This is a genomic window from Amycolatopsis sp. NPDC089917 (assembly GCF_040684635.1).
Lineage (GTDB): Bacteria > Actinomycetota > Actinomycetes > Mycobacteriales > Pseudonocardiaceae > Amycolatopsis.
Genome location: NZ_JBFBGL010000032.1, coordinates 1 through 57671, shown reverse-complemented (window position 1 = coordinate 57671; position 57671 = coordinate 1). Strand labels below are relative to the sequence as shown.

The 57671-nt window shown below is 69.5% G+C and carries 54 protein-coding genes (1 of these 54 running past the window's edge); 26 read left to right on the top strand and 28 right to left on the bottom strand.

What is annotated here, in order from left to right; genetic code table 11:
* Positions 1–100, bottom strand: partial view of a S8 family serine peptidase gene (locus AB0N89_RS23410; protein WP_364207705.1) — the beginning only. Its footprint begins 1373 nt before the window's first position; the window shows 100 of its 1473 coding nt (coding positions 1–100); its start codon is at positions 98–100; its stop codon lies beyond the left edge, outside the window.
* Between the two features lie 194 nt (positions 101–294).
* Here AB0N89_RS23410 and AB0N89_RS23405 point away from each other — a divergent pair, with 194 nt between their 5' ends.
* Positions 295–1749 (top strand): hypothetical protein, encoded by a 1455-nt coding sequence (locus AB0N89_RS23405; protein ID WP_364207703.1) that lies wholly within the window; start codon positions 295–297, stop codon positions 1747–1749.
* Here AB0N89_RS23405 and AB0N89_RS23400 read toward each other — a convergent pair.
* Positions 1746–3119: an NAD(P)/FAD-dependent oxidoreductase gene (locus tag AB0N89_RS23400; RefSeq protein ID WP_364207701.1), complete on the bottom strand. Its 1374-nt coding sequence runs from the start codon at positions 3117–3119 to the stop codon at positions 1746–1748. The genes AB0N89_RS23405 and AB0N89_RS23400 overlap by 4 nt on opposite strands.
* 157 nt (positions 3120–3276) lie before the next feature.
* On the opposite strand from AB0N89_RS23400, the gene AB0N89_RS23395 reads away from it, so the two are divergent.
* Positions 3277–3978 (top strand): histone-like nucleoid-structuring protein Lsr2, encoded by a 702-nt coding sequence (locus tag AB0N89_RS23395; protein ID WP_364207699.1) that lies wholly within the window; start codon positions 3277–3279, stop codon positions 3976–3978.
* Between the two features lie 56 nt (positions 3979–4034).
* Here the strand turns inward: AB0N89_RS23395 and AB0N89_RS23390 are convergent, their stop codons facing one another.
* The 5 genes from AB0N89_RS23390 to AB0N89_RS23370 all read right to left on the bottom strand — a co-directional run bounded on the left by AB0N89_RS23390 (position 4035) and on the right by AB0N89_RS23370 (position 8457).
* On the bottom strand, positions 4035–4778 hold the full coding sequence (locus AB0N89_RS23390) for a lipoate--protein ligase family protein (RefSeq protein ID WP_364207697.1): 744 nt from the start codon (positions 4776–4778) through the stop codon (positions 4035–4037).
* Positions 4775–6160 carry an NAD(P)(+) transhydrogenase (Re/Si-specific) subunit beta gene (locus AB0N89_RS23385; RefSeq protein WP_364207695.1) on the bottom strand — a complete coding sequence of 462 codons (1386 nt, stop codon included), beginning with the start codon at positions 6158–6160 and terminating at the stop codon, positions 4775–4777. Before AB0N89_RS23385 ends, AB0N89_RS23390 begins: the two co-directional genes overlap by 4 nt.
* Positions 6157–6456, bottom strand: coding sequence for an NAD(P) transhydrogenase subunit alpha (locus AB0N89_RS23380; RefSeq protein WP_007032801.1), 300 nt, complete (start codon positions 6454–6456; stop codon positions 6157–6159). Before AB0N89_RS23380 ends, AB0N89_RS23385 begins: the two co-directional genes overlap by 4 nt.
* Positions 6456–7574, bottom strand: a complete 1119-nt coding sequence (locus AB0N89_RS23375) for a Re/Si-specific NAD(P)(+) transhydrogenase subunit alpha (RefSeq protein WP_364207693.1) — start codon at positions 7572–7574, stop codon at positions 6456–6458. The genes AB0N89_RS23380 and AB0N89_RS23375 overlap by 1 nt, the downstream gene beginning before the upstream one ends.
* A 226-nt stretch (positions 7575–7800) precedes the next feature.
* Entirely contained in the window at positions 7801–8457 is a 657-nt protein-coding gene (locus AB0N89_RS23370) for a TetR family transcriptional regulator (RefSeq protein WP_364207691.1), read from the bottom strand.
* Between the two features lie 90 nt (positions 8458–8547).
* Between AB0N89_RS23370 and AB0N89_RS23365 the strand changes: the two genes are divergently transcribed.
* From AB0N89_RS23365 to AB0N89_RS23345, 5 genes are read left to right on the top strand one after another with little or no spacing between them, the layout of a single operon-like run.
* Positions 8548–9639 carry an FAD-binding oxidoreductase gene (locus tag AB0N89_RS23365; protein WP_364207689.1) on the top strand — a complete coding sequence of 364 codons (1092 nt, stop codon included), beginning with the start codon at positions 8548–8550 and terminating at the stop codon, positions 9637–9639.
* 12 nt (positions 9640–9651) lie between these two features.
* On the top strand, positions 9652–10767 hold the full coding sequence (locus AB0N89_RS23360; protein ID WP_364207687.1) for an acyl-CoA desaturase: 1116 nt from the start codon (positions 9652–9654) through the stop codon (positions 10765–10767).
* A 10-nt stretch (positions 10768–10777) separates the two neighbouring features.
* Positions 10778–10978 carry a hypothetical protein gene (locus tag AB0N89_RS23355; protein ID WP_126736024.1) on the top strand — a complete coding sequence of 67 codons (201 nt, stop codon included), beginning with the start codon at positions 10778–10780 and terminating at the stop codon, positions 10976–10978.
* Between the two features lie 47 nt (positions 10979–11025).
* The gene (locus AB0N89_RS23350; protein WP_364207684.1) at positions 11026–12288 is read left to right on the top strand and encodes a sensor domain-containing protein; all 1263 of its coding nucleotides are present in this window, start codon (positions 11026–11028) and stop codon (positions 12286–12288) included.
* A 17-nt stretch (positions 12289–12305) separates the two neighbouring features.
* Complete coding sequence (locus tag AB0N89_RS23345) at positions 12306–12950, top strand: response regulator transcription factor (RefSeq protein ID WP_364207682.1); 645 nt, start codon at positions 12306–12308, stop codon at positions 12948–12950.
* 205 nt (positions 12951–13155) lie between these two features.
* Here AB0N89_RS23345 and AB0N89_RS23340 read toward each other — a convergent pair whose 3' ends face one another.
* Complete coding sequence (locus tag AB0N89_RS23340; RefSeq protein ID WP_364207772.1) at positions 13156–13686, bottom strand: N-acetyltransferase family protein; 531 nt, start codon at positions 13684–13686, stop codon at positions 13156–13158.
* Positions 13687–13717: 31 nt separating this feature from the next.
* Here AB0N89_RS23340 and AB0N89_RS23335 point away from each other — a divergent pair, with 31 nt between their 5' ends.
* Genes AB0N89_RS23335 through AB0N89_RS23325 form a run of 3 tightly spaced genes read left to right on the top strand, consistent with a single transcriptional unit; the run spans position 13718 to position 15517 of the window.
* On the top strand, positions 13718–14281 hold the full coding sequence (locus AB0N89_RS23335; RefSeq protein WP_364207680.1) for an XRE family transcriptional regulator: 564 nt from the start codon (positions 13718–13720) through the stop codon (positions 14279–14281).
* Between the two features lie 10 nt (positions 14282–14291).
* Positions 14292–15101 carry a DUF3626 domain-containing protein gene (locus AB0N89_RS23330; protein ID WP_364207678.1) on the top strand — a complete coding sequence of 270 codons (810 nt, stop codon included), beginning with the start codon at positions 14292–14294 and terminating at the stop codon, positions 15099–15101.
* Positions 15102–15106: 5 nt separating this feature from the next.
* Positions 15107–15517 (top strand): secondary thiamine-phosphate synthase enzyme YjbQ, encoded by a 411-nt coding sequence (locus tag AB0N89_RS23325; protein WP_364207676.1) that lies wholly within the window; start codon positions 15107–15109, stop codon positions 15515–15517.
* Here the strand turns inward: AB0N89_RS23325 and AB0N89_RS23320 are convergent.
* Positions 15455–16453, bottom strand: coding sequence for an ABC transporter permease (locus AB0N89_RS23320; RefSeq protein ID WP_364207674.1), 999 nt, complete (start codon positions 16451–16453; stop codon positions 15455–15457). The genes AB0N89_RS23325 and AB0N89_RS23320 overlap by 63 nt on opposite strands.
* Before the next feature lie 127 nt (positions 16454–16580).
* Here AB0N89_RS23320 and AB0N89_RS23315 point away from each other — a divergent pair, with 127 nt between their 5' ends.
* The 4 genes from AB0N89_RS23315 to AB0N89_RS23300 all read left to right on the top strand — a co-directional run bounded on the left by AB0N89_RS23315 (position 16581) and on the right by AB0N89_RS23300 (position 21329).
* Positions 16581–17267, top strand: a complete 687-nt coding sequence (locus AB0N89_RS23315) for an HAD hydrolase-like protein (RefSeq protein ID WP_364207770.1) — start codon at positions 16581–16583, stop codon at positions 17265–17267.
* A gap of 9 nt (positions 17268–17276) precedes the next feature.
* Positions 17277–18218, top strand: a complete 942-nt coding sequence (locus AB0N89_RS23310) for a hypothetical protein (RefSeq protein ID WP_364207672.1) — start codon at positions 17277–17279, stop codon at positions 18216–18218.
* Positions 18215–19084, top strand: a complete 870-nt coding sequence (locus tag AB0N89_RS23305) for a hypothetical protein (RefSeq protein WP_364207670.1) — start codon at positions 18215–18217, stop codon at positions 19082–19084. Before AB0N89_RS23310 ends, AB0N89_RS23305 begins: the two co-directional genes overlap by 4 nt.
* A 70-nt stretch (positions 19085–19154) precedes the next feature.
* Entirely contained in the window at positions 19155–21329 is a 2175-nt protein-coding gene (locus tag AB0N89_RS23300) for a DUF2156 domain-containing protein (protein WP_364207668.1), read from the top strand.
* On the opposite strand, the gene AB0N89_RS23295 is transcribed toward AB0N89_RS23300, so the two are convergent.
* Both AB0N89_RS23295 and AB0N89_RS23290 read right to left on the bottom strand, forming a co-directional pair.
* Positions 21266–22219 carry a hypothetical protein gene (locus AB0N89_RS23295; RefSeq protein ID WP_364207666.1) on the bottom strand — a complete coding sequence of 318 codons (954 nt, stop codon included), beginning with the start codon at positions 22217–22219 and terminating at the stop codon, positions 21266–21268. The genes AB0N89_RS23300 and AB0N89_RS23295 overlap by 64 nt on opposite strands.
* On the bottom strand, positions 22219–23967 hold the full coding sequence (locus tag AB0N89_RS23290; RefSeq protein ID WP_364207664.1) for a proline--tRNA ligase: 1749 nt from the start codon (positions 23965–23967) through the stop codon (positions 22219–22221). The genes AB0N89_RS23295 and AB0N89_RS23290 overlap by 1 nt, the downstream gene beginning before the upstream one ends.
* Before the next feature lie 126 nt (positions 23968–24093).
* Between AB0N89_RS23290 and AB0N89_RS23285 the strand changes: the two genes are divergently transcribed.
* On the top strand, positions 24094–24447 hold the full coding sequence (locus tag AB0N89_RS23285) for a VOC family protein (RefSeq protein WP_364207662.1): 354 nt from the start codon (positions 24094–24096) through the stop codon (positions 24445–24447).
* A 228-nt stretch (positions 24448–24675) separates the two neighbouring features.
* On the opposite strand, the gene AB0N89_RS23280 is transcribed toward AB0N89_RS23285, so the two are convergent.
* Entirely contained in the window at positions 24676–25020 is a 345-nt protein-coding gene (locus AB0N89_RS23280; RefSeq protein WP_364207660.1) for a YciI family protein, read from the bottom strand.
* Between the two features lie 99 nt (positions 25021–25119).
* On the opposite strand from AB0N89_RS23280, the gene AB0N89_RS23275 reads away from it, so the two are divergent.
* Positions 25120–26022, top strand: coding sequence for a 2-hydroxyacid dehydrogenase (locus AB0N89_RS23275; RefSeq protein WP_364207658.1), 903 nt, complete (start codon positions 25120–25122; stop codon positions 26020–26022).
* 230 nt (positions 26023–26252) lie between these two features.
* Here the strand turns inward: AB0N89_RS23275 and AB0N89_RS23270 are convergent, their stop codons facing one another.
* Positions 26253–27188 carry an aminoglycoside phosphotransferase gene (locus tag AB0N89_RS23270; protein WP_364207656.1) on the bottom strand — a complete coding sequence of 312 codons (936 nt, stop codon included), beginning with the start codon at positions 27186–27188 and terminating at the stop codon, positions 26253–26255.
* A gap of 73 nt (positions 27189–27261) precedes the next feature.
* Positions 27262–28230 carry a GNAT family N-acetyltransferase gene (locus AB0N89_RS23265; protein ID WP_364207654.1) on the bottom strand — a complete coding sequence of 323 codons (969 nt, stop codon included), beginning with the start codon at positions 28228–28230 and terminating at the stop codon, positions 27262–27264.
* 59 nt (positions 28231–28289) lie between these two features.
* Here AB0N89_RS23265 and yaaA point away from each other — a divergent pair, with 59 nt between their 5' ends.
* Together yaaA and AB0N89_RS23255 are read left to right on the top strand one after the other, a co-directional pair.
* Positions 28290–29045: a peroxide stress protein YaaA gene (gene yaaA / locus AB0N89_RS23260; RefSeq protein ID WP_364207652.1), complete on the top strand. Its 756-nt coding sequence runs from the start codon at positions 28290–28292 to the stop codon at positions 29043–29045.
* Between the two features lie 87 nt (positions 29046–29132).
* A complete protein-coding gene (locus AB0N89_RS23255) occupies positions 29133–30584 on the top strand; it encodes a trypsin-like serine protease (protein WP_364207650.1) in 1452 nt (483 codons plus the stop codon).
* A gap of 63 nt (positions 30585–30647) precedes the next feature.
* Here the strand turns inward: AB0N89_RS23255 and AB0N89_RS23250 are convergent, their stop codons facing one another.
* The 3 genes from AB0N89_RS23250 to AB0N89_RS23240 all read right to left on the bottom strand — a co-directional run bounded on the left by AB0N89_RS23250 (position 30648) and on the right by AB0N89_RS23240 (position 34951).
* Positions 30648–32171, bottom strand: coding sequence for an NAD(P)/FAD-dependent oxidoreductase (locus tag AB0N89_RS23250; RefSeq protein ID WP_364207649.1), 1524 nt, complete (start codon positions 32169–32171; stop codon positions 30648–30650).
* A gap of 69 nt (positions 32172–32240) precedes the next feature.
* On the bottom strand, positions 32241–33788 hold the full coding sequence (locus AB0N89_RS23245; protein ID WP_364207648.1) for a S8 family serine peptidase: 1548 nt from the start codon (positions 33786–33788) through the stop codon (positions 32241–32243).
* Positions 33788–34951, bottom strand: a complete 1164-nt coding sequence (locus AB0N89_RS23240) for a S8 family peptidase (RefSeq protein ID WP_364207647.1) — start codon at positions 34949–34951, stop codon at positions 33788–33790. The genes AB0N89_RS23245 and AB0N89_RS23240 overlap by 1 nt, the downstream gene beginning before the upstream one ends.
* Before the next feature lie 303 nt (positions 34952–35254).
* On the opposite strand from AB0N89_RS23240, the gene AB0N89_RS23235 reads away from it, so the two are divergent.
* From AB0N89_RS23235 to AB0N89_RS23220, 4 genes are all read left to right on the top strand, one after another.
* Complete coding sequence (locus AB0N89_RS23235) at positions 35255–38080, top strand: AAA family ATPase (RefSeq protein ID WP_364207768.1); 2826 nt, start codon at positions 35255–35257, stop codon at positions 38078–38080.
* Positions 38081–38294: 214 nt separating this feature from the next.
* Positions 38295–39236: an RIO1 family regulatory kinase/ATPase gene (locus AB0N89_RS23230; RefSeq protein WP_364207646.1), complete on the top strand. Its 942-nt coding sequence runs from the start codon at positions 38295–38297 to the stop codon at positions 39234–39236.
* 346 nt (positions 39237–39582) lie between these two features.
* Positions 39583–41085, top strand: a complete 1503-nt coding sequence (locus AB0N89_RS23225; protein WP_364207645.1) for a DEAD/DEAH box helicase — start codon at positions 39583–39585, stop codon at positions 41083–41085.
* Positions 41086–41187: 102 nt separating this feature from the next.
* Positions 41188–42375, top strand: a complete 1188-nt coding sequence (locus tag AB0N89_RS23220; RefSeq protein WP_364207644.1) for an 8-amino-7-oxononanoate synthase — start codon at positions 41188–41190, stop codon at positions 42373–42375.
* Here AB0N89_RS23220 and AB0N89_RS23215 read toward each other — a convergent pair.
* Together AB0N89_RS23215 and AB0N89_RS23210 are read right to left on the bottom strand one after the other, a co-directional pair.
* Entirely contained in the window at positions 42341–42823 is a 483-nt protein-coding gene (locus tag AB0N89_RS23215) for a GNAT family N-acetyltransferase (RefSeq protein ID WP_364207643.1), read from the bottom strand. The genes AB0N89_RS23220 and AB0N89_RS23215 overlap by 35 nt on opposite strands.
* Before the next feature lie 33 nt (positions 42824–42856).
* Positions 42857–43690, bottom strand: a complete 834-nt coding sequence (locus AB0N89_RS23210) for a serine protease (protein WP_364207642.1) — start codon at positions 43688–43690, stop codon at positions 42857–42859.
* A 268-nt stretch (positions 43691–43958) separates the two neighbouring features.
* Between AB0N89_RS23210 and AB0N89_RS23205 the strand changes: the two genes are divergently transcribed.
* Complete coding sequence (locus AB0N89_RS23205) at positions 43959–44723, top strand: M15 family metallopeptidase (RefSeq protein WP_364207640.1); 765 nt, start codon at positions 43959–43961, stop codon at positions 44721–44723.
* A gap of 75 nt (positions 44724–44798) precedes the next feature.
* Positions 44799–46193 carry a mycothione reductase gene (locus AB0N89_RS23200; protein WP_364207638.1) on the top strand — a complete coding sequence of 465 codons (1395 nt, stop codon included), beginning with the start codon at positions 44799–44801 and terminating at the stop codon, positions 46191–46193.
* A gap of 304 nt (positions 46194–46497) precedes the next feature.
* Here AB0N89_RS23200 and AB0N89_RS23195 read toward each other — a convergent pair whose 3' ends face one another.
* Entirely contained in the window at positions 46498–47010 is a 513-nt protein-coding gene (locus AB0N89_RS23195; protein WP_364207636.1) for a hypothetical protein, read from the bottom strand.
* A gap of 55 nt (positions 47011–47065) precedes the next feature.
* Positions 47066–48313, bottom strand: a complete 1248-nt coding sequence (locus tag AB0N89_RS23190) for an MFS transporter (protein ID WP_364207634.1) — start codon at positions 48311–48313, stop codon at positions 47066–47068.
* A 48-nt stretch (positions 48314–48361) separates the two neighbouring features.
* On the opposite strand from AB0N89_RS23190, the gene AB0N89_RS23185 reads away from it, so the two are divergent.
* Positions 48362–49051, top strand: a complete 690-nt coding sequence (locus tag AB0N89_RS23185; RefSeq protein WP_364207632.1) for a FadR/GntR family transcriptional regulator — start codon at positions 48362–48364, stop codon at positions 49049–49051.
* Positions 49052–49129: 78 nt separating this feature from the next.
* Here the strand turns inward: AB0N89_RS23185 and map are convergent, their stop codons facing one another.
* The 6 genes from map to dxr form a co-directional block, all read right to left on the bottom strand.
* Positions 49130–49987, bottom strand: coding sequence for a type I methionyl aminopeptidase (map, locus tag AB0N89_RS23180; RefSeq protein WP_364207630.1), 858 nt, complete (start codon positions 49985–49987; stop codon positions 49130–49132).
* 23 nt (positions 49988–50010) lie between these two features.
* On the bottom strand, positions 50011–51816 hold the full coding sequence (locus AB0N89_RS23175) for a penicillin-binding transpeptidase domain-containing protein (protein WP_364207628.1): 1806 nt from the start codon (positions 51814–51816) through the stop codon (positions 50011–50013).
* Between the two features lie 50 nt (positions 51817–51866).
* The gene (locus AB0N89_RS23170) at positions 51867–52721 is read right to left on the bottom strand and encodes a DUF4081 domain-containing protein (protein ID WP_364207626.1); all 855 of its coding nucleotides are present in this window, start codon (positions 52719–52721) and stop codon (positions 51867–51869) included.
* A 163-nt stretch (positions 52722–52884) separates the two neighbouring features.
* Positions 52885–54036: a flavodoxin-dependent (E)-4-hydroxy-3-methylbut-2-enyl-diphosphate synthase gene (gene ispG / locus AB0N89_RS23165; RefSeq protein WP_073849032.1), complete on the bottom strand. Its 1152-nt coding sequence runs from the start codon at positions 54034–54036 to the stop codon at positions 52885–52887.
* 118 nt (positions 54037–54154) lie between these two features.
* Positions 54155–55399 (bottom strand): site-2 protease family protein, encoded by a 1245-nt coding sequence (locus tag AB0N89_RS23160; RefSeq protein WP_364207623.1) that lies wholly within the window; start codon positions 55397–55399, stop codon positions 54155–54157.
* Between the two features lie 3 nt (positions 55400–55402).
* Positions 55403–56608, bottom strand: a complete 1206-nt coding sequence (gene dxr, locus AB0N89_RS23155; RefSeq protein WP_364207621.1) for a 1-deoxy-D-xylulose-5-phosphate reductoisomerase — start codon at positions 56606–56608, stop codon at positions 55403–55405.
* 95 nt (positions 56609–56703) lie between these two features.
* On the opposite strand from dxr, the gene AB0N89_RS23150 reads away from it, so the two are divergent.
* Positions 56704–56973 (top strand): DUF2631 domain-containing protein, encoded by a 270-nt coding sequence (locus tag AB0N89_RS23150; protein WP_364207619.1) that lies wholly within the window; start codon positions 56704–56706, stop codon positions 56971–56973.
* A gap of 12 nt (positions 56974–56985) precedes the next feature.
* Here AB0N89_RS23150 and AB0N89_RS23145 read toward each other — a convergent pair.
* Positions 56986–57671: hypothetical protein (locus AB0N89_RS23145; RefSeq protein WP_364207617.1), on the bottom strand; the 686-nt coding region annotated here is incomplete at its 5' end.

Sequence of the window (57671 nt, the reverse complement as noted above, 5' to 3'; positions counted from 1 at the left end):
GCGGTCCCGCGGCCTGCGCGGGGACCATCCCCGCGACCGGGACGGCGAGCAGGGCGACGACGAACGCGGCGCGTCGACGCCAGGGGCGGGATACGGCCATGACGTTTCTCCTGGTGACAGGGGACAAAGGAGTTGTGACTTACCAACGAGTAACACTCGGACGAGTGACGGCGCTCACGTGGATGACAACTTCGCGGCACAACATCACCGCGCCTACCTGCGACGTGTCTTCCCGTTAGTCCGGATGGAGGCGCTACTTTGTGCATCGAGACCGACGAGATGGGGAGGGGTTCGGTGCGACTCGTTCGCCTCGCTCAACAGCCGTCCCGGGTGGCCGAGGACGTCCGCGCCGCGCTGGCTTCACTCGGCCGGGGCAGCAACGTCGTGGGCGGGGTGGCCCTGGTGGGCGCCAGCCCGGTCGACGGCCGTCCGGTCGAAGCCGTCGTCGTCATGCCGAAGGGCGTCCTCATCGTCATCGGCGTCGACCTGCCGGACCCGGCGCTGAAACTCGAAGCCCCGCTCGGCGGGCCGTGGAAGGCCGACGGCTGGCCGCTGGTCCACGGGGACACCTCGATCAACCCGGCCACCGACGCGCTCTCGCTGTCGGCCGCGTGCACGCACAAGATCGCGGACGTCGCCCCCGGTGCCGGGCCGATCGGCACGATCATCGCCGTCGGTCCCTATGTGGAGACTGTCGACCAGCCGGCCGCGGACCTCGCCGGTTCGGTCCGAGTCCTGTACCCGACGGCGACGACGATGCTCGCCGCGACGGTCTCGCTGGCCACCGCCGCCCGTCCCCGCTCGGTGCAGCAGGCGCGGGACCTGATCGCCGCGCTCGCCCCGGACGCGCCGCCGATGCCCGAAGAGATGTTGCTCGGGGAGGGGTTCAGCGCCTATTCCGACGACGAGCCGACCGTGGTCCGCGAGAATCCGCTCGTCGCGATCGCCCCGACGGTTCCGGTCCAGCATCCGGGGAAGCAGAAGAGACCGGCGAAACCGGTCGTTCCGCCCGCACCCCCGGTCAAGCCCGCTCAGCCCGCGCAAGCCGCGCCGCCCGTCCGGCCCGCTCCGCCGGTCCAGCAGGCCCCGCCGCCCGCGGCGGCCGCCGCGGCCGCTCCCGCGGACTCCGCACCGAAGGCACCTCATCAGTCCAAGACGGTGAAGTGGCTCCCGCTCGCCGCGATCGGCCTGCTCGTCGTGCTGCTGGTCGCGGCCATCAGCGTGGCCTCCGGCGGCGACGACACCGCGTCGACGCAGACTCCCCCGCCGCCGACCCCGGCGAGCAGTCCTCCGCCGCCGAGCAGCAGCGCGGTGGAGAACATCCAGTTCACCTCGCGGGCGTCGGCCGCGGATCAGAAATGCGCGTCGCACGCGTACGGCGACGTCCAGTCGAGCCTCCAGCAGACGAGTTGCTCCACGGTGAAACGGGCCAGCTTCGCCAGTTCCATCGACGGCCGGGCCGCCGCGGTCACGATCGCCGTCGTGGAATTCCCGAACGCGGAGCAGGCGATGGCGTTCAAGGCCGCGGCCGACAACCCCGGCGGTGGCGGCATTCTCGACGTCGCCACCGAGACCGATCAGTGGCAGGGCGACGTGCCGGTGTTCGAAGGCGCCGCCTATCAGAGCAGCCTGGACGGGAACTCGGTCCGGCTGGTCCAGGTCGTGTGGGTGCCGGGACCGTCCACTCCGGACGATCCCGGCCTGGTCCGGGGCGCGAAGGCCGCCCTCGAACTCCCCGTCAACGGCTAAAGGCCGTATGCCTCCAGGAGACGCAGCCACACCTCGCTGATCGTGGGGAACGACGGGACCGCGTGCCACAGGCGGGACAGCGGGACCTCGCCCACGATCGCGATCGTCGCCGAGTGCAGCAGTTCCGCCACGTCCTGCCCGACGAAGGTCGCGCCGACGAGCACACCGCGTTCGGTGTCGACGACGATCCGCGCCTTGCCCGCGTAGCCGTCCGCGTGCAGCGACGAGCCGGCGACCGCGATGTCGATGTCGACGACGCGGTGCGGTTTACCCTCTTCCGGTCCGGCGAGCCCGACCGAAGCGACCTCCGGGTCGGTGAAGACGACCTGCGGGATGGCGTGGTGGTCGGCGGTGGAACTGTGCGCGCTCCACGCGGTGGGGTCGACCGGTTTGCCCGCCGCCTGCGCGACCACGGCGTCCCCGGTGGTGCGGGCGGCGTACTTGCCCTGATGGGTCAGCGGCGCCCGGCCGGTGACGTCCCCGACGGCGAACAGCCAGTCACCGTCCACAGCGGACACACGGCCGTTGTCGTCCGTCGTGAGCGTCACACCCGCTTCGAGCCCGAGCGTCTCGACGCCGAGTCCGTCGGTCGCGGGACGGCGGCCGGTGGCGACGAGCAGCTCGTCGACGACCAACCGGTCGCCCCCCTTCAAGGCCAATTCCTTACCACCGTCCACAGCGGACACGGAGTCGAGACCTGATCCGGTGTGCACGACGACCCCTGCTTCACGGAGTCCCGCGATGACGGCGTCGCCCGCGAACCCGGGCAGTCGTGGCAAGGGACGTTCGCCCGAGATGATCAAGTGGACTTCGGCGCCGAGTGTCGCGAAGGCCTGGGCCATTTCGACGCCGACGACCCCTCCGCCGAGCACACCGAGACGGCGCGGGACAGCTTCCGCCGAGGTCGCCTCTCGCGAACCCCAAGTGGAAACGGTGTCCAGCCCGGGGATCGACGGCGTCCGCGGCACACTGCCGGTGGCAACGATCACGGCGTGCCGCGCGGTCAGGACGTCACCGCCGTCGACCGTCACCTCCCGCTCACCGGTGATCCGGCCGTGCCCGCGGATCGGGACGATCCCGACGCCTTCGGCCCACTTGAACTGTCCGCTGTCGTCTCCCTTGCCGGTGAACCAGTCCCGGCGCGCGAAAACCTGGGCCGGGTCGACCGCGTCGCCGACCGGGACACCCGGAACGCGCTTGGCGGCGGCGAGGAGGTTCCCCGGCCGCAGCAGCGCCTTGCTCGGAATGCAGGCCCAGTAAGAACATTCGCCGCCGAAGCGTTCGTGTTCGACGAGGGCGACCCGAAGTCCGCCGCGCGCGGCCCGCTCGGCGGCGACCTCGCCGACGGGTCCGCCTCCGATCACGATCACGTCAAAAGTCTGTGCTGACATGCATTCAGCGCACACCACCGCGCAGCTTCGCGCAACCTGCCGCTATCCTCGTGTCGCTGCGTGAGTCATCAGCCGCGGGTTCAGGGTTCACCGTGCCGGTTACGCAGTAGAACGATCGAGCGCGGGAGGTTTTTTCATGGCCAGGAACACTGCTGTGCATTTGCTGGACGATCTGACCGGCGAGGCGGCCGAAGAAACGGTCGCTTTCGGTTTGGACGGAATCGCTTACGACATCGACCTTTCGGCCGACAACGCCACCGCACTCCGGGAAATCCTGAGTGCGTACGTGGAGAACGGCCGCCGGATCGGTGGACGCAAACTGCGGCCGCGGGTGGTGCAGCGGCCCAAGGGCACGCGGGTGTCGAAGTCGACCCCGAAGACCGCGGCCACCGCCGCGAAGGCCGAGGCGAAGACGGCCGCCAAACCGGCCCGCAAGCCCGCCGCGAAGGGTGTCGCCGGTCGCAAGCCCGCCGCCAAGAAGGCCGCCGCCCCCAAGGCCGAAGCGAAGACTCCCGCCAAGACCACGGCGAAAGCCACCGCCGCCAAGGCGAAGTCGACCCGCGGCACCGCGGCGAAGTCCACCACCGCGAAGGCTCCGGCCGGTCGCGCCAAGGCCGCCGCCGCGGCGAAGACCCCGGCCAAGGCGGCCCCGAAGACCGCCGCCAAGACGACGTCCGCGAAGGCGGCTCCGAAGGCCGCGGCCGCGAAGACGACCGCCACCAAGGCAGCGCCGAAGGCCGCCGCCAAGGCGCCGGCGAAGAAGGCAGCCGAGCCGAAGAAGACCACGCGCGCCGCCCGCAAGGTGCCCGCGGTCACTTTCTCGGCCACCGAAAAGTAACGCACCGAAAAAGGCCCTTTCGCGATTTTCACGAAAGGGCCTTTTTCGTTTTCGCCTTATTTGCGCTGAGCGCCTTCGGAATGCCATTCCGGGTAGTGGTACCTCGTGTGCCGGAGCGAGCGGTGCCACTCCAGCTCGCCGGCCGACGGCTTCCGGATGGCGAGTTCACCCAGTTGCGCGGCCGCCGCCACCCGGACCGCGGCCGTGACTTCGGCAACACCTTTGCGCAGGCCATGTTCCGCGAGCGACGCGACCGGGCTCCGATGGGAGTCGAGCGGACGGGGATCGGCGGGCGCCGAAGTGAGGTACCGGCCGACCCGCTCGGCCGCGGTCGAAACGAGCAGAGTGGAATGCGCGAGCAAGCCCGTTCTCGTCCGGAACACGGCGAAACCGCACAGCTTCGCGTCACCGACGAACAGTCCTCGATCACCGAGTCGCGACGGCAGCCCGAGTTCGGCCACCGTCGCGGTCATCAGTTCCCCGAGTGCTTCGAGCGGTTTGACGGCTTCCCCGGTCAGACCGAGTCCCGGCAGGACGAGCGTGATGTTGAGGTTGCCGGGATCGTGGAAAACGGTGCCGCCGCCGCTGGCCCGGCGCAGCACCGGGACGCCGTCGCTCGCACAGACGTCGGCCTTGACCTCGCGTTCGATCTTCTGCCCTCGCCCCACGACCACACTGTCGGTGTTGCGCCAGATCCACAGGACCGGCGCCTCCGGTGCGGCGCGCAGGAGGGCTTCGTCGAACGCGAGGTTGTCGGCCGGGTCGTCGAACGAAGCGACGACTTCCGAAGGGCCGGTCACAGTGCTTTGAGTTCCTCCACGATCTCGCCCACCGACGATTTGGCGTCGCCGAAGAGCATGCTTGTCTTCGCATCGTAGAAGAGCTCGTTGTCGATGCCGGCGAAGCCCGAGCTCATCGAGCGTTTCAGCACGATCACCGACCGGCTGTGGTTCACCTTGAGGATCGGCATCCCGTAGATGGGCGAGCCCGGATCGGTCTCCGCGGCCGGGTTCGTGACGTCGTTCGCGCCGATCACCAGCGCGACGTCGGTCTGGGCGAACTCGGAGTTGATCTCATCCATCTCCTTGAGCTGTTCGTACGGGACGTCGGCCTCGGCGAGGAGCACGTTCATGTGTCCCGGCATCCGGCCCGCGACCGGGTGGATCGCGTACGCGACCGTGATCCCCTTGGCCTCCAGCAGCTTCGCCATCTCGCGGACCACGTGCTGCGCCTGCGCGACGGCCATGCCGTACCCGGGGACGACCACGACCTTGTTGGCGTACGCCATCTGGATCGCGGTGTCGGACGCGCTGGTGCTGCGGACCGGCCGGACCTCGCCCGATCCGCCGCTCGCGACCGCCGTGCCGCCGCCGAACCCGCCGGCGACGATGGCCGGGATCGACCGGTTCATCGCCTTCGCCATCAGATTCGTCAGGATCGAACCCGAGGCGCCGACGATCATGCCCGCCACGATCAGCGCGGTGTTGTCGAGCGCGAGCCCCATGGCCGCGGCCGACAGACCGGTGAGCGCGTTCAGCAACGAGATGACGACCGGCATGTCCGCGCCGCCGATCGGCAGCACGACCACCACGCCGAGCACGCCCGCCGCGACCAGCAGGCCGATCATCAGCAGTTCGGCGCTGCCGCCGGTGGCGATGACCACCGCGAAGACGATCGCGGCGATCAGGACCAGAGCGTTCACCGGCTGCTGCAATTTGCCGAGGGTGATCGGGCGGCCGGAGATGAGTTCCTGCAGTTTCCCGAACGCGATGTTCGAGCCCCAGAAGGACACCGAACCGACGATCGCCGCGAACAACGACGCGATCGCGACGTACGCGGGCTCGTGCGCGTAGCCCTCGGTGGTGCGGAACTCGACCCAGGCGATCAAGGCCACCGCCCCGCCGCCGACGCCGTTGAACAGCGCCACCATCTGCGGCATCGCGGTCATCTTGACCTTGCGCGCGGACGGCACGCCGACGACGACACCGATCGCGACGCCGAGCGCGATCAGCAGCCAGTTGCTCATGCCCGGCGTCAGCAGCGTCGCGATCACCGCGATGCCCATGCCGACCGCCGCGATCCAGTTGCCGCGGACCGCGGTGCGCGGACCGGTCAGGCCCATCAGGCCGTAGATGAACAGTGCGAAGGAAATGATGTAGAGGACGGCGATGAAGGTCGTCACTTGTCACCACCGTCTTCCGGCTTCTTCGCCTTGAACATCGAGAGCATCCGGTCGGTGACGAGGAAGCCGCCGACCACGTTGATCGTGCCGAAGGCGATCGCGATCACCAGCAGGATCTTGTTCAGTACGCCGTCGACCCCGAGGCCGAGCACGATCAGCCCGCCGAGCAGGACGATGCCGTGGATGGCGTTGGTCCCCGACATCAGCGGGGTGTGGAGGGTGTTGGGCACCTTCGAGATGACGGTGAAACCCACGAATCCGGCGAGTACGAGGATCGCCAAGCTGCCTACGAGCATCACTCGCCCCCTTCTTCTTCGGCACCGGGCGCCCCGGCCACGCAGGCCCCGGCGACGATCTCGTCGGAGAAGTCGAGCGCGAGCTTCCCTTCCTTGTCGACGAGCAGTTCGAGCAACTCGGTGACGTTGCGCGCGTAGAGCTCGCTGGAATGCGCGGGCATCTCCGCGGCGAGGTTGAGCGGCGAGCAGATGGTGACGTCGTACTCGACGACCTCCTCGCCCGGTTTCGTCAGTTCGCAGTTGCCGCCGGACTCGCCGGCGAGGTCGACCACGACACCACCGGCGGGCATGCCCTTCACCGCGTCGGCCGTGACGAGGGTCGGCGCCTTGCGACCGGGGACGAGCGCGGTGGTGATCACGACGTCGAATTTCGTGATCGCCTCGGTGAGCCTGCGTTGCTGTTCGGCCTTTTCCTCCGCCGTCAGCTCGCGGGCGTACCCCCCTTCGCCGACCGCCTCGATACCGAGTTCGAGGAATTTCGCGCCGAGCGACTTCACCTGCTCTCCGACCTCGGGCCGGACGTCGTACCCGGTGGTCTGCGCGCCGAGCCGTTTCGCCGTCGCCAGTGCCTGGAGCCCGGCGACACCCGCGCCGAGCACGAGCACCTTCGCCGGGGGCACTGTTCCGGCCGCGGTGGTGAGCATCGGGAAGAACCGCGTGAGTTTCTCCGCGGCCAGCAATACGGCGCGATAACCCGCGACGCTGCTTTGCGACGACAACGCGTCCATCGCCTGCGCACGGGAGATCCGCGGGATCGCCTCGACGGCGAAAGCGCGGACGCCCGCCGTTTCCAGTGCCGCGATCCCCTCGGGATCACCCCGTGGATTCAGGAAGCCGATGAGAATGGTGCCCTGCTTGAGCTTCGCGACTTCGGCCGCGCTCGGAGGCGCCACCTTCACCACGATGTCGGCGTCCCACGGATCGCCGAGCACCGCGCCCGCCTGCTCGAAGGTCTCGTCGGCGAGCAGGGCGCCGGCGCCCGCGCCGGGCTCCACCACCACCCGCAGTCCGCGTCCGGAGACGCGCTCGATGAGCTTCGGTACCAGCGCGATGCGGCGTTCACCTTGTCCGGTCTCCCGGACAACACCGACCGTGAGCTGCTCGTTTTCTGCCGCCACAGGCGACCTCCTCGCTGGAGAGGACCACACGAACCCGCACTGTCTACCACGTCCGACCGACAACTTTCCTGGCTGAACGTATCCGGACGGCATCTTTCCGTGACATCGCTCATCACGATCGATCCAGCCATCGATCCAGGTGCGCGATGTCATAAGGGGTCCCCACAGGACACGTTCCGTCCTATGGGGACCCCTCATGACACCTACGGAGCAACGGTTTCCCGGATCACGGAACGCTGCGCCAGTTCGGCACCCCCAGAAAGATCAACCGCAACCGCCGTTCGGCCGTGCGCACGATCTCGTCGTCACGCGAAGGTGTTTCGAGCAACTCCAGCACCGTCGTGAGCATGGTCGTCACGATCAGGTCGGCGAGCAGGTGCAGATCTTCGGTGCTCCAGTCGCGGAGGAAATCGAACCGCGCGAGGTCGACGGCGAGTTCGCTGACGAAGAGCTTGAGTTCGAAGCCGATCGCCTGCCGGACCGGACCGGTGCCGCCGTACCGCTCCCTGGCCAGGAAGTGGAAATGGTCCTCGTGCGCCCGCACGTGTTCGCGCAGCACGCGCACGGACGAGCGGATCATGTCGTTGTACGCCGACGGCCTCGTGCGCGCGGAGCGGATCATCGTGCGCAAGGTGCGCATCGACTCCTCGACGAGCGCCACGCCGAGTTCGTCCATCGACGCGAAATGACGGTAGAACGCCGTCGGCACGATCCCGGCCTGCTTCGCGACCTCGCGCAGGCTCAGCCCGGAGAACCCGCGTTCCGCCACCAGGTCCAGCGCGGCGTCCAGCAGCGCTTGACGCGTTCGCTGCTTGCGCTCCTGCCGGGAAACGGGCTCAGTTGTCACGACGGACAGCGTAATCGCCTCCGCGGTATCACCCACGTCACATCGCCGTCCTCTCGCGTTGACAAGCCGGATCTTCGCCACTTCACTGTTCAGTGTACAAGCGTTCACTGAACTTGGGAGAAAGTGATGACGGCACTGGTACCGCGCAGGGCCAGGCGGCTGGCCTCGCTGGCCGAGGCCCTGCTCACGCCCCACGGCATGGACCGCTACCTCGAACTCGTCGATCCGATGCTGGTCCGCCACGAGATCCGCGGCCTGGTCACCGGCGTCCGGCGGCAGACACCCGACACGGTCACGCTGACCCTCCGGCCGAGCCGGGCCTGGCGGGGCCACGTCGCGGGCCAGTACGTGCGGGTGACCGTCGAGATCGACGGCGTCCGCCGGACCCGCTGCTACTCGCCCGCCGGTTCGGAGCACGACGGGACACTGGAACTGACCATCAAGGCCGATCCCCAAGGACTCGTCTCGCGGCATCTCAACCGCACGGTCACCACGGGTTCCGTCCTCGGACTGTCCACTGCGGACGGTGAGTTCACCCTGCCGTCGCCGAGGCCGCGGCGGATCCTGTTGCTCAGCGGCGGGAGCGGGATCACGCCCGTCCTGTCGATGCTGCGCACGCTGGCCGACGAGAAGCACGAGGGCGACGTCGCGTTCCTGCACTACTCCAACGGCGCCGACGACGCGCTCTACCGCGCCGAGCTCGCCGACCTCGCCCGGCGCCTGCCCGGCCTGCGGGTGGTACACGCGTTCACTCACGCGAAAAGCGGCGGCGACCTGCACGGGTTCTTCTCGAAGGACCACCTCGCGGAGGCCGCGCCGTGGTACCCGGACGCCGAAACGTTCCTGTGCGGCCCGAAGCCGCTGATGGATTCGGTCCGCGAGGCGTTCGAGGCCGACGGCCTCGGTGCACATCTGCACACCGAGGAGTTCACGCCGCCGGCGCTCACCTTCGACACCGAGAACGCCGAAGGACAGGTCCGGTTCGCGCGCAGCGGCCGTGAGTTCGACAACTCCGGGAAACCGCTGCTGGAGCAGGCCGAAGACGCGGGGCTGCGCCCGGAACACGGCTGCCGGATGGGCATCTGCTTCTCCTGCACCCAGATCAAGACCTCCGGCTGCGTGCGCAACGCCAAGACCGGCGAGACCTCCAGCGAAGAGAACGAAGAGATCCAGCTCTGCATCTCCGTCCCGGTCGGGGACGTCGAGATCAACGCTTAGAAAGGAACGGTCATGACGGGCTTGCAGGACAAACTGACCCCGCGACAGGTCGAGGACTTCGGCCGCGAACTGGACGAGATCCGGCAGCGGATCGTCGCCGACCTCGGCCAGGTCGACGTCGACTACATCCACAACGTCATCAAGACCCAGCGCGCGCTCGAGGTCGCCGGCCGCGGACTGCTGTTCGCCGGCTTCTTCCCGCCCGCCTGGGTCGCCGGTGTCGCCGCGCTTTCGGTGGCGAAGATCCTCGACAACATGGAGATCGGCCACAACGTCATGCACGGCCAGTACGACTGGACGCGTGACCCGGCGCTGAGCTCGCAGAAGTTCGAATGGGACACCGTCGCGCCGTCGGAGAACTGGCGTCACTCCCACAACTACATCCACCACACGTACACGAACATCCTCGACAAGGACCGCGACATCGGTTACGGCATCCTGCGGATGGACCCGGCACAGAAGTGGAATCCGTACTACCTGGGCAACCCGGTGTACGCGACGCTGCTCGCGCTGTTCTTCCAGTGGGGCGTCATGCTGCACGACCTCGAGGTCGACCGGGTCGTCAAGGGCGAGCGGACCTGGGCCGAGAACGTTCCGGTGCTGCGGAAGATCGTGCGCAAGGCCGGCCGCCAGGTCGGCAAGGACTACGTGCTCTTCCCGCTGCTGACCGGTCCGCTCGCGCCGCTGACCTTCCTAGGCAACGCGACCGCGAACCTGACCCGCAACCTGTGGGCGTTCTCGATCATCTTCTGCGGCCACTTCCCGGCCGACGTCGAGAGCTTCACCGAGGAGGAGACCGAGAACGAGTCGCGGGGCCAGTGGTACCTGCGGCAGATCCTCGGCTCGGCGAACATCACCGGCGGCAAGCTCTTCCACGTCATGACCGGGAACCTCTCGCACCAGATCGAGCACCACCTGTTCCCGGACATCCCGGCGCGCCGCTACCCGGAGATCGCGGGCGAGGTGCGGGCGATCTGCGAGAAGTACGGCCTGCCGTACAACACCGGCCCCCTGCACAAGCAGCTGCTCTCGGTGGCCAGGAAGATCGTGAAACTGGCCCTGCCGTGGAACGGTGAACCCCGCACTCCGGCTACCGTGGAGAGCGACAAGACCCTCCGAGCGGCTTAAGGTGTCTGACATGGTCGGTCAGTTCGAAAGCACCAAGGACGTGGTCCAAGAGGTCACCGAGTCCGCGGCCACCCACATCGGCAACATCGCGACGATCATCACCGGCGCGATCCGGGACATCGCCCGCGAGACCGGCGACTGGCTGACGGACGTCATCGAGATGCGCGAGGCGTCGCAGCGCGCGCAGGCGGACGAAAACCGCGAAGACTAGGGAAACCTGGATGGGCGTGAGGCGGGTGACCACGGCAAGCTGAAACCGTGATCACCCGCTACGCCCTGCCCGGGCGCGTCCTCGGCTCGCAGCTGAACCGCGCGTACTGGGCCGAGCTGGTGTGGGTGATCATCGGCGCGCCGCTCACGCTGGTGTTCGTCGTGCTCGTCGTCGTCGGGCTGCTCCTGGGGATCACCCTGAGCCTGCTCACCGTCGGGCTGCCGGTGCTCATCGGCGTCGTGGCGGGCGCGCGGCTGATCGGCGCCGCGCACATCGGTCTCTCACGCCTCCTGCTCGGGACGACGGTCACCACGCCCTCCCGGCCCGAGCTGCGGCCGGGCCTGTGGAACGGGATCAAGAGCAAGATCGCGGACCCGATCGGCTGGCGGTCGATCGCCTACCTGCTGATCCGGCTGCCGCTGTCGCTGATCGAGTTCTTCCTGGTCGCGATCCTGTTCGTGTACGCCGTGAGCACGCTGACCTACCCGTTCTTCTGGTTCACCCTGAACGGTGAAGCCATGCCGACGTTCGACCTCCACGTCGGCGCCTGGCCCCTCACCCTGCTGCTCGCCTTCACCGGACTGGCCGTGCTGGTGGCGATGCCGTGGGTGGTGCACGGCCTGACCGAGTTCGACCGCCTGCTGGTGCGCGGGATCCTCGGCGCCGAAGACCTCTCCAAACGCGTGCGGGACCTCGAACGCAGCCGGGCGAGCGCCGTCGACGACGCGACGCGGCAGCTCCGCCGGATCGAACGCGACCTGCACGACGGCGCGCAGGCTCAGCTGGTCGCGCTCGCGATGAAGCTCGGGATCGCGAAGGACGAGCTGTCCGGTGGCGGCGACATCGAGCAGGTCACCACGCTGGTCACCGCCGCGCACGCCAACGCGAAACAGGCGCTGGTCGAACTGCGCGATCTCGCCCGCGGCATCCACCCCGCCGCGCTCGACGCCGGTCTCGACGTCGCACTGTCCACTTTGGCCGCGGGCTCGGGCATCGACGCGCGGATCACGGTGGACCTGCCGAGCAGGCCGTCGCCGTCGATCGAGACCATCGCCTACTTCACCGTCGCCGAACTGCTGACCAATGCCGCGAAGCACACTTCCGCCGCGATCGAGGTCGACGTGGGTATCGTCGGAGACGCCTTGCGGCTCGTGGTGCACGACGGCGGCGAAGGCGGTGCCCGGCAGGAACGCGGCGGCGGGCTCGCCGGGATCGCCGAACGGCTCGCGACGGTGGACGGCAGGCTCGACATCGACAGTCCTCAAGGAGGGCCTACGGTGGTCAGCGCGGAAATACCTTTACGGAAATAGGACATGGGGGGGGCGGCGTGCGCGTCGTGATCGCGGAGGATTCGGCCATCCTTCGGGCGGGGCTCGTCGAACTGCTGAACCTTCGGGGGCACGAGGTCGTCGCGGCCGTCGCCGACGGCGATAGCCTGTGCGCGGCGGTCCGCGAACACCGGCCGGACGTGTCCATTGTGGACATCCGGATGCCGCCGACGCACACCGACGAAGGACTGCGCGCGTCGATCGCGCTGCGCGCGGAACTGCCGGGGTGCGCGGTCCTGCTGTTCTCGCAATACGTCGAGACGCAGTACGCGACGGAACTCTTGGCGGACCGCGCCGGTGGCGTCGGGTACCTGTTGAAGGACCGGGTCGCGGAGGTGTCGGACTTCCTCGACGCGCTCCGCCGGGTCGCCGAAGGTGAGACCGTGCTCGACCCGGAGGTGGTCAGCCAGCTCTTCACCGCCACGCGGAAGACCGACGCGCTCGCGGGACTCACGCCGCGGGAGCGGGAGGTGCTGGGGCTGATGGCCGAAGGGCGGTCGAACTCGGCCATCGCGGCGGCGTTGTTCCTTTCGGCGGGGTCGGTGGAGAAGTACGTGTCGAACATCTTCGGGAAGCTGGAGCTTCCTCAGTCCGAAGGGGACAATCGGCGGGTTCTCGCCGTGCTGCGGTACCTCGACTCCTAGACGGGCTGAAGGGGACTTTCCCCGCCTCTCACGCGGTGAAGGACGCTTTCCTCCCCTTCAGCCCGCTTTGTCCACTGTGGATGGTCACCGGGCCGATGCGGCGTGTCGCGAAAGCCACTCTCACACCGTCCGCGAAGTCCGTGAAGGCCTCCTTGAGAGACCCTGGGTCTCTCAAGGAGGCCTTCACGGACTTCGCAGGGATACGTCACCGGGGTTCCGCGGGTACCCCGGTGAGCTCCGGCAGGCACAGCTGCACCCAGGCGACGTCCCGCCACGCACCGTGCTTGTACCCGATCCGCCGGTAGGTCCCCACCGGCTCGAAGCCCATCGCGCGATGCAGCCCGGCGCTCGCGTCGTTCGGCAGCACCATCCCCGCGCAGAAGTTCCGGAAACCTCGCGCCGCCAGCCTGTCCAGTAGCGCCTGATAGAGCGCGCGGCCGCCACCCGTCCTCCGGCGGCCGAGCTCCAGATAGATACTGACCTCGCAAGACCAGCGATAGGACGGGCGCCCACTGAAGGGACCTCCGTAGGCGTAGCCGGCGACGCGGCCTTCGTCGTCTTCGAGGACGAGCCAAGCGTGCGATCGCTGCGCCTTGGCGATGCGCTCGGCCATCTCGTCCGGCTTGGGCGGCTCGGTCTCGAACGAGATCACCGTGTCGGTGACATACGGCGCGTAGATCTCCGCGCACGCCATCGCGTCGGCTTCCGTCGCTTCCCTGATCACCATGGCGACCATAGTAACCGAGGCTGCCACTATAGTGAGCAGCATGTCGGATCCCTTGTCCGCGTCGCTCGCCGCGACGCTCCAGTCCGCGAGAGTCGACCAGAACCTCTCGGCCAACGCCCTGGCCGAGCTGTCGGGCGTGTCCAGGGCGATGATCGGCAAGATCGAACGCGGCGAGGCGCAGCCGACGGCCGTCCTGCTCAGCAGGCTTTCCGCCGCGCTCGGGATGACGCTGTCCGAGCTGATCGCGCGCGCCGAGCACGGCGACCGGCGGCTCGTGCGCGTGGCCGATCAGCCGACCTGGACCGACCCCGACACCGGATACGTGCGGCGCGCGGTGTCGCCGTCCCTCGGCGGGCCGCTGGAACTGGTCGAGGTCGTACTGCCCGCGGGCGCCGAGGTCGCCTTCCCCGCCCACACCTACGCGCTGACCCATCATCAGATCTGGGTGCTCGACGGGCATCTGCGTTTCCGCGAGGGCGACGTCGACCACGAACTCGACGCGGGCGATTGCCTGCAGCTCGGCACTCCGCAGCAGTGCGCCTACGTCAACCCGACCGGCGAACCGGTCCGATATCTGGTCGCGCTCGCCCGGCGGCACGCCTGATACTCGGGGCATGTACTCCCGGGCCCTCGCACACGTCGCGGCGAAAGCACGCGGCGGACACAAGGCAGGCCTGCCGGTGACGGTGCACTTCCATCCCGACAGGTCCACAGTGGACGGACGATCCGTCCTGACGTCGATGGCCGACGACGGTTTCTACCGCAATCAGTTCGAAACCGGGACGAGCAACGGCGGCCTGGCAGCGCGTCCCGGCGGAGCGCGCCGGCGCTGGGAGAGCCGGATGTTCGGCGGCGCCTACGACGACGCGCCGCCCGCCGAACGGCCGAAGTACGGCGCCTTGAACTTCCGCCGCCGTCCCACCGGCGGCGCGCCGCGATTCGGCTCGGCCCATTTCCGGATGGCCGCGCACACCGTCGCGCGGACGACGTTCTGCTATCCGGACAGCGTGCTGCATCCGTCGGATTTCGGTTACGGCACCAGGGTTTCCGCACTGATCGCACTGGCAGAGCGAGGCGATGCGGACCTTCTCGACGACTACGTCGAGGCGCACGTCCACGGTCCCGTCGACCTCGCGACGGACGTCGACGCCCTCGTGCTCGACCCGAGTCACCGCGGAACCGACGTCGAAAAGGCGGCGCTCCGGCTGGACTGTCCCGTCGAATGGCATCCGGGTTTCCGCCTGTCGACCGAAGAACTCGAACGACATCCCGCGTACCGCGGTCCGGAATTCGTCGAACTCGGGCTCGCCCTGGCCGAAGACGGCTTTCTCGATCCGCGTGTCCTCGGCGAGGCGGGTCACCTCGATCCGCAAGCACTCAAACGCGTCTGGCACTACGTCGCGCGCTTCGGGGTACTACCGTGACAGGTATGTACTCCACGGAGATCGAGGTGCGCACCGGCAGCGTGGCCGTGGTCCACGACCTGACCAAGGACGCCGAGTCCTTCCTGCGCGACGCGGACGCCGAGGACGGGATCCTGCACGTCTTCGTCCCGCACGCGACGTCCGGGCTGGCGATCCTCGAGACCGGCGCGGGCAGCGACGAAGACCTGCTCGCCGCGCTCGACGAACTCCTCCCTCGCGACGGGCGCTGGCGGCACCAGCACGGCAGTCCCGGTCACGGCCGTGACCACGTCCTGCCCGCGCTGCTGCCGCCGTTCGCCACGATCCCGGTGATCGGCGGGGTGATGACGCTGGGCACCTGGCAGTCGGTCTGCCTAGTGGACACCAACCTGGACAACCCGGTCCGGCGTGTCCGCTTCAGCCTGCTGGAGGGCTGACCGGGCCGGCCACAGCGCGAGCAGCAGCCCCGCCGCGAGCAGCCCGGCGAGCACCCACACCCCGGTCAGGACGTCCGGCGCGCCGGGAACGCCCTGCAACAAGCTCCGGAGGGCTTCCGCGGAGAACCGGAACGGCGTCCAGGACCACAGCACCGCGCGGTAGGCGGGGTCCAGCAGCTCCGGCACCTGACCGGCGACGGCGGGGGCGACCAGGTACAGCGGACCGAGGATCGCCATCGCCCGCACGCCGAGCAGCCGCAGCAGACCGGTCTGCACGGCGGCGAACCCGGTCGTGGCCAGGAAGAGGAAGCCGACGACGTCCCAGCCGATCGGGAGTGCGGCGTCCCACAGTTTCAGGAATCCGACCAGGACGCCGGTGACCAGCACGCCCGCCGAAACGATCTGCGTGAAGCGCGCGCCTGCTCCCGCGTCCCGGCCGATCCGCTGTCCGGCCAGGACCAGCAAGGCTCCCGAGGCCAGGCAGCCGACCCACGCCAGCGCACTCAGCGCGAGCGGCGCCGTCCGGCCCGCGACGCTCGCCGGACGCAGTGTCTCGACCTTCGGCGTGCCACCGATCGCCTGCGCGGCACCGGTCAGGATCTGTTGCGCGATCTGCGTCCCGGACGGGTTCACCGCCCCGGACACCACGATCGTCGACGGGAGTTCGAGGACGCCGTAGACCTCCTTGTCCTCCAACAGCTTCCGGCCTTCCTCGGGCGAGGTCACCCGCCAGGAGACCTGACCGCCGCCATGGGACGCGATCCCGTTCGCGGCCGCCTGGAGCGGTCCCGGCGGCGCGGCCACGGCGACGGGGAGGCCGTCGGGCGCGACGGTGGCCTGCGCGCCGAAGGTGAGAAAGCCCAGCACGACCGCGACCAGCGCACCGGCCACCGCGACGAGCAAGGCGAAGGCCCCGGCGGGGCGACGGTTCGACATGACCGTCCTCCATTTATTCGTCATCCGTTGAATTAGCTGCCAAGGTAAGTGTCCGCTCCCAAGAAGTCAACAGACGTTGAATAAGCTCACCGGTACCTTCGACCGCGTGACTACTCCGCATCGGCTAGTGCTGTGGGACATCGACCAGACCCTCGTGGACCTGCGCGGTATCGGCGCCGCCTGGTACACGGCCGCGCTCGCCGAGGTCGCGGGCGTCGAACTGCGGGCGTTGCCGAACTTCGGCGGCCGCACCGAACGCGCCATCAGCTCGGACATCCTGACCTCGCACGGCGTCGAGCCCACCGAGGAGAACGTGCGCAAACTCTGGCTCGCGCTGATCGCGGTCTCCGAAAGCCACGCGCCGACCCTGTCCTCGAACGGCCGGGCGCTTCCGGGCGCGAAGGACGCGCTGAACGCCTTCGCCCGGCACGGCGGTGTCGTCCAGACGCTGGTCACGGGCAATCTGCCGGAGATCTCCGTGCACAAGCTGACCGCGTTCGACCTGCACGAACACGTGGACTTCGAGATCGGCGGCTACGGCTCGCTCTCGGCGCACCGGCCGGACCTGGTGCCCGCCGCCGTCAGTCAAGCCTCGGCGAAGCACGGCACCGACTTCGCGCCCGCGTCGGTCGTCGTCATCGGCGACACCCCGGACGACGTGCGGGCCGCGCTCGACAACGGCGCCGTCGCGGTGGCCGTGGCGACGGGCCAGTTCAGCGCGGAGGAACTGGCCGACGCCGGGGCGCACACCGTGCTCGGCGACCTGTCCGACCTGGCAGCGGTGCGCGCGGCCGTACTCGGGGAGGCCAACTAAGCTCGCTCCATGGCATACCCAGGCGGTAACGGCTGGCCGGAGCAGCAACCGCAGCAGCCCTATCAGCAGCAACCCCCGCAGCAGGGGTATCCGCCGCAGAACCCGCCTCAGTACGGCCAGTACCCGCAGCAACCCCAGCAGCCGTACGAGGGTTACCAGCAGTTCCCGCAGCAGACGTACCAGGGCTTCGCGCCGGAGCCGCCGAAGAAGAGCAAGAAGGGCCTCTGGATCGGCCTCGGCGCGCTCGTCCTGGTCATCGCCGTCGGCGCCACGCTCTTCTTCGTCCTGCGGGACGGCGGCGATCAGCAGCCTCAGGCCGGTCCGCCGCCTTCGTCCGTGACGATGCCGCCGTCGTCTTCGGCGTCGAAACCGCCGCCCACGAGCAGCGGTGCCCCGAAAGACAACAAAGTGCCCTCGACGACGCCCGGCTGGCAGGGGATCCTGTCAGCCAAGGACAAGACCGCCTACGACCTTCCCGCGTCCGGCTGGGAGACCAAGCCGGGCCAGATCGTCGGCTACAACGAGGGCGAGTTCAAGATGGTCATCCACGAGGCGTCGACGTACAAACTCGGTGCCTGCCCGGATGCCCGGGGCTCGAACCGCGGCGTCGTCGGGTTCGCCACCGCGGGCGACATCCCGGTCGAGAACGCCGCCAGGGGCGCTGTCCGGCTCTGGATCCAGGCCGCCACCGGCAAGGCCGACGTCCCGATGCCCGAGGTCACGCAGGTCCCGATCGCGAACGGAACGATCCAGGCGGTCAGTTCGACCGGGACGTTCAGCCCGCCCGAGACCGAGGAGTGCCGGGCGCCCAGCGTGAAGCTCACTTCGGCGGCGTTCAAATCCGGCGAACAGACCATCTGCTTCGTCATGGCCATCGACCAGGGCACACCCGACGCGCTGCCCGACGCGGACGCGCGAAAGATCCTCACCAGTCTGAGGCCGCAGCCATGACCGGCCCCGGTGGGCGCTCCGACGAACCGCGAACGTGGTTCGTCGATCCGCTCACCGGGCAGCCGCTCGAACCCGAGACCGAAGCCGAGCGGACGAGGCCGATTCCGGTCGTCCTGGACACCGTCCCGGCACGCCGGCGCCTTCGTCTCAGGCCCACGCTGGGCATCATCGGGCTGATCATCGTCCTCGCGGTCGGCACCACCGCCACCTACCAGGCCAAGACCGCGCCACCGCCGCCCGCGCGGGACATCGCCCTGCCCGATCCGGTGGCGCCCACCAGGATCGAGCCCGTGATCGCGGGCTGGCAACCCGTGCAGTCCGACGACCATCCGCTCGTCTTCGACGTCCCGCCGGACTGGAAGCTCGAAAAGCCCGACGTCGCCATCGGCTACGAGACGCCGGAAGGCGACCTCGTCACCTTGCAAGGCGTCGCCCGGTACCACCGCGATTTCTGCCCCGGCTCCGATCTCTCGTCGCGGGCGATGGCGGGGTTCACCACCATCGACGAGGGCGAGGTCGGCGGCACCACCCAGGCGGCGGAGGAGACGACCCTGCGCTGGGCCGAAGCCGCGTACGGCTCCGACGGCGAAGGACAGCCCCCGAAGACCGAAGTCGGCCAGGCCGGTCCGGTCACGATGCTCGACGGCGGCGCGACCGCCACCGCCGTGACCACCACCGTCGTCCCCGCCCCGAACGGACCGTGCCCGGCGCCGTCGGTCGCGATCACCGCGATCGCCCTCCCCCTGCGCGCGCTGCCCGGATCCGGCCGTTACCACGTCCTTCTGGTGCTGGCGGACCAGGGGATCCCCGACGCCGTCGCCAGGGACATCGTCCTCAAGATGGGTGAGACCATCCGTCGCGAGTAGCACTCCCCTAAGGGAAATATGGGTCCCGTGCCGGATGTGTCGGACCGGTCTCGGCGCCTAATTTGATTCCATGCCAAAAGGGGGAAGCGGGACGGCCGCGCCGGGCCGGACGCACAAGATCGCCACGGTGTTGAGACACCGGTTGCCTTTCACGACCCTCGTCACGCTGACCATGCTCGCGCTCGCCTTGGCCACGGGCGCGCTCTGGTCGGCCGCCGAGGATCGCGCGGTGTACCCGTACATCGCGTATGGGCTGCCGTCGCTCGAATCAGGCCGGTGGTGGACGGTGCTCACCGGACCGCTGTTCGCGGTCGTCCCGTTGTACTACCTGCCGATGGTGCTCAGCTTCGCGCTGTTCGCCGGGTTCGCGGAATGGCGGCTCGGGACGCGCCGGGCGATGGCGGTCACCATCGGCGGCCAGTTCGTCAGCGTCCTGGTGGCCGTGCAGTTCCTGGCGCTGAGCCGGAACTCCGGCTGGGAGTGGGCGGAACGGATCGCCGGCAGCCTCGACGTCGGGTTCTCCGGGGGCGCTCTCGCCGCGGTCGCGGTCGCCAGCGCCACCCTGCGCCCGCCGTGGCGCCTGCGGTTGCGCGCCGGGCTGTGCGTCTACGCCGGGGTCGCGATCATCTTCGTCGGCACGCTCGCCGACCTCGTGCACTTCTTCGCCCTCGTCCTGGCCCTGCCGTTCGGGCGCAAGTTCCTCGGGTCGAAGGACTCCAGCCGCGAGCGGCGGCCGAGCCTGCGCGAGTGGCGGTTCTACGTGATGGCCGGCCTGCTGGTGCTGACGGTCGCCGAACTGGTGATGTCCTTCGTGCCGGGCAACGGTCCCTTCGGTTCGTCCGAGGAACTCTCGCTGTCCACCTGGGAAGTCGTCATCCTGTGCGTGATCGTGGTGCCGATCATGAACGGCCTGCGCAAGGGCAGCCAGGTCGCCTGGTGGTCCGCGATGATCCTGACGTCGTTCGTCATCCTTCAGGTGATGGCCTACGGCGGGGTGCTCGCACTGGCCGAGGTCTTCGGTGACGACGCCGGGCTGATGGATCCGCCGCTGTTCTTCGTGGACAACCTCCTGTGGACGGTCGAGTTCGCGATGCTGATCGCCTCCCGCGGCGCCTTCCGGGTGCCGTCGCGCCGGAAGCGCCGTCGTCTCGGCCGGATGGGCAACCCCGCGCTGGCCCGCACGCTGCTCAGCCGTCACGGCGGAAGCACCCTTTCGTGGATGACGACGTGGCCGCAGAACTCGTACTTCGTGGCCGCGGACGGCAAGTCCTACCTCGCCTACCGGCGGCACGCCGGGGTCGCCATCGCCCTCGGCGACCCGATCGCCCCGGACGGCGCCGCCGACCGGACGATCGCCGAGTTCATCACGATGTGCGAGAACACCGGTCTCGTGCCGTGCCTGTTCTCCGCCACCGGCGACACCACCGCCAAGACCGACGAACTCGGCTGGAAGCAGGTCCAGGTCGCCGAGGACACCCTGATCGAACTGGACACGCTGGAGTTCCGCGGCAAGCGCTGGCAGGACGTGCGGACCGCGCTCAACCGCGCCAAGAAGGACGGCATCGAGTTCCGGCTCGTCCGGCTCGCCGACCAGCCGCGCGCGGTGATCTCGCAGGTGCGCGCGATCTCCGAAGAGTGGATCAGCGACAAGGGCATGCCGGAGATGGGCTTCACCCTCGGCGGGGTCGACGAGGCGATGGACCCCGAGACCCGCGTGGGCCTCGCGGTGGACGCCGACGGCGTGGTCCACGGCGTGACGTCGTGGATGCCGGTCTACACCGGCGCGGGCGCGGTCGGCGGCTGGACGCTCGACGTCATGCGCAAGCGTGCCGACGGATTCCGCCCGTCGATGGAGTTCCTGATCGCGTCGTCGTGCCTGGCCTTCCGTGAAGAAGGCGCGAAGTTCGTTTCGCTGTCCGGTGCCCCGCTGGCGAGCTCCGGCGAACCCGCGCACGCCGTCGAGCGGGTGCTGGACGCGCTCGGCACGATGATGGAGCCGTTCTACGGATTCCGTTCACTGCACGCGTTCAAGGCGAAGTTCCAGCCGCGGCACGTCCCGCTGTACCTCGCGTTCCGCGACGAAGCGGATCTGCCGCGGATCGGGATCGCCCTCGGCCGGGCCTACCTGCCGAACACCGGGCTGCTACGGCTGGCGAAGCTCGCGCGGTCCGGCAAGAAGCCTCAGCGCAACGTCGAAGGCGGCGGCGTGATGGTCTTGCGGTCCGCTTCCGGGACGCCTCGGTAGGTCTTGAGGATCTTCAGGATCTGTTCGCGGTCCGCCCCGCCTGGCGTGTCCTGGCCGGAATAGACGGCCAGGACCGCCGAGGCGTCGCCCAGCTGCGGCGCGAGCACGCCGACCAGGGCGCGCTGCGCGCCGCACGGTCCCGGCGGGGTCACGACCTCCGCGAGGACGATGCTCGCGGGGATCTTCTTGCCGGAACCGAGCGTGAACTCGGTCGCCTGGGGCGGTTCCGGGCTGATCTTGGCCGTGAGCGGGCCGTCTTCCGGGTTGTAGGCGCTGACGGTGAGGTCGTCGAGCGCCTTGCGCGCCGCGACAGAGGCGTCAGCGGGGTCGGCGGCCTTCACGTTCGCCACGCCGCTGCCGCCGATCCTGCTTCGCTTCTCCTGCGGGCAGTAGCCCTCCCCGACGAAAGCACTGGCGACCATCGTGATGCCCGGGACCTGGGTGCCCTTCTCCCAGCCGTGGATCGTGCCGGGTTTCGGCGTCCAGTTCGGCGGGACGTCGTAGGCGTAGACGCCGTCCTTCCCCGCCACGGACTGCCAGCCCTCGGTCACCGGCGGCGCGACGACCCGAGGCGAAGGCGTGTAGACGGTCGGAGTCCGCGGCGTCGGGGCGCTGCTTTCCGACGAGCTGTCGCCGTTGTTCGCGAGCGCGGCGATGGCGATGACGCCGAGCGTGGCGAAGAAGCCGTACATGGCCCGTCGCCCGCTTCGCGACATCGGTTGCTTCGCCGGCTTTTGCGGCTCCGGCGAGGGTTCTGGTTTGGGTTCGGCCGGTTCCGGGGTCGGCGCGTAGCCGGACGAATCCGAGGGCTGATAGCCCCCGAACCCGTCCAGCGCCGCGTTGTCCTCGTAGCCCGGGGAATCCCCGCGCTTCTTGCCGAACAGGCCCATTACGAGCGGACGAGCTTGACCAGGTGCTCCACGACCGCGTCGACGGCGATCTCCTCGCGGTCGCCGGTGCGGCGGTCCTTGACCTCGACGACGCCGTTCGCGAGACCGCGCCCGACGACGAGGATCGTCGGCACGCCGACGAGTTCGGCGTCGGCGAACTTCACGCCCGGGGTGGCCTTGCGGTCGTCGAGGACGACCTCGATCCCGGCAGCGTCCAGTTCGGCCGCGAGCTTCTCCGCGCCGGCGGCGACCGTCTCGTCCTTGCCCGCGATGACCACGTGCACGTCGAACGGCGAGACCTCGCGCGGCCAGACGATGCCGAGGTCGTCGTGGTTCTGCTCGGCGAGGACGCCGACCAGCCGCGAGACGCCGACGCCGTACGAACCCATGGTGATGCGGATGGGCTTGGAGTCCGGGCCGAGCGCGTCCAGCTCGAAGGCGTCCGCGTACTTGCGGCCGAGCTGGAAGATGTGCCCGATCTCGATGCCGCGCGCGGCGACCAGGGTGCCCTGGCCGTCGGGCGACGCGTCGCCTTCGCGGACCTCGGCGGCCTCGATCGTGCCGTCACCGGTGAAGTCGCGGCCCGCGACCAGGTCGACCACGTGGTGGTCGCGCTCGTCGGCGCCGGTGACCCAGGCCGTGCCGTCGACGACGCGCGGGTCGAGCAGGTAGCGGACGCCGTTGTCCTTCAGCGCCTTCGGGCCGATGTAGCCCTTGACGAGGAAGGGGTTCTTGGCGAAGTCGGCCTCTTCGAGCAGCTCGAACTCGGCGGGCTCGAGCGACGCTTCGAGGCGCTTCGTGTCGACCTCGCGGTCACCGGGGAGACCGATGGCCAGCAGCTCCCACTCCTTGGCGCCCGGCTGGCGGGTCTTCACCAGGACGTTCTTGAGCGTGTCCGCGGCGGTGAAGGTGCGCCCGAGGTCCGCGTTGTTCAGGAACGTGACCAGCGACTCGATGGTCGGGGTGTCCGGCGTGTGGTGGACCTTCGACTCGGGCAGGCCCTCGATCGGCTTCGCCTCGGGAGCGGGCGTGGTGACCGCTTCGACGTTGGCCGCGTAACCCGATTCGGTGCTGCGGACGTAGGTGTCCTCACCGGTCTCGGCGACGGCGAGGAACTCCTCGGAGGCCGAGCCGCCCATGGCGCCGGAGGTCGCCTTCACGACGACGTACTCGATGCCGAGACGGTCGAACAGCTTCGTGTACGCCTGGCGGTGCAGCTCGTAAGACTTCGTCAGGCCGTCGTCGTCGAGGTCGAAGGAGTAGGAGTCCTTCATGACGAACTCGCGGCCGCGCAGGATCCCGGCGCGGGGACGCGCCTCGTCGCGGTACTTGGTCTGGATTTGGTACAGGACGACGGGGTAGTCCTTGTACGAGCTGTACTCACCCTTCACAGTGAGCGCGAAGAGCTCTTCGTGCGTCGGGCCGAGGAGGTAGTCGACGCCCTTGCGGTCCTTGAGACGGAAGAGGGCGTCGCCGTACTCGGTCCAGCGGCCGGTGGCCTCGTAGGGCTCCTTCGGCAGCAGCGCGGGGAACTGGATCTCCTGCGCGCCGATGGCGTTCATCTCTTCGCGGACGACGTTCTCGACACGGCGCAGCACCCGCAGGCCCAGCGGCAGCCAGGAGTAGCCGCCCGGGGCCACCCGGCGGACGTAGCCGGCGCGTACCAGGAGCCGGTGGCTCGGTACCTCGGCGTCCGCCGGATCCTCGCGCAAGGTGCGAAGGAACAACGACGACATCCTGGTGATCACTTCTGGGCTCCTCGCTGGAATTACGTGCTTAGACGTTCTGCGCAGCGTAGTCACCCCGCCCCGGGGCGGTTCAACCGGTTATCGCGGGCGCCCGGTTTTGTCGGTGGGCCCCGCTAGCGTGCCGCCATGGGTATCGACCTGGGCATGATCACGATCGACTGCGCGGATCCGCGCGGGCTCGCGGCGTTCTGGACGAAGGCGCTCGGGGTGGAGGTGGATCAGGACTACGAGGGCGAGTTCCTGATCCTGCACCCCAAGGCCGGGGCGGGGCCCGTGTTCGCCTTCCAGCGCGTGCCGGAATCGCGTGTCGCCAAGAACCGGGTCCACATGGACTTCGCGACCGAAGACAGACAGAAGGAGGTGGAACGTTTGATCGGACTGGGCGCGAAGAAGCTCGACGAGCACGAGATGCCAGGTATCGCCTGGACGGTGCTCGCCGATCCCGTGGGCAACGAATTCTGCGTCGCCACCCACGGCTGAGTCACGTCCCGCCGATCGCCGGTGTCGTCCGTCTGATCACGTGTGTCGTCCGTCTGATCACACGCGCCGTCCGTCCGGTCACGAACGTCGTCCGTCCGGTCACGCGTGAGATCCGTTGACGGTAGGCCCACGGGGTGGCAATCGGCGCTGTCCGGCAAGACGTGCGCGCAGCCGTGATCAGCCGGACGAGACCATCGGACCAGGCGTACCGGTCGCGTCCGGCCTCGGTCAGAGGTCCGGAGGGGCGGGCAGCAGCTCGCGGACCTCTTGCGCGCAGCGGCAGGCGACGGCGAGCTTGGCCGCCCACTGCAACGCTTCTTCGCGCGTGGGCACGTCGACGATCGAGAATCCGCCGAGGTACTGCTTGCTCGCCGGGTCCGGCGCGTCGGCGATCGTCCCGTCGGTGGACACCACGCTCGTCCCGTCCCGGGGCGTCAGTCCGCCGCCGAAGACCCACGCGCCTGCGTCCATGGCCGCCCGGACCACCGCGACCGTCGCTTCGGTGACGGCGGGCAGGTCCTCCTCGGAGACCCGCATCGCGCCTTCGTCGAACGAGATCAGGTACTGGGTCACTCCGGCTCCTTCGTCCCTGGGCGAGGGAGAAGAGTCTCGTCCAAGCGGGTGTGGAAGGGCAACGGATTCCGCGGCGAGTCCGATGGTCAGAATGGTGGTATGACGGAGCGAGCCATCCTGCCCTGGTCCGACATCGAGCTGCCCGAAGGCCTGAGCGCGCGGCTCTACGACGGCACGGGTCCGCTGCCGGACGGCGACCTCGATGACGTCGAGGTCTACGTGCTGCCGTACGACTCGGGACCGGAGCCGGCGAAGCTGATCGCCCGGCTTCCGTCGCTGAAGCTCGTGCAGGCGCTTTCGGCCGGGGTGGAGAAGCTGGTCCCGCTGATGCCGGCGGGAGTGAAGCTGGCCAACGGCCGCGGCCTGCACGACCTCAGCGTGGCCGAGCACGCGCTGGCGCTGATCCACGCGTCCCAGCGGGATCTGCCGCGCTGGTTCGCGCAGCAGGCGACGGCGTCGTGGGAACGCGAGCACACGCGCTCGCTGGCGGACAGCCGCGTGCTGCTGGTCGGCCACGGCTCGATCGGCCAGGCCATCGAGCGGCAGCTGGTCGCGGCCGAAGCCGTCGTGACCAGAGTGGCGAGCACGGCCAGGCCCTCGGAACGGGTGCACGGCGTCGGCGAACTGGCGGAACTGCTGCCGTCCGCCGACATCGTGGTCCTGATCCTGCCCGAAACGCCCGCGACCACGGGTTTGTTCGGCGCCGCGGAACTCGCCGCGCTGCCGGACGGCGCCCTGGTGGTGAACGTAGGGCGGGGCTCGGCGATCGACACCGGCGCGCTCACGGCGGAGACCGTCTCCGGACGGCTGCGGGCCGCGCTGGACGTCGTCGATCCCGAGCCGCTGCCCGCCGGGCATCCGCTGTGGACCTCGCCGGGCGTGATCATCACGCCGCATATCGCGGGCGGGTCGGCGTCGTTCTACCCGCGCGCGAAGCGACTGGTCGCCGAGCAGCTGCGCCGCTACGCCGCCGGTGAAGACCCGCTGCACGTCGTCGGCTGACGTACTTGTCGCGATGCGCCCGCACCCGGCTCATTCGCCGGGTTCGTGACTCACGTGATCAGACGGCGAGCACACGTGCTTGAAGGCGGAACTCACGTGTGCGGCGCCCGATCACGCGAGTTCCGCCTTCAAGCACGCGAGATCCGCGTCTGAGCACGCGAGTCCGGCGCCGCGTCACCCTCGGTCGCCGGTTGCCCTTGGCGCGTTTCGTCCTCTGAATGCGAGACGGCCTAGGGCCAGTGGGTGCGGTAGGCGAGCCAGTCGCGCATGGCCGCGGCGAGACGGCGCTGCGCCGCGCGGACCCCGGTCGTCGCGGGTGGTTCCGGTAGCCGGGACGCCCGTTCGGCGTGTCCGGCCAGGGCGACGCCGAACGCGGTGACCGCCCAGACCGGGACTCCGGTGAGCACCGGGCGCCGCCGCAGCAGGCGGTCGACGTCGGCCGGTTCGTGCCCGGCGTCGAGCAGATACGGGACGAGCGCGACCAGATCGAGCCAGCCCGCGCCCCTCGCCGGGTAGCGCCAGTTGGTGACGAGCACCCGGCCCGGGCCGGTCCGCACCAGGTATTCGGGCTGGATGTCGTTGTGCAGCAAAGTGTCCCCGGCCGACCAGGGATGCCAGGACGTCTCCAGCTGGACGAGCCTGTCCATGTTGCGGACGGCCCAGCCGTCGAGGTCGGACGGCGGCTCCTTCGCCAGTTCGTGCCAGCCGCGCAGGAGCGGGCCGAGGTCGTCGAGCGCGTCCGGCACGTCGGGCAGCGGACACGGTGTGAGCGTGCGCCCGAGCGCGCCGAAAGTGGCCAGGACCGCGGAAAGGTCCGGCGAGCCCGGGCGCAGGTTCGGCCTCGTGCCGTCGAAGTCGGCGAACGCGAGCACCAGCCATTCGCCGTCCACAAAGGACAGAAGCTTCGGCGTGGGTGCCGCCGAGGGCAGCCGTCGCGCGATAGCCGCCTCCGTCCGGTAGCCACCCGCTCGCGGACTGCTCGCCGGGATCGCCTTCAGGAAGACCCAGCGATGTTCGCGTTCGAGTTCGAGCCTGGCGGCGACACCGCCGTCGAATTCCGGTGTCTGCCACAACGAACGACGGACCACCGAACCGAGCTCACGCTCCACGGCGTCACGCGTCGCCGACGGCAGATCGTGCCAGCCGAGGCGTGCGGAAACCGGCAACGCCCTACCACCCCCAGCGATCTCTCCGAGAAGATCGACTGTACCGAAATCCACCCTTTCGGGTGTCAACCGGTCAGGCGGAGACGGCCTTCACATAGCCTGCCCAGCGCTGATGCTCGCCGAACCCGACACGTTCGTAGACGCCGAGGGCGCGGTGGGTGTTGTCCTGATCGACATTGAGCGAGGCACGCCGGAAGCCCGCCGCCTTGGCTTTGACGAGCGTGTGCCCGAGCAGCGCGCCGGCGATACCGCGTCCGCGAAGGCTCGCGTCCGTCCCGACATGGCTGACGTACAGCTCTTTCACACCGGTCGCGGCCTCGTCGGAGGCGAAGTGGGCGCACAGCACCATCGCGACCACCCGGTCCCGCTCCGGGCTCAGCAACAGGAAAGACAGCTCCCGCTGGAAGTCCTTCCCGCCGACCACGAGATGCCGCCACGCCTCCGGGGACTGCTCCGTGCTCCCCCAGTGGTCCGCGAAGGTCTCGTTCCGGCACCGCAAGGTGAGTTCTTCGTACTCGTCCTCGTAGGCGACGAGGGGGAACTCTTCCGGCAGCGGTTTGACCGGCGGGATCGACGCGAGGTCCGCGCGCATGTCGACGAACCACCGCGCGTGCTCGTACCCGGCGTCCACCAGCACCTCGGAGAGCCAGCGCTGCCTGGTGTTGGCCGCGGCGTGGAGCTCCAGCGGCGCGTCCGGGAAGGTCTTCGCGTGGATCTCCTTGCCCGTCTTCTCGAACCAGGCCGTGAGGTGCGCGGCGATCGCGTCGTCGCGGTAATCGGGGTGGACCAGCGTCTCGACCCGCACCATATGCGCCGGATTCGCCGCGTCACGCCGCCTGAGCAAGCCGTAGGCGACCAGCTTCTCGCCGTCCCAGGCGCTGGTGGTCGCTGTCGGCAGGTCGATGTTCGGCGAGCTGATCTCTTCGGCGAGATCCTCGGCGCTGTAATGCTCTTCGATCGGCTCGGCACGTTCCGCCGCGGCGAAGGTCTCGGCGAGTCGCGGAGTGTCGTCCAAGGTCAGCGGACGCCAGGTCAGGCTCATGCGGACGAGGCTAAGCCCGCGCCTCGGAGTGACGCACCCCATTTAGTTACGCTTCCGTGGTGCTCGTGCTGCTCCCCCCTTCCGAAACCAAGGCCGCCGGTGGCACCGGCGCGCCACTGGATCTCGGCGCCCTGTCGTTCCCGGAACTGACCCCGACCAGGGCGAAGCTGGCCGACGCGCTGACCGAACTGGCGGCCGACGTCCCGGCGAGTGTCAACGCGCTCGGCATCACGCCGCGGCAGGCCGACGAAGTCGCCCGCAACGCCGAGCTGTGGTCCTCGCCCACGATGCCCGCGCTGCGCCGCTACACCGGGGTGCTCTACGACGCGCTCGACGTGAAGTCGTTCACCAAGGCGACGCTGGCGAAGGCCGAGAAGCGTCTCGCCGTCGCTTCGGCGCTGTTCGGCGTGGTCGCGGCGACCGACCCGATCCCCGCGTACCGGCTTTCCGGCGGGAACGCGCTGCCGTCGCTGGGGACCATCCGCAGCGTGTGGAAGCCGGTGCTCGAACCGGTGCTCCAGAACATCGAAGGGCTCGTCGTCGACCTGCGTTCCGGGACGTACTCGGCGCTCGCGAAACTCCGGCCGGACGCGGTGACCGTGCGCGTCGTCACCGAGGACGCGAAGGGCAACCGGACCACCGTGAGCCACTTCAACAAGGCCTACAAGGGACGGCTGGCCGCGGAGCTGGTGAAGTCCCGCAGCGAACCGTCCACTGTGGAACAGCTGCTGCGGGTGCTGTCGAAGGCCGGTCTCGACGTCGAGCGCACCGGTGACCACTGCATCGAACTACTCACCGGCGACGGCGTGCATTAGTTCCGTACCCCTACGGGCTTCTTCCTCGATTGTTCCACCAGGCACGGATGCGGAAAGTGATTTCCAGCCACCTGGAAAGGAACCACCGTGAACAGAAGACAACGGTTGCTGGGGATCGCCACCGCCGCCCTCGGCTGCCTCTCGGTCCTCCTGCCTGCTCCCGCGTCCGCCGCGAACCTGACCGCCGTCACCCCGACGGACCAAGCGGTCGTCCCCAGTGGACCGCACACGAACTCCATCGGCGGCACACCCGCCTCGGTCAAGGACCACCCGTTCATCATCGCGGGCCTGCGCCAAGGCGGCTCCCGCCCGCAGGGCCAGACGTGCACCGGTTCGGTCGTCGCGCCGCGCAAGATCCTGATCGCCGCCCACTGCAAGGCGGCCGAGGGCGAGAAGAGCTTCCTGTACGGACTGGACGATCTCAACGCCGGCGGCGGGACGCGGATCGGCGTCGTCAGCTACGACATCCACCCGAAGTACGTCAACTTCGACCAGGGTTACGACGTCGCGGTGGTCACCACGGACGCCGACATCCCGGTGCCGGGTGGCCAGTACGCCAAGGTCGCGACGTCGGCCGACACGGACCTGAACAAGCCGGGCAAGTCCGGGCTGGGGCTCGGCTACGGCAAGAAGGACTTCAACGACGACACCCGCAACGTCGAACTGCACAAGTTCACCCTGCCGATCGTGCAGGGCAGCAACTGCAACGGGGTCGGCGCGGGCTTCAAGGACGCCACGATGGTCTGCAGTGGCTACAGCGACGGCCGCGTCACCATCCTGCCGGGTGACAGCGGCGGGCCGCTCATCGTGGACGGCAAGGTCGTCGGCGTCGCGTCCTGGAGCCGCAGCGACTTCAAGTGGTACAGCGTGTACGGCCGGCTCAACAACGACATGGGCGACTGGGTCAAGCAGCAGATCGGCGAGCCGAACAACCCGGAGACGTTCTCCCTGGCGGTGACGCCGTCCTCGCTCAAGGTCGAGCCGGGCAAGTACGTTTCGGCCACGGTGACCAGCAAGCCGGGAAAGAACGGCGCGGAGAAGGTCGACCTGAGCGCGTCGGGACTTCCGGAAGGCGCGAAGGCCACGTTCCAGCCCGCGTCCATCAACTCGGGTGAATCGGCGAAGGTGAGCATCGAGGTTCCCGCCGGGACGGCCGAAAAGGACTACGCCGTCACGATCTCGGGCAAGGGCACCACCGACACGGCGACCGCGAAACTGACGCTGACCCTCGGCAACGGCGGCCCGCAGCCGAGCGACCTCAAGGTTAGCGTGAGCCCCGGAAGCGGGACCGTCCAGCCCGGCTTCTTCAGCAACGTCACGGTTTCCGCCACCGGCGGCACCGGCGCGATCACGCTTTCGGCGTCCGGGCAGGGCCTGCCGTTCGCCCCGTTCTTCAACCCGAAGACGATCTCGAGCGGCGGCAACTCGACCATGCAGGTGGCCGCGCCGTTCCAGCGCGGCACGTACCCGGTGACCGTCACCGCGACGGACTCGGCGGGCAAGACCGCCACCGCGACCTACACCCTGACCGTCCAGTAGCGCGTGTGTCATGAAAGGGTCGTTCAGGACGAAATATGTCCTGAACGACCCTTTCATGACATATCAGGAGCGGGAAAGCACCGCCATCGCGGCATTGTGACCGGGGATGCCCGAGACACCGCCGCCCCGCACAGCACCCGCGCCACAGAGCAGGACACGGTCGTGTTCAGTCTCGACTCCCCAAAGACCCACCTGAGCGGCATCGGCCGCATAGGGCCACGACAGATCGCGATGGAAGATGTGCCCCGCAGGCAGCCCCAGCTCCGCTTCGAGGTCCAGCGGCGTCTTCGCTTCGACGCACAACCGGTCGTCCGGCGCGCGCAGCACGCAGTCCTCGATCGGCTCCGCCAGCACGCTGTCCAAAGAGGACAAGGTCGCCCGCAGCGCCTCTTCGCGCGCGGCGTCGTTGCGTTCCTCGAACAGCCGCGCGGGCATGTGCAGCCCGAACAACGTCAGCGTCTGCACCCCGGCGGCCCGTTCGGCCGGGCCGAGGATCGACGGGTCGGTCAGCGAATGACAGTAGATCTCACACGGCGGCAACGACGGGATCTTGCCCGCGGCGGCCTCGGCGTAGGCCGTCGCCAACTGCCCATAACCCTCGTTGACGTGGAACGTGCCCCCGAACGCCTCGCGCGGATCGACGCTCGGATCGCGCAGCCGCGGCAGTCGTGACAGGACCATGTTCACCTTGAGCTGCGCGCCTTCCGGGGCCTCCGGCGGCTCCTCCCCCAGCAATCCGGCCAGGACGCGCGGCGCGACGTTCGACAGGACGTGCCCGCCTCGCACGGTGAATTCGTCGTCGCCGAGCCGATAGCGCACCGGACCGTCCGGATCGACGGACAGCACCTCGGCACCGGTCACCAGCCGCGCCCCGGCCGTCCGCGCGGCCGACGCGAGCGCCCCGGTCACCGCACCCATCCCGCCCACCGGCACGTCCCAGTCGCCGGTTTCGTTGCCGATCACGTGGTAGAGCAGGCAAAGGTTCTGCCGGAGGTCGCCGGCGTCGGCGAAGGTCCCGATCAGCGCGTCGGTCAGGACGACGCCGCGGATGGTGTCGTCGCCGAACATCCGGACGAGCGTTTCCGTGATCGGCCGTTCGAACAGCGCGTCCCAGGCCTCCGGCTCGATCCGCGAACGCAGCTCCGCCCGGGAGACCAGCGGTTCGGTCAGCGTCGAGAACGTGGCCTCGGCGACCCGGGACGTCATCGCGTAGAACCGTTGCCACGCCTCGAAGTCCTTGGTGGACCCGGTGAGCGCGGAGAACGACGCCGAGGTGCGGCCGTCGTCGCCCGTGTCGACAAGGAGACCGCCGTCACCGACGGGCGTGTACGACGACATCCGCCGCCGCCGGAGATCGAGTCCGAGCCCGAGATCCGCGACGATCCCCCTCGGCAGCAGGCTCACCAGGTACGAGTACCGCGAAAGCCGGACGTCGACACCGGGAAAGGCCCGGAACGACACCGCCGCCCCGCCGACCTCGTCCCGGCGTTCCAGCACCAGCACCGAACGACCGGCCCTGGCCAGATAGGCGGCGGCCACCAGGCCGTTGTGCCCGCCACCGACGATCACGGCGTCATACGACTCCATCAAGCCTCCCAGCGAAACGACAGTACGCCGCGGTCATCGTGACCGCGGCGCACCGACGTTCGCAAGGACTCAGAAGGTGATGGAGAAGCCTTCGATCGTCCCGCTGTCGAACCGGTAGACGTCACGGACCCGCAGCTTCCAGGTCCCGTTCGCCGGTTCGGACGAGGCGTTCACCGTGTACGACGTGTGCACGCCGCTCGCCTCGCCGATCCCTCCCGCCTGCTTGAGGCCGAACACCGCACCGCTCGGCCCGATCAGGTCTATCGCCAGGTCACCGGTGTAGGTGTGCGCGATGTCGACCTTGACCGGCAGCGTCGCCGACGCCTTGCCGTCGCAGCCTTCCTGCGTCACCGAACTGGTCACCGCGTCACCCGCGTCCGGAATGGACACCGGTGTCGTGTTGGACTTGGCCCCGCATTTCGGGGTGGGGCCGCCTCCGCCGATGAACGAGATGTTCAGCAGCTTGTTCACCGTTCCGCTCGGCAGGCCCTTGAGCACGCCGTCCGAGGAGTTGTTCACCAGCGCGTCCCGCGTCTGCTGCGGGGTGGCGCCGGAGTTGGCGGCGAGATACAGCGCCGCCGCGCCGGCCACGTGCGGCGTGGCCATCGAAGTCCCGCTCATGTTCGCCGAACCACCGTTGGACGTGGACAACGACGTGATGTTGTTGCCAGGGGCGAAGATGTCCACGCACGAACTGTGGTTGGAGAACGACGCCTTGTTGTCGTTCTCGTCCGAGGCGCCGACCGTGATCGCCTCGGGGATACGAGCGGGGCTGACGTTGCAGGCGTTCTGGTTCTCGTTGCCCGCCGCCACCGCGTAGACGAAGCCCGCCGCGATGGACTTCTTGATGACGTCGTCGCCGAGCCCGACCTGGTCCATCTTCAGGCTCAGGTTCGCCACCGCCGGTTTGGTGCCGTTTGAGGTCAGCCACTCCGCCGCGTCCACGATGGCCGAGTCGGGGCCGTTGCCCGAACAGTCGTTGCCCAGCACCTTCAGCCCGACGATCTTGATCTTCTTCGCCACGCCGTAGGTCTTGCTGCCGATGGTGCCCGCGGTGTGACTGCCGTGCCCGTTGCAGTCCTTGCCGTTACCGCCCACGAAGTCCTTGCCGATGGACGCGCGCCCCTCGTACTCGGGGTTCTCCGGGTTGATGCCGGTGTCCATGTCGTAGGCGGTGACGCCCTCGCCCGTGTTCGGGTAGGTGAAGCTCTTGTCCCGCGGCAGGTTCTTCTGGTCGATCCGGTCGAGGCCCCAGGTGGGGTTGGTCTGGGTGCCGACGGCACGCGCGGTGCCGTCCTGGTAGACCGACTTGACCGCCGGATCCGCCGCGAGACGGCGGGCCTGCTGCTCGGACATGCCCTTGACCGAGAACCCGCGGAGCACGTTCTTGTACGCCGACCGGATCTCGCCGCCGTAGCGGCCGGTCAGCGAAACCGAAGACTGCTCGACGGCCTGGGTGCCGACATCGTGGAGCACCACGATGTACTGGTCCCCGTAGTGCTGGTTCGCCTGCACGACAACGCCTTCCGCCTGCGCGGCGACGGCGTTGCCGGCGGCGAGCGCGGCGAGTGCGGTGACCGCGAAGGTCACCACACCGCCGCGCACGCCGCGGCGCATCAGAGACCCGCCACGTTCAGCAGCTTGTTGGTCGAACCGGAACCGGGGCTGGTCACGACGCCGTTGGTGGCGGCGGCGGCCAGACCGGAGGCCACGGCGGCGGGGTTGGCCGACGGGTGCGAGGTCAGGTAGATCGCGGCCGCGCCGGCGACGTGCGGCGTCGCCATCGAGGTCCCGCTCATCTGCTGGGTACCGCCACCGTTGCGCAGCGAGGTGATGTTGGTGCCGGGCGCGAAGATGTCGGTGCAGCTGCCGTAGTTCGAGAACGTGGACCGGCGGTCGTCGTTCTGCGTGGCGTTGACCGTGATGGCTTCCTTCACCCGGGCAGGGCTGGTGCCGCAGGCGTCCGTGTTGGAATTCCCGGAGGCCACCGTGTTCGTGATGCCCGCAGAAACCGCGCGGCGCACAGCGGCGTCGACGCCGTTGTCGGCCGGGCCACCGAGGCTCATGGTGAGCACCGACGGGCCCTTGGCGTTCTTGATGACCCAGTCGATCCCGCTGATGATCTGCGAGTACTGGCCGCTGCCCTGGCAGTTCAGCACGCGGACCGCGACGATCTTGGCGCCCTTGGCCACGCCGTAGGTGGCGCTGCCGACCGTGCCGGCGACGTGCGTGCCGTGGCCCTGGCAGTCCTTGGCGTCGGCGTCGTTGTCGATGAAGTCGTAGCCGCTGGACGCGCGTCCGCCGAATTCGGACTGGCGGTAGTCGACACCGGTGTCGACCACGTAGACCGTCGCCCCGGCCCCGTCGTTCGGGTAGGTGTACTTCTTGTCCAGCGGCAGCTTCTGCTGGTCGATCCGGTCCAGGCCCCAGGTCGGGTTGTTCTGGGTACCGGTCATGTGCGCGACGGCGTCCTGCTGGACGAAGTCGACGTTGGGGTCGGCGGCCAGCCGTTTGGCCTGCGCCTCGGTCATCTTCGCCGAGAAGCCGTTCAGCGCGGCGCCGTAGGTCGCCTTCACCTGGCCGCCGTACTTGGCCGCGAGACCGGCGTCGCCGCTCTTCAACGAGACGATGTACCCGTCCGTGACCGCTCCCGGCACGCCCGCGCCGAGGATCTGCCCCTCGGCGGCCGTCGCGGATCCGGCGAAGGCCAGCGAGGCCGTCACACAGGCCCCGGCGAGTACCGCACCCGCGATCCGGTGACGTCGAAGTTCTCCACGCATTTCCTGAGCTCCGTTCACTCGAACAGGTGGTTCGCGCCGACGGAAATCCGGGCCGACGCCGTGACGAGCAGTCACGCTGGAATCACTTTCGGGTGGCGGTACCTGCGCGAACAAGCGAGGCAACGGTCCGTAGGACTACGTATCTAATAGGAGAATTCACCGTCCCTACGAAAGTTGTGTGACCGTCCGAGCGGGTTCCGTGATCACCGAAATCGCGCCTAAGCTGCGTTCACTCGAACGGTGTGGTTCGTGAAGCGGGGGTGACCCGGCATGGTGATCGGTGGACGCAGAACGAGTTCGCCCGTGCTCGTCGGCCGTGAGGCGGAATTACGGGAGCTCCTCGACGGCGCCATGCGCTCGCCGTCGGTGATCATGCTCGAAGGCGAAGCGGGCGTGGGCAAGACGCGGCTCGCCGCCGAGCTGCTGGCCTGCCCCGAACTGGCGGGACGGCCGGTCATCGCCGGAAGCTGCCAGCCGCTGCGCGAGCCCTTCCCGTACGGCGTGGTGTTCGACGCGCTGAAGGACGTCCGCCCGGCGCGCGAACTCAACCCCGTGACCGGCGTGCTCGGCCCCTACCTGCCGGAACTCGCGGCCTTCCTGCCCGGGCCGCCCGCCCGGCTCGGCGATCCCCGCGCCGAACGGCACCGGCTCTTCCGCGCCGTCCGGGAACTGCTCGGCTCGCTGGGCCCGCACGTCGTCCTCATCGAAGACCTCCACTGGGCGGACGACGGCTCCCGGCGGCTGCTGCGGTTCCTGATGACCGACCCGCCCGCGGGCCTGACCCTCCTGCTCACCTACCGGCGCGAGGAGACACCCGGCGGCATCCCGCTCGGCAGCGCCTACCGGCCCGCGCCGGGAACCGCGCACGTGCCCGTCACCCTCCGCCCGCTGGACCGCGACGGCGTCCAGGCGCTGGTGTCGGCGCTGCTCGGCGAGGCGAACGTCTCGGCCGAGTTCGCCGCGCGGCTGCACGAGCAGTCCGCGGGGCTCCCGTTCGTGGTCGAGGAGATCGTGCACGCGATCGGCGGTGTCGAGGGCGCGGTGCACGCCGACGCCGCGACCGCGGGGCGCCTGCTGGACACGGTCGAAGTCCCGGCGCTGCTGCGCGAGGCGACCGTCGAGCGCCTCGTCGCGCTGCCGTCCGCGGCCCGGCGGATCACCGAGGCCGCCGCCGTTCTCGGCACGCCGTCCACTTCGGACCTGCTGACCGCCGCGGCCGCGATCGCCCCCGAACGTGCCCGCCGCGCGCTCGTCCTCGCGCTCGAACGCAACGTCCTGGTGGAGACCGGCGAGGGCACGTACGGCTTCCGGCACGCGTTCGCCCAGCAGGCCGTCTACCGCGCCATCCCCGGTCCCGACCGCCAGGAACTGCACCGGCGGGCCGCGCGGCTGCTGCGCGACCGCCTCCCGCAGTCCCTGGTCCGGCTCGCCGAGCACTGCCGCAAGGCGGGTGACCGGGCCGGTGCCCTGAAGTACGGCGAAGCGGCCGCCGATCAGGCGTCGACGGTCGGCGATCTCGCCACCGCGACGGACCTGCTCCGCACCCTGCTCGACGAACCGGGCCTGCAACCGTCCGATGTGGACAGACTGGCGGTCAAGTTCAGTTCGGTGGCGTGCAACGGCCTCGCGCAGACCGAGGTCGTCCCGGCGCTGGAGCGGCTGCTTACCGACGGCAGGCTGTCCGGACGGCTGAGCGGCGAGGTCCGGCTGGGGCTCGGACTGCTGCTGGTGCGCCAGGCCGGCGGGCTGGAGGCGGCGAGGACCGAGATCGAGATCGCCGTCAACGACCTCGCGGACCGGCCCGACCTGGCCGGACGCGGGATGGGCGTGCTCGCCCAGCCGTGGGTCGGCGCGACGCCGCTGCGGGAGCACCGGCGGTGGATGGACCGGGTGGACGGGCTCATCGACCGGGCGACCGACCGGCGGCTGAAGATCATCCTGCTGGCCAACAACGCGGCGTCGCGGCTGCACATCGGGGACGCGCGGGGCTGGGACATGCTGGACCTGGCGCCCACCAGCGTGGGCTCGCCCGACGAGCAGCGGCATCTGTCGCGGCTGCACTGCAACAGCGCCGACGCCTGCGCCTGGACGGGACACCATCGGCGGGCCAGGAGCCTGCTGCGCAGCGGGATGCAGCTGGCCGCCGACTGCGGCGCCCCGTACGTCGTCAGCACCGCCAGCGCGACGGCCGTCCACACCGACTGGCTCACCGGGAACTGGGACGGCCTCGCCGAACGGGCCGACGCGCTCATCGACGAGTACCGCGACCTCCTGCCGGTGACCAGCGAACTGTGCCTGGTGCTGGGCCTGCTCGCCGCCGCCCGTGGCGAATGGGACGAGGCCGCGGCCCGGTTCGCCGGCACCGCCGCGGACCAGCCGGAGAACGCGTTCACGCCGGTCGCGATCGCCGCGCACGCCGGGATGGCGGGCATGCTGCTCGCCCAGGACCTCGGCGAGGCCGCCGTCACGCAGGCGGAGAAGGGACTGGAACTCTTGCGCGCCAAGGGTGTCTGGGCCTGGGGTGCCGACCTGCTCTTCGCCGCCGTCGACGCGTACTGCGCCCTCGGACGGGACGACGAGGCGCGGGCGCTGACCGACGAGTTCGAACGCGAGATCGGCGGCCTCGACGCGCCGTCGACCCATGCCGCGCTGGCCGCGAACCGCGGGCTCATCGCGGCCGCCCGGGGCGACCACGCCGCCGCGATCAAGGCCTTCGAGCAGGCGCGGACGCGGTACGAAGCCCTCCCGGCGCCGTATCACGCGGCGCTGATCGCCGAACGGGCCGCGCGGTGCCGCCTCGCCGGGAACGAGGACGTCGCCGAGACCTTCGCCGCGCTCGCCGAGGCGTTCGACCGGCTCGGCGCCACCCGGGACGCCGCGCGCTGCCGCCACGCGTTCCGGTCCACCGGCGCGGTCGCCCCCTCGCGGCGCGGACGCCGGGGCTACGGCGACGAACTGTCCCCGCGCGAGCGCGACGTCGCCCGCCTGCTGGCCGCCGGGCACACCAACCGGGAGATCGCCGAGGTGCTGTTCCTGTCCCGGCGCACGGTGGAACAGCACGTCGCGAGCGTTTTGCGGAAGCTGAAGGTGCGGTCGCGGAGCGAGCTGGCGGGGCTGCGGTCGGCTTAGCCGCTTGGTGGTCGATTAATTCGGTTGCGGACCCCTGCGGGCGTCCGGGATGATCGTCCGCGATCCGGCAGGGAGCCGGTGGATGCGACAGGGAGGTGCCTCGTGCTGATGACTGTCCGGGGCGTTGTCCGCCCCCATCCACTCGCCCCTCGCGGCTGAGCGCGGCGCTACGACGCTCGCCCGGTGGGGCATCCCTGACTAGGAGAACCCACCAGTGCGCAAGCACGATCTCGAAGAGTCCTACGAACAACGTCCTCGCCGTATCCGTCGTCCCCGGTTCGACGACGAACCCGAACCCACGCGCGGCGGACGGCTCACCGAAGCCGAACGCGTCCGGCTCGCCCGGCTGCGCGAGGACGCCTACACCGAAGTCGCCATCCCCGACGGCGCCGACCGCTGGAGCACCTGGGGAGACGCGGAGCAGGGGCCGCAGCCCCGGCCGGACTGGGTGATCACCGAACTCGCGGCGGTGGACACCGAACTCGGCATCCTCAAAACCGGCAAGGAGGCGGACGTCCACCTCGTCCGGCGCAACCTGCCCGGCACCGAGGGCACAGTGCTGGCCGCCAAGCGGTACCGCAGCGGCGAGCACCGCCTGTTCCATCGGGACGCCGGCTACCTCGAAGGCAGGCGGATGCGGCGCTCGCGGGAGATGCGGGCCATGGAGTCGCGCAGCAGCTTCGGCCGCAACCTCATCGCCGAACAATGGGCGGTGGCGGAATTCGGCGCGCTGAGCAGGCTGTGGTCGGTCGGCGCCCCGGTGCCGTACCCCGTCCAGCGAGACGGAACCGAGCTGCTGCTGGAATTCCTCGGCGACGGCGAGACGGCCGCGCCGCGGCTGGCACAGGTCCGGCCCGAGCCGGATCAACTGCGGGAGCTGTGGTTCCAGACCTCGGCGATGCTGGAACTGCTGGCGTCGCAGGGGCTCGCGCACGGCGACCTCTCGGCGTACAACCTGCTCGTCCACCGTGGGCAGATCATGGTGATCGACCTGCCCCAGGTGGTCGACATCGTCGCCAATCCCGGCGGGCTCGAGTTCCTCGCGCGGGACGTGCGGAACATCGCCGCGTGGTTCCACTCGCGGGGACTGCCGGAGCGGCTGACGGCGGTCACCGAACTGATCGAAGAACTGCAAGAGATCGCCGGGCTGCGCTGACCGTCCACAGTGTCATGTGAAGGGGTCTTTCCCGGCGTGATCACGCCGGGAAAGACCCGGCGGTGGAGACCCTGCCCACAATCGGTCCCTCCAGTTGGGAGGCCGGATAACGGTCCGGTACAGTAGTACTAGACCGCAACCGGCGGCGTGGATGAGTGGTGTCCGTCGCCTCCAAAGCCAACCGAATGGCTCGCGGTATCCGTATCAACCAATAGGCGCGCGGTGTCACGCAGACGCGGTGTGCCGGGTTCGTCCCTGTGAACGCCCATCTGTGCACACCATCTTGCCCTGCCTGCGCGCGGGCAGCCCGGGCCTCCTTGCGACGTGCCACGTCCGAGAGGCATTTGTGACAGTCACGTTCAACTCCGGCCACGTCTCACCGTCGGCGCGTCAGCACCGCAAGCCGCGCACCCGCCCCGCGGGTGACGCGATGCTGCGTGAAGACGCCGTCGAGACGGTCAAGGCGAAGACCTGGGCGGAACTCGGCCTTCCCGACCCGCTGCTGCGGGCGCTGGCCGATGCCGGTATCACCACCCCGTTCCCGATCCAGTCGGCGACCATTCCCGACGCGCTCGCCGGTCGCGACGTGCTCGGCCGCGCCCAGACCGGTTCCGGCAAGACCCTGGCCTTCGGCCTCGCGATGCTGACCCGGCTCAACGGCGGCCGCGCCCGGCCGAAGCACCCCCGCGCGCTGATCCTGGTCCCGACCCGCGAGCTGGCCATGCAGGTGGCCGACTCGCTGACCCCGCTGGCCAAGGCCCTCGGCCTGTGGTGCCGCACCGCCGTCGGCGGCATGGCCTTCACCCGCCAGGCCGACGCGCTTTCCCGCGGCGTCGACCTGCTGATCGCCACCCCCGGCCGGCTGTCGGACCATGTCCGCCAGGGCACCGCGTCGCTGTCGGACGTCAACTTCGTCGCGCTCGACGAGGCCGACCAGATGGCCGACATGGGCTTCATGCCGCAGGTCCGCGAGATCCTCGACCTGACCCCGGCCCGCGGCCAGCGCCTGCTGTTCTCGGCCACCCTCGACGGTGACGTCGACAGGCTGGTCCGCGCGTACCTGACCGACCCGGTCACGCACTCGGTCGCCCCGTCGACCGCGAGCGTCACCACCATGGACCACCACGTGTTCCAGGTGTCGCACCAGGACAAGCAGGACATCATCACCGAGATCGGCGCCCGCGAGGGCCGCACGATCATGTTCGTCCGCACCAAGCACCACGTGGACCGCCTCACCGAGCGCCTGCGCGAGAAGGGCGTCCACGCGGCCGCGCTGCACGGCGGCAAGACCCAGGGCCAGCGCAACCGCGTCCTCGCGGACTTCAAGGAGGGCTACGCCCCGGTCCTCGTCGCCACGGACGTCGCCGCGCGCGGTATCCACGTCGACGACATCTCGCTGGTGCTGCACGTCGACCCGGCCGCCGACCACAAGGACTACCTGCACCGCGCCGGCCGCACCGCGCGCGCCGGGGCGTCCGGTGTCGTGGTCACGCTGGTCACCCACGACCAGCGCCGCATGGTGCGCCGGATGACCGACCGCGCCGGTGTCCGCGCCGAGCAGACCACCATCCGCCCGGGCGACGCCGAGCTCACCCGCATCACCGGTGCGCAGCAGCCCAGCGGCGAGCCGGTCGTCGAGCGTCGTCGTGAGTCCCCGCGTCGTGGCGGTGGCCGCGGCTACGGTGGCGGCGACCGCGGTGGCTACCAGGGTTCGCGCGAGGGTCACGGTCACCGCGAAGGCGGCCGTCCCGGCGGCTTCCGCGGCCGCCCGCGTCGTGGCGAGTCCGGTGGCGGCAACGGCCGTCCGCAGCGTCCGGGCCGCGGCCCGCGTCGCAGCTACGACAGCTGAGATAGTCCCGGCTAGAAGTACATGAAGGCCCCCTTCCTCGCGCCTGGCGCGAGGAAGGGGGCCTTCATGTACTCGGGCGACGCGGATGGGAGACTGCGGGACGTGACTTCTCCCGGCCCCGCTTCCCAGAACCTCCCGCCCGACCAGGTCTTCGACTGGCTCGACGTGGAAGCGGAGAAGCGGGCCGAGGCCGGGCTGGTGCGCAAGCTGCGCATCCGGCAGGCACAGGAGCCGGAACTGGACCTCGCGGGCAACGACTACCTCGGGCTCGCCAGGGACAAGCGCGTCGCCGGTGCGGCCGCGGCGGCCGCGTTGCGCTGGGGCGCAGGGTCGACAGGCTCGCGGCTCGTCACCGGCACCACCGAGGTCCACGCGGAACTCGAGCACGAACTCGCCCGCTTCTGCGGCGCGCAAGCCGCGCTGGTCTTCTCGTCCGGCTTCACCGCGAACCTCGGCGCCGTCACGGCCCTGTCCGGCGCGGATTCCGCGATCGTCACGGACAAGTACATCCACGCGTCGCTGATCGAAGGCTGCCGGCTGTCCCGGTCGGACATCGCCGCCGTCGCGCACAGCGCGCCGAGCGCGATCAAGCACGCGCTGGCGACCCGCCGCAAACCCCGCGCGCTCGTCGTCACCGATTCCGTGTTCTCCGTCGACGGTGACATCGCCCCGCTGGAGGAACTCGCCGGGGTCTGCCGGGAGCACGGCGCGTCCCTGCTCGTCGACGACGCCCACGGTTTCGGCGTCCTCGGCGAAGGCGGACGCGGTGCCGTCCACGCGGCGGGACTCTCCGGCGCGCCGGACGTCGTCACCACGATCACGCTGTCGAAATCCCTGGGGGCACAAGGCGGAGCGGTGCTCGGACCGCGTCGCGTGATCAAGCATCTCGTGGACACCGCGCGCAGTTTCATCTTCGACACGGCGCTCGCGCCCGCCAGCGCGGCCGCCGCTCTGGCCGCTCTCAGCGCGTTGAAGGCCGAGCCGGAGCTGGCCACCAAGGTCACCGAAGCCGCCGGAAACCTCGCGATGCACCTGAAAGCGGCAGGGTTCCGCGTCGGTCTCCCCGACGCGGCCGTGATCTCGATCCAGGCGCCGTCGCCCGACGCGGCCGTCGCGTGGGCGTCCTCCTGCGCGGATCAGGGCGTGCGGGTCGGCTGCTTCCGGCCGCCGTCCGTACCCGACGGCATCTCCCGCCTGCGCCTGACCGCGCGGGCCGACCTCACCGAGGCCGACGTGGACCGCGCGGTCGCGGTGATCACAGCCGCTGCGCCTCCCGGCGCCACATCGTGAGGTGCGGGATCCCGTCTTCCATGAACTCGTCGCCTTCGACGACGAAGCCGTACTTGCCGTAGAAGTCCTTCGCGTACGTCTGCGCGTCGAGGACGCACGGAGAGTCCCCGATCCCCGCGAGCGCCGTCTCCATCAGCCGTCCCGCGAGTCCCTTGCCGCGTGAGCGGACGGCCGTGCACACCCTGCCGATCCGGAACGTGCCGCCGGCGTCCTGCAGGACCCGCAGGTACGAGTCGACGGCGACGGAACCGCCGACCCAGAGGTGCCGCGTCCCGGGCAGGAGGTCACGCCCGTCGATCTCGTGATAGGCGCAGTCCTGCTCGACGACGAACACGTCCACGCGCAGGCGGAGGATGCCGTGCAGCTGCGCGGCGGTGATCTCGTCACCGGCGACGGACAGCGGGAACGACGAGGTCTCGGTGATCGGGGTGTCGGTGCTCACGCCCACTTGTTAGCACATCGGACGTGAAGAAGGCACCGATCAGCCGATCAGCTTCCGGCCGTTTTGCTGGGAGATCTCGTTCGCGTAGTGGGAGACGCGGGTGTACACACCCGGTTTGCCCGCCTTCGCGCAGCCTTCGCCGAACGAGACGATCCCGATCAGGGTGTCACCCACCATCAGCGGTCCGCCCGAATCGCCCTGGCAGGCGTCGACCCCGCCCTCGGGGTAACCGGCGCACACCATGTCGCTCGGGTCGTAGCCGGAGTACGCGTTGCGGCAGGTCTTGTCGCTGACGACGGGGACCTCCGCGCTGCGCAGGTAGTCCGAACGCGCGCCGCCGTCGGCGACGCGGCCCCAGCCGAGCACCGTCGCCTTAGTGCCTTCGCTGTACAGGTCGGCGTTACCGTTGTCCGCGACCTTCGCGGGCCGGTACGGCAGCTGGCCGCTGACCGTCATCACCGCGATGTCGTCGCCCTTGCCGGGGTCGCCGCTGTAGTCGGGGCTGACCCAGACCTTCGAGACACGCAGCTCCACGCCGTCCCGTGTGCGCTTGTCGTCGCGTCCCGCGACCACGCGGACGTCGTTCTTCTTGACCGCGACCGCGCAGTGCGCCGCCGTCGCGATCGTCGTGGAGCTGACGATCACCGCCCCGCAGTACTGGTTTCCGCTGCGGTCGGCCAGGAACACCGCGTAGGGGTACCGCGCGACCGAAGCCTTGCCACCGCCCACGATCCTCGGCTGGGCGGCCTGGTCGGGACCGTTCACCGCGCTGTCGTCCGCCGACGCGCTGGTGACCACGACCGGCACCATCACGGCCGTCGCCAGTACCGCACCGGCGGCGAGCAGCAGCGTGCGACGTGACTTCTTGGGCATGTTCTTTCCCTTCACCGGGGCGTACGTATGGACAGGCCCTGGGAAGTCATTCGACTCCAGCGCGTACACAAGCGATCGCAAATACCCTAATCGGCGAGAGCCCGATGCGGTGTCACTGAAACGGGTGGACCTGTGCTCACGCAACGCATCTGTCAGGCTGGACCTCGTGCGGGCGACGGCGACGATTCTGGCGGGTGCGGCTTTTCTCCTTTTTTCGTGTTCCAGTCCGGCGCCGCCCGGCCCGGAGCCCGCGTCGTCCGCCCCGGCCGTGACCAGCCGTCCCGCGGAAACCTCTTCCGCCGCACCGGTTCCGAGTTCGCCGGCACCGCCATCCGCGCCGGCCTGGCAGGTCGGCGCGAAGCCGCTTCCCTTGCGCCCTGACGGTTTCGGGCAGATCCTCCCGACTCCTCCCGTCCTGGCCGATCGCTCCCTGCCGACCGCCGATCCGCTTCCCCCGCCCGCCGGGAACCGGTTCGCGGGCACGGTGAATCCCGTCCCCGCGGACGTGCTCGCGCGCAGCACCTGGCAGGCGGGATGTCCGGTCAAAGCCACCGAACTGCGCTATCTCACCTTGTCTTTCTGGGGTTTCGACGGCCGCGCGCACACCGGTGAAATGCTCGTGAACGCTTCCGTGGCGAATCCCGTGGTGACCGTATTCGGCAAACTGTTCTCCGCGAAGTTCCCGATCGAGGAAATGCGCGTGACCACCCCCGCCGAACTCACCGCTGCCCCGACCGGCGACGGGAACAACACCAACGCCTTCGTCTGCCGTCCGGCGCGCGGCCAGACGAACTGGTCCGCGCACGCCTACGGGCTCGCGATCGACGTCAACCCCTTCTGCAACCCGTACACCAAGGGTGACCTCGTCCTGCCCGAACTCGCGTCGGCGTACCTCGATCGGGGAAACCTGCGGCCGGGGATGATCACGTCCGGGGATCAGACCGTGGCCGCGTTCTCCGCGATCGGCTGGACCTGGGGCGGCACCTGGACGACGCCGAAGGACCGGATGCACTTCAGCTCCACCGGGCGCTGACCGGGAACAACCGGCCGCCGTGAGAAGTTGGCTAGAGTCGGAACCACCCGCTCCCCCGCCGCAAAGGAAGACAGCGTGCCCCACTACGACCTGGTGATCGTCGGTACCGGATCGGGCAATTCGATCCTCGACCCGCGTTTCGCGGACTGGAACACGGCGATCGTGGAGAAGGGCACGTTCGGCGGCACCTGCCTGAACGTGGGCTGCATCCCGACGAAGATGTTCGTGCACGCCGCCAACGTCGCGGCCACGCCCGCGTCGTCGTCGAAGTTCGGCGTGGACGAGGAGCTGACCGGGGTCCGCTGGCGCGACGTGCGCGACCGGGTCTTCGGGCGGATCGACCCGATCGCCGCGGGCGGCCGCGAGTACCGCGTCCAGCACGAGGACAACAAGAACGTCACCGTCTACGAGGGCGAAGGGCGCTTCACCGGGCACAAGGAGCTGCGGGTCAGCTACCCCGACGGCCGCCCGGACGAGACGATCACCGCCGAGAAGTTCGTGCTCGCCGCCGGCGGGCGCCCGGTGATCCCGGACGTCCCCGGGCTCGCCGAAACCGGGTACCACACCTCCGACACGGTGATGCGGCTCGATGAGCTGCCCGCGAGCATCGTGATCCTCGGCGGCGGGTACATCGCGGCCGAGTTCGCGCACGTCTTCGCCTCGTTCGGGGTGAACGTGACCGTGGTCAACCGCTCCGGCGCGCTCCTGCGCTCCGAGGACGACGACGTCAGCACCCGGTTCACCGAACTGGCCGCGCAGCGGTTCGACGTCCGGCTCGACCGGAAGAGCGTCCGCGCGCGCAAGACCGAGTCGGGCGTCGCGCTGGACCTCGAAGGCCCGCAGGGCGCCGAGACCGTCGAGGCCGAGGTGCTGCTGGTCGCCACCGGCCGCACGCCGAACTCCGACATCCTCGACGTCGCCGCCACCGGCGTGACCACGGGCGACCGCGGGCACGTCGTGGTCGACGAGTACCAGCAGACCGCGGTCGACGGGATCTACGCGCTCGGCGACATCTCGTCGGTCTTCGAGCTCAAGCACGTCGCGAACCACGAGCAGCGCGTCGTGCAGCACAACCTGCTGCACCCGGACGAGCGGATCGAGGCCGACCACCGGTTCGTCCCGCACGCGGTGTTCACCTCGCCGCAGGTCGCTTCGGTCGGGCTGACCGAACGCGAGGCCCGTGAGCGCGGCGTGTCGTACGTGACGTCGCACCAGGACTACGCCGGCATCGCCTACGGCTGGGCGATGGAGGACACCACCGGGTTCGCGAAGCTGCTCGCCGACCCGGCCACCGGACAGCTGCTGGGCGCGCACATCATCGGCCCGCAGGCGTCGTCGGTGATCCAGCCGCTGATCCAGGCGATGAGCTTCGGTCTCGACGCGAAGAGCATGGCGCGCGGGCAGTACTGGATCCACCCGGCGATGCCGGAACTGGTCGAGAACGCGCTGCTGAACCTTCCGCTGGACTGAGACTGGCGCATTCAGTCGACCATCGGGGGTAAGGCAAAGGTGGCGTGGTGCTTCGCTCGCCTATCTGCCTATCTCTGGTCCGTGAAGGCCTCCTTGAGGGACCCAGGGGCCCTCAAGGAGGCCTTCACGGACTTGGCATCCGACAGGGCACCTTTGCCCCTCAAGAGAACACAAATCGCCGCCCACGGCCCAGCGCGCTCTCGTGGGTCGACGGTGCCGCGAAAGCCACTTTCGCGACGTCCGAAGCCGGCACACCGGTGAGCGAGCACGACACCTTGCCTTACCCCTCGACAAATGCGCTCCCTCAGACGACGCGTTCGCAGCCGAGAGCCCCATTCCGCGCCGCGAGCGTGCGCACCGCGTTCATCTCCTTGTCCGAGGCACCCATCAAAGCGGGCGAGCGGGCCCCCTCCCCCGAAAACCGCTCGCCCGCCTCGACGTACCGGCGGATCGCCGTCAAGAACTCCTCCCGCGCCGATGCCGCCCCTCCCGGCACCGTGCGGACCCCTGTCGCCCCCTTGAGGACGTCCTTGGCGTCGTCCACCCGCGTCGCGACGTAGTGCTGCCACTTGCGCAGCTCCGTCGCGACGTCCCCCTTCGGGTCCGGCCAGTAGCGCTCGATGTCCGCGCCGCTGTCCCTCCCCACCCGCACGCACACCCGGTCGACGGCGCGGTAGAACTCGTGCGGCGAGACCGCCGCCGCGGGCCGCTCCGACGCGACGGCGACACAAACGGCGGCGAAACACGCCAACGCCGTCCCGTACGCCAGTCCCTCCACCACGACGACCCCCAGGACCGAGTTTTTGAACAGGTTCAACTCGATCAGGCTAAGGCTCCGCCCAGGGTGGGGTCAAGGAGTTTTTTGAACGCGTTCAGACAAAGCGGCGACGGCCGGCCAAGGCGCCGAAGGTCATCTGCGCCGCGAAGACCACGAGCATCATGATCCAGGGAACGGTCCAGCCACCGGTGACGTCGTGAAGCAGCCCGAAGAGGAACGGCCCGACGGCCGCCATCAGATAGCCGATGCCCTGCGCCATCCCCGACAGCCGCGCGGTGTCCTCACCGGTGCGCGCCCGCAGCGCGATCACCGTCAGCGCGAGAGAGAAGACGCTCATCCCGAGCCCGATGAGGACGCACCAGAGCAGCGGCGAAGCCTCCGGGGCGACCATCATGCCGACCATGCCGACGAAGCCGAAGACACCCAGCCCGACGATCCACGGGCTCTGGCTTTTCGCCCGCGCGGCCATCGGGGCCACCACGAGGCTGATCGGGACGGCGATGAGCGACATCAGCCCGAGCAGCAGCCCGGAGTCGCCCTTGCTCACCCCCGCGTCGATCATCACTTCCGGCAGCCAGCCCATCACGACGTAGGCCAAAAAGGCCTGAGTGCCGAAGAAAAGCGTGACCATCCACGCAAGGGGACTCCGCAGGAGCGATCGCCCGCTACCCTGCTTGCCTGCCTCGGCAACGGGTGCACGTCCCGCACCGCGGGCTGCGAGAATCCAGACGAGGAGTGCGAGCACCGCCAGCACCGACCAGGCGCCGAGACCTTGGCGCCAGCCGCCGAACGCGTTCTCCAAGGGAGGAGTGAGCGCGGACCCTATGGCGCCTCCGCCCTGCAAGGCGGCGGTGTACACGCCCGTCATCATGCCGACACGCGCCGGGAAGGAGTCCTTGATGACGACCGGGATCAGGACGTTCGCCAGGGCGATTCCCGCCGTGGCCACCAGGGTTCCCCCGAGCACGACGTACGGTCCGTCGATCACCCGCAGCACCAGGCCGACGGCCAGCACGGACAGCGCGGACGCGATCGCCGCGCCGATGCCGAAGCGGCGGGCCAGCAGGGGCGCGGCGAGTCCGGCGGCGGCGAAACAGAGACCGGGGAGCGTGGTGAGCACGCCCGCCCAGGTCGCCGTGGCGCCGAGGTCGTCGCGCATCTCGCCGAGGAGCGGGCCGACGCTGGTGATCGCCGGGCGCAGGTTGAGCGCCACCAGGATCACCGCGACACCGAGCAGCAAGCCGCCGGCGATCACTCCCGGCCGCCACTCCGTTTCGATCGAACCTTCGAGTTCAAGACGGTCATCGAACGGGGAAACGGGTTCTCGGGAGTCGACACGCACGTCGGCTAGTATCACATACATAGGATGATTGGATGAAGGGACAACGCTGTGCCATTGGCCACCACGCGCCGTGCCGGCCTGGTCGATCAGGTCATCGAGCAGCTGCGTGACGCCGTCACGCAGGGAGAATGGCCCATCGGTCAGCGGATTCCGACCGAACCGGAGCTGGCAGGACAGCTCGGCGTCGGGCGGAACACCGTCCGCGAGGCCGTTCGCGCGCTCGCGCACACGGGGCTGCTCGAGGTCCGGCAGGGCGACGGGACGTACGTGAGGGCGACGAGCGAGGTCTCGGGCGCCATCCGGCGGTTGTGCGGTTCGGAGCTGCGCGAGGTGCTGCAGGTGCGGCGCATCCTCGAGGTCGAAGGCGCCCGGCTCGCGGCCGTGTCGCGGACCGAGGAGGAAGTGGCCGAGCTGCGCGCCCTGCTCGAACGCCGCAACGCCGAACTGCGCGAGGGCCATTGGGAGGACTTCGCCCGGCTCGACGCGGAATTCCACTTCGCCGTCGTCCAAAGTGGACATAACACCCTGCTGACCGAGATGTACCGCGGGCTCACCGAGGTGATCACGGCCAGCGTGGCCGCGACGTCGAACGTGACGCCGGGGCGCGAGTACCTGCCGGAGATAGGGCACGAAGGGCTCGCCGACGCCATCGCCGACTGCGACGCGGACCGGGCCGCCAGCGAGGCGTGCGGTTTCCTGGACGAGCTCCTGGCCCGGGTGGAGCAGGACGAGGGCTGACGGGGACTTTCCCCGCATCAGACACAGCGAAGGGGCCCTTCACCGCATCGCATGCGGTGAAGGGCCCCTTCAGCCCATCTACGGCAGGGTGAGGATTTCCGCGCCGTTCTCGGTCACCACGAGGGTGTGCTCGAACTGGGCGGTCCACTTCTTGTCCTTGGTGGTGACCGTCCAGTCGTCGGCCCAGATGTCGTAGTCGATGGTGCCGAGGGTGATCATCGGCTCGATCGTGAAGGTCATGCCCTGCTCGATGACCGTGTCGACCGACGGCTCCTCGTAGTGCAGGACGGTCGGGGCGGTGTGGAACGCCGGGCCGACGCCGTGACCGGTGAAGTCGCGCACGACGCCGTAGTCGAACCGCTTCGCGTACGACTCGATGACCCGGCCGATCACGTTGAGCTGCCTGCCGGGGCGGACGGCCTTGATGGCGCGCATGGTCGCCTCGCGCGTGCGCTCGACCAGCAGCCGCGCCTCCTCGGAGACGTCACCCGCCAGGAACGTCGCGTTGGTGTCGCCGTGGACGCCGCCGATGAACGCGGTGACGTCGATGTTGCAGATGTCGCCGTCCTCGATCACCGTCGAGTCCGGGATGCCGTGGCAGATCACCTCGTTGAGCGAGGTGCAGCACGACTTCGGGAACGCGCGGTAGCCCAGGGTGGACGGGTACGCGTGGTTGTCCAGCAGGAACTCGTGGATCACCTTGTCGATGTCGTCGGTGGTCGCCCCGGGTTTGACGGCCTTGCCGCCCTCCTCGAGCGCCTGCGCCGCGATCCGGCTCGCGACACGCATCGCCTCGATCACCTCGGGCGTGCGGACCCCGTTGCCCGTGTCGCGTTTCGGCGCCGGGCGGTCGACGTACTCGGGGCGGGCGATGCTGGCGGGGACGACTCGCCTGGGCGTCTGGACGCCGGGCTTCAAGGGGGAACGAACGGACATGAGTCCAGCCTACGACCTGACGGCTAACCCAGCCCCGCCAGGAAGCGCTGGGCCGCCTCGACCGCCGGTTTGGACGTGCCCGCGTCGGTGGTCAGCACCGCGAAGGCGAGGTCCCCGGTGTACCCGGCGAACCAGCCGTGCGAATGCGTCCCGTCGCCGAACTGGGCCGTACCGGTCTTCCCCCGCACGTCGGGCAGGGTTTTGAGCAGGGTCGCCGTGCCGTCGGTGACGACCTCGCGCATCATCCCGCGGAGGGCGTCGAGCACCTCGGGCCGGATCGGTTTCCCGAGTCCGGACGACTTCGCGGCCATCCCCCGCACCAGCGTCGGCACCGGGGTCTTCCCCGACTGGACCGTGGCGGTGGCGACCGCCAGCCCGAACGGGCTCGTCACGACGGTCCCCTGGCCGAATCCGTTCTCCGCCCGCTGCGCGACGGTGTTCGCCGGCGGCACCGAGCCGGTGATCGTGGTCAGGCCGGGGATCACGAAGTCGGCGCCGACGCCGAGATCGCGCGCGGCGTCGGTCAGGGCGGCCGGCGGCAGGTCGGTCGAGAGCTTCGCGAAGGTCGTGTTGCAGGACTTGGCGAACGCCGTCGACAGCGGGACGACGCCGAGGGCGAACTTGCCCTCGTTCGGCACCGTCCGGTTCTCGAAGGTGGCCGTGCCGGGGCAGTCGACGGGGCTGTCCGCCCGCACCGAGCCCGCCGACAACGCGGCGACGGCGGTGGCGATCTTCATCGTCGAGCCCGGCGGGAACCGGCCGGTGAGCGCGATCGCGCCCTGCGCGTCGGCAGGCGCGTTCTGGGCCACGGCCAGGATCTCGCCCGTCGAGGGCTGGATCGCGACCAGCGCGGAGGCCGTCGGGACCGGCGCGAGCGCCCGTTCCGCCGAACCCTGCGCCTTCACGCTGAGCGTGCTGACGACCGCCGGAGCCGGTTTGGGATGTTCGTCGTGCAGGTCGACGATCTCGCCGCCCGCCGTGTCGAGCGTGACGACGCGCCAGCCCGCCGACCCCTCCACCTGGTCCTCGACCAGCGTGCGGACGGACGGCACCACCTGCTTGCCGAAGTTCTTGTCGTCGGGCAGCAGCCTGTCCTGCTGGCTGAACCGGACCCCGGGCAGGTCGTAGATCTCGGGCTTCACCTCTTGGTAGCTGCTCGCCCGCAGGCTCACCACCGGATAGCCGGTCCCGGGCTTGAGCGTCTTCACGCCGTCGCGGATCGACTGACCGGTCACCGACGCCTCGAACCGGTTGAGCGCCGCGCCGAGTTTGTCGGACACCGCCACGAGGTCGCCCGCCTTCGCCGGGTCGAGCACCACGCTGACGACGTTCTGCGGGCGCAGCAACAGCATCCCGTCACGGTCGAGCACCGGCGCGAGGTCAGGCGGCTCGGATTTCAGCGCGATGCTCTGTTGAGCGGCCAGTTGCGGGTGGAGCGCGGTCGGCAGCCAGCGCACCCTCCAACCGTCCTGAGTGGAATAGACCTGCGCGTCGGCCTTGTACGTCCAAACGCGGCCGCGCGGGAGGTTCCAGGTGAGCTGGTAGGTCGCCGTCCCGTTGTCCGCTCCGGACGAGTGCTGGACCTTCTTGTCCACGATCTTGACCGACTCGGGGGAAAGCGCGTTCCGGGCCATCTCCAACGACGACTTCGCGGCGTCCGGCGAATCGGTGAACGCCGCCGCCGCGGCGACGTCACCGGAAGAGAGTCCGTCGAGGAAACCCGTGATCGCGTCTTCAGGACCGGAATCGGCGAAGAGGCCGCATCCGGCGGCCGAAAGGCCCACCACCCCCGCGAGCACGACGACGGCGAAACGACGACCTGCTGGCATGCCCCGGATCCTGCCAGTCCGGACGGTTTCCGCCCGAACGCAACGCCGACCTAGAAAAGAACCGTCGCGTACTGCCCGACCTGCTGGAAGCCGATCTTGCGATAGGCCGCGAGCGCCGGGCTGTTGTAGGCGTTGACGTACAGGCTCGCGGTGCGGCCCATCCCGCGGACGAGCCTGGTCACCACGGACGCCGTCCCGGCCGTGCCGAGGCCGCCGCCGCGGCGTTCCGGATGCACCCAGACGCCCTGGATCTGGCCGACCGTGGAGGACATCGCGCCGATCTCGGCCTTGAAGACGACTTCGCCGTCCTCGAACCGCGCGAACGCCCGGCCGCCGGCGATCAGTTCCGCGACCCTGGCGCGGTAACCGGCGCCGCCGTCGCCGTTGCGGGGATCGACGCCGACCTCTTCGATGAACATGGCGATCGCGGCCGGGAGATACCTGTCGAGCTCTTCCGGGCGGACCGCGCGGACCCCCGGATCGGCGGCGACGGAAGGGATCCCGTCGAGCGCCATCAACGGCTGGTCGTGCCGGACTTCGCGGGCGGGGCCCCATTCCGACTCGAGTTCGTCCCACAGCCCCAGCACCTGCTCGGCCGGGCCGACCAGCGACGAACAGCTCCGCTGGCGGCGCAGGGCGCGATCGGCGAAGGAGCGCAAAGCGGAGGCGTTGCCGCGCAACGGGATCAGGTTCGGCCCGGAGAAGCACAGCCCCTGGAGCCTGCCCGCGCGGACCGGGCGGGAGTCGGCGGCCCAAAGCTCACCACCGAGCCGCCAGGGGTCGAGACCCGCGGTCTCCACCCTGGCACTGACCATGCAGCTGCCGACCGGGTCTGTGGCGAGCGCGGCACGGACCGCCGGATAGTCCCGATCATCGAGCAGCCGTGCACCTGCAAGCCGCAACACCACTCCAGAGTGCCAGATGAGCGGCGTAAACGGAACGCAAGCTTCACGACACGCTGAGAGAACCTCAGCAGGTCGGGCCCACAAGCGCCAGGAACGGTCCTTTCCTTGCAAAATCTGCGAGGAAAGGACCGTTCCTGGCGTGGTCTCGACCACCCATCCGGACTCAGCCGACGGTGACGGTGGGCTCTCCCTCGCCGATGGTCTGGCCCGACTCCTCGGCGATCCGCATGGCCTCTTCGATCAGCGTCTCGACGATGGCGTGCTCGGGCACGGTCTTGATGACCTCGCCCTTGACGAAGATCTGGCCCTTGCCGTTACCCGAAGCGACGCCGAGGTCGGCCTCGCGCGCCTCGCCAGGGCCGTTGACGACGCAGCCCATGACCGCGACGCGCAGCGGGACCTCCATGCCCTCCAGGCCGGCGGTGACCTGCTCGGCGAGCGTGTAGACGTCCACCTGCGCCCGGCCGCACGAGGGGCAGGACACGATTTCGAGCTTGCGTTCCTTGAGGTTCAAAGATTGCAGGATCTGGATCCCGACCTTGACCTCTTCCACCGGCGGCGCCGACAGCGACACGCGGATGGTGTCGCCGATGCCCTGGCGCAGCAGCGCGCCGAAGGCCACGGCCGACTTGATCGTGCCCTGGAACGCCGGACCGGCTTCGGTGACGCCGAGGTGCAGCGGGTAGTCGCACTGCTCGGCGAGGATCTCGTACGCGCGCACCATGACCACCGGGTCGTTGTGCTTCACGGAGATCTTGACGTCGTAGAAGTCGTGTTCGGCGAACAGCGACGCCTCCCACAGCGCGGACTCGGCCAGCGCCTCCGGGGTCGCCTTGCCGTACTTGTCCATGATCCGCTTGTCCAGCGAACCCGCGTTGACGCCGATCCGGATCGGGGTGCCGTGGTCCTTCGCGGCCTTCGCGATCTCCTTGACCTGGTCGTCGAACTTGCGGATGTTGCCCGGGTTCACCCGGACCGCCGCGCAGCCCGCTTCGATCGCGGCGAAGACGTACTTCGGCTGGAAGTGGATGTCGGCGATCACCGGGATCTGCGACTTCTTCGCGATCGCGGGCAGCGCCTCGGCGTCGTCCGCCGAGGGGCACGCGACGCGCACGATGTCACAGCCCGCAGCGGTCAGTTCCGCGATCTGCTGCAGGGTCGCGTTGACGTCGGAGGTGAGCGTGGTGGTCATCGACTGCACCGAGATCGGGTGCTCGCTGCCGACGCCGACCGGCCCGACCTGCAGCTGTCGGGTCTTGCGACGCTCGGAGAGGACGGGAGGAGGAAGCGCTGGCATACCAAGAGCGACAGTCACGCCCTCAAGCGTACCTACCCCGATCGGCGGACATCCACGACGTCAGCCGTCACGGTGAGCAGCATTACCTGGGCAGCCCAACGGTGCTGACAGTGCGCTTCGTGACCGCCCGTCCCCGTCACTGGAACAGCTTGACCGGATTCACGATGTCGGCGGTGACGGTGAGCAGAGTGACCGCGCCGCCGAGGAAGACGAGCACCATCGTGACAGCGGAGAGCTTCGTGTAGTCGACCGGACCACCCGCCGACTTCCCGCGCAGCTTCCGGAACCAGTCCCGGACCCGCTCGTACCAGACGACCGCGATATGCCCGCCGTCGAGCGGGAGTAGCGGCAGCAGGTTGAACACGCCGATGAAGAAGTTCAGGCTCGCCAGCAGGAGGACGAAGATCTCCCACAGCCCGCGCTCGGCGGCCTCGCCACCGATCCGGCTGGCGCCGACGACGCTGACCGGGGTGTTCGGGTCACGCTCGCCGCCGAAGATGGAGTCCACCACCGCCGGGATCCGCGACGGGAACTCGATCAGCCGCTTGGCGGTCTCGGAGAACATCGTGCCGGTGAAGCTGAGCGTCCCGCCGACCGCGTCGACCGGGCCATAGGTGAGCAGCGGCGGCGCGGTGTTCTGGATCGGCGAGGCGCCGATCATGCCGACGTCCTTGACCGTGGTGTTGTTGGAGCCGTCGGCGACCAGCCGTTGCACGCGCGGCACGTCGACGGTCAGGTTCAGGCGCTGCCCGTTGCGCTCGACGACGAACGGCGTCGGGCCGCTGGCGACCTGGACGGCGGCGAGCATTTCGCGCCACGTCTGGATCGGCTTGCCCGCGACGGACACGACCTTGTCGCCTGCCTGGAGGCCGGCGGTCTTAGCGGGGGTCGGGGCGCCGGGCGGGCACGCGGTGTCGTTCAGCTGCTCCACGGTGGTGGCCGCGCGGGCGCACGACGTGGCGCTGATCACGGCCTCGGTGGGCGCGGCCTGCGCGGCCGGGTTCGGCAGGCCCATGGTGACGGCCATCAGGTAGAGGATGACGAAACCGAGGATGAAGTGCATGGCCGAGCCCGCCGACATGACGACGGTGCGCTTCCAAGTCTTGAAGCGCCACATCGCGCGCTTCGACTCCTCCGGGGTGACCTCGTCGAGCGCGGTCATGCCGGCGATGTCGCAGAACCCGCCGAGCGGGATCCACTTGAGGCCGTACTCGGTCTCGCCGCGGCGGAAGGAGAAGATCGTCGGCCCGAAGCCGATGAAGTAGCGCCGGACCTTCATGCCGAAGGCCTTCGCCGCCCACATGTGGCCGGCTTCGTGCAGCGCGACGGACAGGCAGATACCCAGCGCGAACAGCACGATCCCGAGAATGAACCAGAGCACGCGCTACTTCCCCTTACCGATCAGCGCACCGGCACGCGCGCGAGCCCAGCGCTCGGCAGCTAGTACGTCATCCACGTCGCGAGGTTCACGACGCCATTCGTCGGCGGCTTCCACCACCTGGGCAATAGTGTCCACAATCGAGGTGAAACCGGTGTTCTGTGCCAGGAAGGCCGCCACCAGTTCCTCGTTCGCCGCGTTGTACACCGCCGGGATACAGCCTCCGACGGTCCCGGCGTGCCGCGCCAGCTCGACGGCGGGGAACGCCTCGTTGTCCAGCGGCTCGAAAGTCCAGCTCGCGGGCTTGTCCCAGACGCACGCGGCCGCGGCGCCGGGGACACGGTCCGGCCAGTGCAGGGCCAGCGCGATCGGCAGCCGCATGTCGGGCGGGCTGGCCTGGGCGATCGTCGAGCCGTCCACGAAGGTCACCATCGAGTGGATGATCGACTGAGGGTGGACGACCACGTCGATGCGGTCGGTCTCGATGTCGAACAGGAGCTTCGCCTCGATCAGCTCCAGCCCCTTGTTGACCAGGGTGGACGAGTTGATCGTGATGAGCGGGCCCATCGACCAGGTCGGATGCGCCATCGCCTGCTCGACGGTGACGTCGGCCAGCTCCTCGCGTTCGCGGCCGCGGAACGGGCCGCCCGAGGCGGTGAGCACGAGCCTGGCGACCTCGGATTCACGGCCGGCGCGCAAGGCCTGGGCGATCGCGGAGTGCTCGGAGTCGACCGGGACCAGCTGGCCGGGCTTGGCCGCGGCCAGCACGAGCGGCCCGCCCGCGATCAGCGACTCCTTGTTGGCCAGCGCGAGCGTGGCGCCGGTGGCGAGCGCGCGCAGGGTCGGCGGGAGCCCCTGGGAGCCGGGGAGCGCGTTGAGCACGACGTCGACCGGGGTGGCGTCGATCATCTCGACGACCGCGTCGGCCCCGGCGAAGATGCGCGGGAGCTTGAAGTCGCCGCTGGAGTAGCCGCGCTTCTGAGCCTCGGCGTACAGCGCGAGCTGCAGGTCTTCCACGGCCGTCGGCCTGCTGACGGCGACGGCGTCGACCTGGTGCGCCAGGGCCTGCGCGGCCAGCGCGGCGGGGTCGGAGCCGCCCGCGGCGATCCCGGCCACCCGGAACAGGTCCGGATTGCGGGCGGCGACGTCGAGAGCCTGGGCGCCGACCGAGCCGGTCGAACCGAGCACGAGCACACTTCGCGAGGTAGTCATCGGGGCTCATTGTCGCGCGGGGCCCGTCGGGCGCGTGCAGCCAGGTGTGGGATCATTCGCGAGAAAGCGAACCATCGGGTTTTGAGGAGTTGATCGTGGCGAGCAAAGCGGTCGAAAAGCGCGGCCGGGTGGGCGTCGACACCGTCGACCCGCGCGACGAGCCGTCGGCCGAGTGGGGCTGGCACGGTTCCTTCCCGAAGGCGACGCGGATCGCGGGCTGGGTGTGCGCGGTCATCCTGCTGGTGATGCTGTACGGCAACCACCACGGCTGGACCGAGAACCTGTGGCTGATCGGGCTGTCCCTGCTGATGATGTTCGGGCTGGTGCTCGACATGCGCAAGCAGCGCACGGCCTGGCGCAAGTAGTCCGATCACGGCTCACTGGCCCCTGTCCACCCTGGTGGGCAGGGGCCAGTCGCCGTCCTGGGCCCAGAGCTCGCCGACGATCTTGACCGCGTCGTCCGCCTCGACCCCATAGCGATACCGGTACTTCGCGGCGGGCCGCTGGATCGCGGCGGCGACGTCCCCGATGGCGATCTCGTTCCACGAGCCGTTCGGGAAGAACTGCCGCATCACGGCGAGGAACCGGCCGGTCGCCCAGACCGGATCGGTCCGCTGCTCGAAACTCCCCCAGCTCGCGCGCTGCTGGAAGAGCCCGACCGAGTCGCCGAGGCCGCCGTCGAGGTTGGCGATGCTCGACTCGACGATCACCGTGGCGATCGCGATCGCCGCCGCGCGTTCGTTGAGCCCCGATCTCCGCACGGTTTCGACGACCGCTCTGGCGCACGAGGTGTTGTACGAGTTCATGTAGCCGCGCATCTTGGTCGCGAGCTGCTGGTTGAGCGCTCCGGCCGCGTCAGCGTCGTCGGCCGAGGCACCCGCTTGGACGCAGGGCAGGGCGATGTGGTCGAGCTGGTCGGGCCGGATCTCGGTGGGCGGGAGCTGGGTCAGGCCGATGGTGGCGGCGAGGTACAGGGCGGTGAGTGAGCTCAGCATCTGCGGTGGCCGTTCGGTGCGGGTGGTCGTGAGTGGCGATTCGTGTTCTAACCCGAATCGCCACTCAC

Bases quoted from the DNA above. Each gene is read 5' to 3' on its own strand.
- AB0N89_RS23395 (WP_364207699.1), top strand. From the start codon at position 3,277: ATGGCCAGGAACACTGCTGTGCATTTGCTGGACGATCTGACCGGCGAG.
- AB0N89_RS23380 (WP_007032801.1), bottom strand. From the start codon at position 6,456: ATGCTCGTAGGCAGCTTGGCGATCCTCGTACTCGCCGGATTCGTGGGT.
- AB0N89_RS23365 (WP_364207689.1), top strand. From the start codon at position 8,548: ATGACGGCACTGGTACCGCGCAGGGCCAGGCGGCTGGCCTCGCTGGCC.
- AB0N89_RS23360 (WP_364207687.1), top strand. From the start codon at position 9,652: ATGACGGGCTTGCAGGACAAACTGACCCCGCGACAGGTCGAGGACTTC.
- AB0N89_RS23355 (WP_126736024.1), top strand. From the start codon at position 10,778: ATGGTCGGTCAGTTCGAAAGCACCAAGGACGTGGTCCAAGAGGTCACC.
- AB0N89_RS23340 (WP_364207772.1), bottom strand. From the start codon at position 13,686: ATGGTCGCCATGGTGATCAGGGAAGCGACGGAAGCCGACGCGATGGCG.
- AB0N89_RS23335 (WP_364207680.1), top strand. From the start codon at position 13,718: ATGTCGGATCCCTTGTCCGCGTCGCTCGCCGCGACGCTCCAGTCCGCG.
- AB0N89_RS23330 (WP_364207678.1), top strand. From the start codon at position 14,292: ATGTACTCCCGGGCCCTCGCACACGTCGCGGCGAAAGCACGCGGCGGA.
- AB0N89_RS23325 (WP_364207676.1), top strand. From the start codon at position 15,107: ATGTACTCCACGGAGATCGAGGTGCGCACCGGCAGCGTGGCCGTGGTC.
- AB0N89_RS23320 (WP_364207674.1), bottom strand. From the start codon at position 16,453: ATGTCGAACCGTCGCCCCGCCGGGGCCTTCGCCTTGCTCGTCGCGGTG.
- AB0N89_RS23310 (WP_364207672.1), top strand. From the start codon at position 17,277: ATGGCATACCCAGGCGGTAACGGCTGGCCGGAGCAGCAACCGCAGCAG.
- AB0N89_RS23305 (WP_364207670.1), top strand. From the start codon at position 18,215: ATGACCGGCCCCGGTGGGCGCTCCGACGAACCGCGAACGTGGTTCGTC.
- AB0N89_RS23300 (WP_364207668.1), top strand. From the start codon at position 19,155: ATGCCAAAAGGGGGAAGCGGGACGGCCGCGCCGGGCCGGACGCACAAG.
- AB0N89_RS23295 (WP_364207666.1), bottom strand. From the start codon at position 22,219: ATGGGCCTGTTCGGCAAGAAGCGCGGGGATTCCCCGGGCTACGAGGAC.
- AB0N89_RS23285 (WP_364207662.1), top strand. From the start codon at position 24,094: ATGGGTATCGACCTGGGCATGATCACGATCGACTGCGCGGATCCGCGC.
- AB0N89_RS23275 (WP_364207658.1), top strand. From the start codon at position 25,120: ATGACGGAGCGAGCCATCCTGCCCTGGTCCGACATCGAGCTGCCCGAA.
- AB0N89_RS23265 (WP_364207654.1), bottom strand. From the start codon at position 28,230: ATGAGCCTGACCTGGCGTCCGCTGACCTTGGACGACACTCCGCGACTC.
- AB0N89_RS23250 (WP_364207649.1), bottom strand. From the start codon at position 32,171: ATGGAGTCGTATGACGCCGTGATCGTCGGTGGCGGGCACAACGGCCTG.
- AB0N89_RS23245 (WP_364207648.1), bottom strand. From the start codon at position 33,788: ATGCGCCGCGGCGTGCGCGGCGGTGTGGTGACCTTCGCGGTCACCGCA.
- AB0N89_RS23240 (WP_364207647.1), bottom strand. From the start codon at position 34,951: ATGCGTGGAGAACTTCGACGTCACCGGATCGCGGGTGCGGTACTCGCC.
- AB0N89_RS23210 (WP_364207642.1), bottom strand. From the start codon at position 43,690: ATGCCCAAGAAGTCACGTCGCACGCTGCTGCTCGCCGCCGGTGCGGTA.
- map (WP_364207630.1), bottom strand. From the start codon at position 49,987: ATGTCCGTTCGTTCCCCCTTGAAGCCCGGCGTCCAGACGCCCAGGCGA.
- AB0N89_RS23175 (WP_364207628.1), bottom strand. From the start codon at position 51,816: ATGCCAGCAGGTCGTCGTTTCGCCGTCGTCGTGCTCGCGGGGGTGGTG.
- dxr (WP_364207621.1), bottom strand. From the start codon at position 56,608: ATGACTACCTCGCGAAGTGTGCTCGTGCTCGGTTCGACCGGCTCGGTC.